57 protein-coding genes and 3 tRNA genes (2 of these 60 only partly in view) are annotated in these 56815 nt (G+C 42.0%); 25 read left to right on the forward strand and 35 right to left on the reverse strand.

From position 1 onward, the window contains the following. Both TERMP_RS03520 and TERMP_RS03525 read left to right on the forward strand, forming a co-directional pair. Window positions 1-210, forward strand: the 3' end of a protein-coding gene (locus tag TERMP_RS03520; RefSeq protein ID WP_148221059.1) for a hypothetical protein. The gene continues 735 nt to the left of window position 1, outside the view; 210 of the gene's 945 nt are visible here — the last part of the coding sequence; its start codon lies off the left edge, out of view; the stop codon is at window positions 208-210. A gap of 75 nt (window positions 211-285) precedes the next feature. Beyond that, window positions 286-1104: a hypothetical protein gene (locus TERMP_RS03525; RefSeq protein ID WP_148221060.1), complete on the forward strand. Its 819-nt coding sequence runs from the start codon at window positions 286-288 to the stop codon at window positions 1102-1104. 2 nt (window positions 1105-1106) lie between these two features. Here the strand turns inward: TERMP_RS03525 and pyrG are convergent, their stop codons facing one another. Further along, window positions 1107-2708, reverse strand: coding sequence for a glutamine hydrolyzing CTP synthase (gene pyrG / locus TERMP_RS03530; protein WP_013466982.1), 1602 nt, complete (start codon window positions 2706-2708; stop codon window positions 1107-1109). Between the two features lie 174 nt (window positions 2709-2882). Between pyrG and TERMP_RS03535 the strand changes: the two genes are divergently transcribed. Continuing rightward, window positions 2883-4175 carry a cytochrome c biogenesis protein gene (locus tag TERMP_RS03535; protein ID WP_013466983.1) on the forward strand — a complete coding sequence of 431 codons (1293 nt, stop codon included), beginning with the start codon at window positions 2883-2885 and terminating at the stop codon, window positions 4173-4175. Window positions 4176-4182: 7 nt separating this feature from the next. Here TERMP_RS03535 and TERMP_RS03540 read toward each other — a convergent pair whose 3' ends face one another. Further along, window positions 4183-4572 (reverse strand): DUF555 domain-containing protein, encoded by a 390-nt coding sequence (locus TERMP_RS03540; RefSeq protein ID WP_013466984.1) that lies wholly within the window; start codon window positions 4570-4572, stop codon window positions 4183-4185. Between the two features lie 17 nt (window positions 4573-4589). Then, on the reverse strand, window positions 4590-4877 hold the full coding sequence (locus tag TERMP_RS03545) for a DUF357 domain-containing protein (RefSeq protein ID WP_013466985.1): 288 nt from the start codon (window positions 4875-4877) through the stop codon (window positions 4590-4592). 78 nt (window positions 4878-4955) lie between these two features. Between TERMP_RS03545 and TERMP_RS03550 the strand changes: the two genes are divergently transcribed. Continuing rightward, window positions 4956-5921, forward strand: coding sequence for a DNA cytosine methyltransferase (locus TERMP_RS03550; RefSeq protein ID WP_013466986.1), 966 nt, complete (start codon window positions 4956-4958; stop codon window positions 5919-5921). A 49-nt stretch (window positions 5922-5970) separates the two neighbouring features. Continuing rightward, window positions 5971-6047, forward strand: a tRNA-Val gene (locus tag TERMP_RS03555). Window positions 6048-6103: 56 nt separating this feature from the next. Here the strand turns inward: TERMP_RS03555 and TERMP_RS03560 are convergent. Then, window positions 6104-7834 carry a DUF4352 domain-containing protein gene (locus TERMP_RS03560; RefSeq protein ID WP_148221061.1) on the reverse strand — a complete coding sequence of 577 codons (1731 nt, stop codon included), beginning with the start codon at window positions 7832-7834 and terminating at the stop codon, window positions 6104-6106. 78 nt (window positions 7835-7912) lie between these two features. Further along, window positions 7913-9064, reverse strand: a complete 1152-nt coding sequence (locus tag TERMP_RS03565; protein WP_048159746.1) for a DUF763 domain-containing protein — start codon at window positions 9062-9064, stop codon at window positions 7913-7915. Between the two features lie 81 nt (window positions 9065-9145). Between TERMP_RS03565 and trm10 the strand changes: the two genes are divergently transcribed. Further along, window positions 9146-10261, forward strand: coding sequence for a tRNA (guanine(9)-/adenine(9)-N1)-methyltransferase (trm10, locus tag TERMP_RS03570; protein ID WP_048159917.1), 1116 nt, complete (start codon window positions 9146-9148; stop codon window positions 10259-10261). Between the two features lie 12 nt (window positions 10262-10273). On the opposite strand, the gene TERMP_RS03575 is transcribed toward trm10, so the two are convergent. The 3 genes from TERMP_RS03575 to TERMP_RS03585 form a co-directional block, all read right to left on the reverse strand. Next, entirely contained in the window at window positions 10274-12937 is a 2664-nt protein-coding gene (locus TERMP_RS03575; RefSeq protein ID WP_013466991.1) for a valine--tRNA ligase, read from the reverse strand. A 4-nt stretch (window positions 12938-12941) separates the two neighbouring features. After that, complete coding sequence (locus TERMP_RS03580; protein ID WP_013466992.1) at window positions 12942-14078, reverse strand: MFS transporter; 1137 nt, start codon at window positions 14076-14078, stop codon at window positions 12942-12944. A gap of 125 nt (window positions 14079-14203) precedes the next feature. Next, window positions 14204-14956: a class I SAM-dependent methyltransferase gene (locus tag TERMP_RS03585; RefSeq protein WP_013466993.1), complete on the reverse strand. Its 753-nt coding sequence runs from the start codon at window positions 14954-14956 to the stop codon at window positions 14204-14206. A 103-nt stretch (window positions 14957-15059) separates the two neighbouring features. On the opposite strand from TERMP_RS03585, the gene TERMP_RS03590 reads away from it, so the two are divergent. Both TERMP_RS03590 and TERMP_RS03595 read left to right on the forward strand, forming a co-directional pair. Continuing rightward, entirely contained in the window at window positions 15060-15569 is a 510-nt protein-coding gene (locus TERMP_RS03590; RefSeq protein WP_013466994.1) for a MogA/MoaB family molybdenum cofactor biosynthesis protein, read from the forward strand. Window positions 15570-15611: 42 nt separating this feature from the next. After that, on the forward strand, window positions 15612-16802 hold the full coding sequence (locus TERMP_RS03595; RefSeq protein ID WP_013466995.1) for a molybdopterin molybdotransferase MoeA: 1191 nt from the start codon (window positions 15612-15614) through the stop codon (window positions 16800-16802). On the opposite strand, the gene TERMP_RS03600 is transcribed toward TERMP_RS03595, so the two are convergent. Both TERMP_RS03600 and TERMP_RS03605 read right to left on the reverse strand, forming a co-directional pair. Then, a complete protein-coding gene (locus TERMP_RS03600) occupies window positions 16799-17008 on the reverse strand; it encodes a hypothetical protein (protein ID WP_013466996.1) in 210 nt (69 codons plus the stop codon). The genes TERMP_RS03595 and TERMP_RS03600 overlap by 4 nt on opposite strands. A gap of 145 nt (window positions 17009-17153) precedes the next feature. Further along, window positions 17154-17516, reverse strand: a complete 363-nt coding sequence (locus TERMP_RS03605; RefSeq protein WP_013466997.1) for a hypothetical protein — start codon at window positions 17514-17516, stop codon at window positions 17154-17156. An 86-nt stretch (window positions 17517-17602) separates the two neighbouring features. Between TERMP_RS03605 and TERMP_RS03610 the strand changes: the two genes are divergently transcribed. Next, window positions 17603-18247, forward strand: a complete 645-nt coding sequence (locus TERMP_RS03610) for a metallophosphoesterase family protein (protein WP_013466998.1) — start codon at window positions 17603-17605, stop codon at window positions 18245-18247. Here the strand turns inward: TERMP_RS03610 and TERMP_RS03615 are convergent. The 3 genes from TERMP_RS03615 to proS all read right to left on the reverse strand — a co-directional run bounded on the left by TERMP_RS03615 (window position 18239) and on the right by proS (window position 22568). Continuing rightward, window positions 18239-19408: a pyridoxal phosphate-dependent aminotransferase gene (locus TERMP_RS03615; RefSeq protein ID WP_013466999.1), complete on the reverse strand. Its 1170-nt coding sequence runs from the start codon at window positions 19406-19408 to the stop codon at window positions 18239-18241. The two genes, TERMP_RS03610 and TERMP_RS03615, sit on opposite strands and share 9 nt — an antisense overlap. An 85-nt stretch (window positions 19409-19493) precedes the next feature. Continuing rightward, window positions 19494-21092: a carbamoyltransferase family protein gene (locus TERMP_RS03620; protein WP_013467000.1), complete on the reverse strand. Its 1599-nt coding sequence runs from the start codon at window positions 21090-21092 to the stop codon at window positions 19494-19496. 33 nt (window positions 21093-21125) lie between these two features. Further along, a complete protein-coding gene (gene proS, locus TERMP_RS03625; protein WP_013467001.1) occupies window positions 21126-22568 on the reverse strand; it encodes a proline--tRNA ligase in 1443 nt (480 codons plus the stop codon). 102 nt (window positions 22569-22670) lie between these two features. Here proS and TERMP_RS03630 point away from each other — a divergent pair, with 102 nt between their 5' ends. From TERMP_RS03630 to TERMP_RS03655, 6 genes are all read left to right on the forward strand, one after another. Beyond that, on the forward strand, window positions 22671-23672 hold the full coding sequence (locus tag TERMP_RS03630) for a 2-hydroxyacid dehydrogenase (protein ID WP_013467002.1): 1002 nt from the start codon (window positions 22671-22673) through the stop codon (window positions 23670-23672). A 9-nt stretch (window positions 23673-23681) separates the two neighbouring features. After that, a complete protein-coding gene (locus TERMP_RS03635; protein ID WP_013467003.1) occupies window positions 23682-24683 on the forward strand; it encodes a M42 family metallopeptidase in 1002 nt (333 codons plus the stop codon). A 16-nt stretch (window positions 24684-24699) separates the two neighbouring features. Next, window positions 24700-25464 (forward strand): sulfite exporter TauE/SafE family protein, encoded by a 765-nt coding sequence (locus TERMP_RS03640; RefSeq protein ID WP_013467004.1) that lies wholly within the window; start codon window positions 24700-24702, stop codon window positions 25462-25464. 31 nt (window positions 25465-25495) lie between these two features. Beyond that, window positions 25496-26251: a sulfite exporter TauE/SafE family protein gene (locus tag TERMP_RS03645; protein WP_013467005.1), complete on the forward strand. Its 756-nt coding sequence runs from the start codon at window positions 25496-25498 to the stop codon at window positions 26249-26251. Between the two features lie 127 nt (window positions 26252-26378). Further along, complete coding sequence (locus TERMP_RS03650) at window positions 26379-27434, forward strand: ABC transporter permease subunit (protein WP_013467006.1); 1056 nt, start codon at window positions 26379-26381, stop codon at window positions 27432-27434. A gap of 2 nt (window positions 27435-27436) precedes the next feature. Beyond that, on the forward strand, window positions 27437-28699 hold the full coding sequence (locus TERMP_RS03655; RefSeq protein ID WP_013467007.1) for an ABC transporter permease: 1263 nt from the start codon (window positions 27437-27439) through the stop codon (window positions 28697-28699). Here the strand turns inward: TERMP_RS03655 and TERMP_RS03660 are convergent. Beyond that, window positions 28685-29158 (reverse strand): hypothetical protein, encoded by a 474-nt coding sequence (locus TERMP_RS03660; RefSeq protein ID WP_013467008.1) that lies wholly within the window; start codon window positions 29156-29158, stop codon window positions 28685-28687. The two genes, TERMP_RS03655 and TERMP_RS03660, sit on opposite strands and share 15 nt — an antisense overlap. A gap of 194 nt (window positions 29159-29352) precedes the next feature. Between TERMP_RS03660 and TERMP_RS03665 the strand changes: the two genes are divergently transcribed. The 4 genes from TERMP_RS03665 to TERMP_RS03680 all read left to right on the forward strand — a co-directional run bounded on the left by TERMP_RS03665 (window position 29353) and on the right by TERMP_RS03680 (window position 33886). After that, window positions 29353-30549 (forward strand): hypothetical protein, encoded by a 1197-nt coding sequence (locus TERMP_RS03665; protein ID WP_237702862.1) that lies wholly within the window; start codon window positions 29353-29355, stop codon window positions 30547-30549. 23 nt (window positions 30550-30572) lie between these two features. Further along, a complete protein-coding gene (locus TERMP_RS03670; protein ID WP_013467010.1) occupies window positions 30573-31403 on the forward strand; it encodes a helix-turn-helix transcriptional regulator in 831 nt (276 codons plus the stop codon). Between the two features lie 154 nt (window positions 31404-31557). Next, window positions 31558-32868 (forward strand): ICP22 family protein, encoded by a 1311-nt coding sequence (locus TERMP_RS03675; RefSeq protein ID WP_013467011.1) that lies wholly within the window; start codon window positions 31558-31560, stop codon window positions 32866-32868. 76 nt (window positions 32869-32944) lie between these two features. Beyond that, window positions 32945-33886 (forward strand): helix-turn-helix transcriptional regulator, encoded by a 942-nt coding sequence (locus tag TERMP_RS03680; protein WP_013467012.1) that lies wholly within the window; start codon window positions 32945-32947, stop codon window positions 33884-33886. Here TERMP_RS03680 and metG read toward each other — a convergent pair. Beyond that, window positions 33883-36078, reverse strand: coding sequence for a methionine--tRNA ligase (metG, locus tag TERMP_RS03685; RefSeq protein WP_013467013.1), 2196 nt, complete (start codon window positions 36076-36078; stop codon window positions 33883-33885). The genes TERMP_RS03680 and metG overlap by 4 nt on opposite strands. A gap of 168 nt (window positions 36079-36246) precedes the next feature. On the opposite strand from metG, the gene TERMP_RS03690 reads away from it, so the two are divergent. Further along, window positions 36247-36594 (forward strand): 6-pyruvoyl trahydropterin synthase family protein, encoded by a 348-nt coding sequence (locus TERMP_RS03690; protein WP_013467014.1) that lies wholly within the window; start codon window positions 36247-36249, stop codon window positions 36592-36594. Here the strand turns inward: TERMP_RS03690 and TERMP_RS03695 are convergent. Next, on the reverse strand, window positions 36591-37808 hold the full coding sequence (locus tag TERMP_RS03695; RefSeq protein WP_013467015.1) for an MFS transporter: 1218 nt from the start codon (window positions 37806-37808) through the stop codon (window positions 36591-36593). The two genes, TERMP_RS03690 and TERMP_RS03695, sit on opposite strands and share 4 nt — an antisense overlap. A gap of 157 nt (window positions 37809-37965) precedes the next feature. Between TERMP_RS03695 and TERMP_RS03700 the strand changes: the two genes are divergently transcribed. Beyond that, window positions 37966-38826 (forward strand): AEC family transporter, encoded by an 861-nt coding sequence (locus TERMP_RS03700; protein ID WP_013467016.1) that lies wholly within the window; start codon window positions 37966-37968, stop codon window positions 38824-38826. Window positions 38827-38843: 17 nt separating this feature from the next. On the opposite strand, the gene TERMP_RS03705 is transcribed toward TERMP_RS03700, so the two are convergent. Together TERMP_RS03705 and TERMP_RS03710 are read right to left on the reverse strand one after the other, a co-directional pair. Then, entirely contained in the window at window positions 38844-40169 is a 1326-nt protein-coding gene (locus tag TERMP_RS03705) for a TldD/PmbA family protein (protein WP_013467017.1), read from the reverse strand. A 5-nt stretch (window positions 40170-40174) separates the two neighbouring features. Then, entirely contained in the window at window positions 40175-41545 is a 1371-nt protein-coding gene (locus TERMP_RS03710) for a TldD/PmbA family protein (protein WP_013467018.1), read from the reverse strand. A gap of 142 nt (window positions 41546-41687) precedes the next feature. Between TERMP_RS03710 and TERMP_RS03715 the strand changes: the two genes are divergently transcribed. Continuing rightward, window positions 41688-42029 (forward strand): cupin domain-containing protein, encoded by a 342-nt coding sequence (locus TERMP_RS03715; RefSeq protein ID WP_013467019.1) that lies wholly within the window; start codon window positions 41688-41690, stop codon window positions 42027-42029. 80 nt (window positions 42030-42109) lie between these two features. Here the strand turns inward: TERMP_RS03715 and TERMP_RS03720 are convergent, their stop codons facing one another. The 16 genes from TERMP_RS03720 to hxlAB all read right to left on the reverse strand — a co-directional run bounded on the left by TERMP_RS03720 (window position 42110) and on the right by hxlAB (window position 55039). Then, window positions 42110-42784, reverse strand: a complete 675-nt coding sequence (locus TERMP_RS03720; protein ID WP_013467020.1) for an HAD family hydrolase — start codon at window positions 42782-42784, stop codon at window positions 42110-42112. A gap of 97 nt (window positions 42785-42881) precedes the next feature. Further along, window positions 42882-43613, reverse strand: coding sequence for an L-serine kinase SerK (serK, locus tag TERMP_RS03725; RefSeq protein WP_013467021.1), 732 nt, complete (start codon window positions 43611-43613; stop codon window positions 42882-42884). Window positions 43614-43821: 208 nt separating this feature from the next. Further along, window positions 43822-43899 (reverse strand) — tRNA-Val (locus TERMP_RS03730). 9 nt (window positions 43900-43908) lie between these two features. Continuing rightward, a tRNA-Ala gene (locus tag TERMP_RS03735) sits at window positions 43909-43986 on the reverse strand. 46 nt (window positions 43987-44032) lie between these two features. Next, the gene (locus TERMP_RS03740; RefSeq protein WP_013467022.1) at window positions 44033-44734 is read right to left on the reverse strand and encodes a phosphoglycolate phosphatase; all 702 of its coding nucleotides are present in this window, start codon (window positions 44732-44734) and stop codon (window positions 44033-44035) included. 10 nt (window positions 44735-44744) lie between these two features. Then, window positions 44745-46013 carry a tRNA pseudouridine(13) synthase TruD gene (gene truD, locus TERMP_RS03745; protein WP_013467023.1) on the reverse strand — a complete coding sequence of 423 codons (1269 nt, stop codon included), beginning with the start codon at window positions 46011-46013 and terminating at the stop codon, window positions 44745-44747. A 9-nt stretch (window positions 46014-46022) separates the two neighbouring features. Next, window positions 46023-46379 (reverse strand): peptidyl-tRNA hydrolase Pth2, encoded by a 357-nt coding sequence (gene pth2, locus TERMP_RS03750; RefSeq protein ID WP_013467024.1) that lies wholly within the window; start codon window positions 46377-46379, stop codon window positions 46023-46025. 52 nt (window positions 46380-46431) lie between these two features. Then, window positions 46432-48480 carry a DNA cytosine methyltransferase gene (locus tag TERMP_RS03755; RefSeq protein WP_013467025.1) on the reverse strand — a complete coding sequence of 683 codons (2049 nt, stop codon included), beginning with the start codon at window positions 48478-48480 and terminating at the stop codon, window positions 46432-46434. Between the two features lie 62 nt (window positions 48481-48542). Next, the gene (gene aspS, locus TERMP_RS03760; RefSeq protein ID WP_013467026.1) at window positions 48543-49859 is read right to left on the reverse strand and encodes an aspartate--tRNA(Asn) ligase; all 1317 of its coding nucleotides are present in this window, start codon (window positions 49857-49859) and stop codon (window positions 48543-48545) included. Between the two features lie 24 nt (window positions 49860-49883). Next, window positions 49884-50396: a KH domain-containing protein gene (locus TERMP_RS03765; protein ID WP_013467027.1), complete on the reverse strand. Its 513-nt coding sequence runs from the start codon at window positions 50394-50396 to the stop codon at window positions 49884-49886. Between the two features lie 381 nt (window positions 50397-50777). Beyond that, on the reverse strand, window positions 50778-51392 hold the full coding sequence (locus TERMP_RS03770; protein ID WP_013467028.1) for an HD domain-containing protein: 615 nt from the start codon (window positions 51390-51392) through the stop codon (window positions 50778-50780). A gap of 22 nt (window positions 51393-51414) precedes the next feature. Then, on the reverse strand, window positions 51415-52224 hold the full coding sequence (locus tag TERMP_RS03775; RefSeq protein WP_048159918.1) for a glutamate cyclase domain-containing protein: 810 nt from the start codon (window positions 52222-52224) through the stop codon (window positions 51415-51417). Between the two features lie 2 nt (window positions 52225-52226). Next, window positions 52227-52406 carry a hypothetical protein gene (locus tag TERMP_RS03780; RefSeq protein ID WP_013467030.1) on the reverse strand — a complete coding sequence of 60 codons (180 nt, stop codon included), beginning with the start codon at window positions 52404-52406 and terminating at the stop codon, window positions 52227-52229. Further along, on the reverse strand, window positions 52403-53047 hold the full coding sequence (locus TERMP_RS03785) for a TIGR02253 family HAD-type hydrolase (RefSeq protein ID WP_013467031.1): 645 nt from the start codon (window positions 53045-53047) through the stop codon (window positions 52403-52405). The genes TERMP_RS03780 and TERMP_RS03785 overlap by 4 nt, the downstream gene beginning before the upstream one ends. Continuing rightward, window positions 53028-53810: an FtsZ/tubulin family protein gene (locus TERMP_RS03790; RefSeq protein WP_013467032.1), complete on the reverse strand. Its 783-nt coding sequence runs from the start codon at window positions 53808-53810 to the stop codon at window positions 53028-53030. The genes TERMP_RS03785 and TERMP_RS03790 overlap by 20 nt, the downstream gene beginning before the upstream one ends. An 8-nt stretch (window positions 53811-53818) precedes the next feature. Continuing rightward, window positions 53819-55039: a bifunctional 3-hexulose-6-phosphate synthase/6-phospho-3-hexuloisomerase gene (gene hxlAB, locus TERMP_RS03795; RefSeq protein WP_048159919.1), complete on the reverse strand. Its 1221-nt coding sequence runs from the start codon at window positions 55037-55039 to the stop codon at window positions 53819-53821. Between the two features lie 203 nt (window positions 55040-55242). Between hxlAB and TERMP_RS03800 the strand changes: the two genes are divergently transcribed. From TERMP_RS03800 to TERMP_RS03810, 3 genes are read left to right on the forward strand one after another with little or no spacing between them, the layout of a single operon-like run. Next, entirely contained in the window at window positions 55243-55971 is a 729-nt protein-coding gene (locus TERMP_RS03800) for an arginase family protein (protein WP_013467034.1), read from the forward strand. Window positions 55972-55973: 2 nt separating this feature from the next. Beyond that, entirely contained in the window at window positions 55974-56294 is a 321-nt protein-coding gene (locus TERMP_RS03805; protein WP_013467035.1) for an Sjogren's syndrome/scleroderma autoantigen 1 family protein, read from the forward strand. Beyond that, the gene (locus tag TERMP_RS03810) at window positions 56291-56503 is read left to right on the forward strand and encodes an ArsR family transcriptional regulator (protein WP_013467036.1); all 213 of its coding nucleotides are present in this window, start codon (window positions 56291-56293) and stop codon (window positions 56501-56503) included. Before TERMP_RS03805 ends, TERMP_RS03810 begins: the two co-directional genes overlap by 4 nt. 12 nt (window positions 56504-56515) lie before the next feature. Here TERMP_RS03810 and trmBL2 read toward each other — a convergent pair whose 3' ends face one another. Beyond that, a protein-coding gene (gene trmBL2, locus TERMP_RS03815; RefSeq protein ID WP_013467037.1) for an HTH-type transcriptional regulator TrmBL2 crosses the window boundary here: on the reverse strand, window positions 56516-56815 show its end. 495 nt of this gene lie beyond the right edge of the window; the window shows 300 of its 795 coding nt (coding positions 496-795); the start codon falls outside the window, past its right edge — the gene reads right to left on this strand; it ends in the stop codon at window positions 56516-56518.

A 56815-nucleotide genomic window follows, 5' to 3' on the forward strand; every position in this document is an offset into this window, starting at 1 on the left:
TCTTTCATGGGGCTTATGGCATTAGGATCTTCAGGGTTCACAGCTCAGCTGCTCTTGAATTTAATTGAAGCGCCATTCCAAGCCTTAACACAAGCCGTGATGTCCATTGGGGGTCTGATGCTTTATCTTGAACTTACAAAGGAAGAAAAAGACCTCGAAGAAGAAATCTTGGAAGAAGTGCAGAAAGAGCTTAACGAGTTTGAAATCTGAAGTTTCCTACACTCATTCTCATTCTTTTCTTCTCACACATAGTAACATTTTTAACCTATGGAATTGCTTTTAACTATGGTGGTGCTTGTGGGAGCTATAAAGTCTATGGAGAACGCCATTAACATGCTCACAAAAAATCCAGCCCTTGTTTTAGTGCCTATTCTGATAGCATTCATCTTAGCCCCCATCAACACCTCTAACAACAATACCAACTTCCACTTTCCCCAGGAAAGTGCCGAGGTTGCAAAGGAGCAGCTGAGAAACTTTGTTCATGATTTTGTGAAAGATGCTGTAATTTTTGGAATTCTGACGTCTATCATGCAGGCAATTTCGGGCTATTCAGTTAGTAGCGGAGTTTTAGATATTATCAGACAGAAGGACTATCGAATAGCACAGACTATAGTTGAAGCTCTCAAAAATCTTCCTCAAGTGGCTTTTTTGAATGTTTTTGGCTGGGTAGTTACCATTTTAGTGATTGCCCCACCATTTGCGTATCTCTACAGCGAAATAATGAAAGCAGAATCCTTCACGATACCCGGAAGCGTTATGGATAACTTCTTTTTCTTGGCAATTGTATCTTTGCTTATATTACTTTATGTCGCTCCAGCATCTTTGCTTCTTATACCTGCATATGTGAAAACAAAATCCATAAGGTCGGCACTTAAGGTTTACAGGCTTGCACTTAACAGGCTTTCTTCAACGATTGGCTTTGGAATTCTTGTCTTTATAGCCATAGCGATTATAAACCTTCCTACAATGCTCACAAGATTCATTAACAACCAGCTCCTTGCGGGCATCGTAACGGCTCCCTTTAACGGACTGAGCAACGCCTTTTCAATGGCTGCTGCAACCTTGTTTTACCTATTCCTCATAGAAGAAATGGAAGAAGAGTAAGTTCATTTACCAAATTTCTTTTCTTTTGCCGCTTTTACCAGCTCCCTGAACACTGGGGCTGGCTTCATGGGTCTTGACTTGAACTCTGGATGGAACTGTGTTGCAATGAAGTACCTGTGCTCTGGCAATTCAAGTATCTCCATTCTCCTCTTGTCATCTCCAGATATTCCGCTGAAAATTAAACCGGCTCTCTCAAACTCCTCAATGTAGTCAGGATTGACTTCCCACCTGTGCCTGTGTCTCTCATACACAAGCTCTGTTCCATATACTCTGTGGGCTAACGTATTTGGCTTAATTCTTACGGGGTACGCTCCCAAACGCATTGTTCCCCCAAGCTTGTCAATACCTCTCTGCTCAGGTAGCAAATCAACAACTGGATATGGAGTGTTTGGATCAATCTCCGTCGAATGTGCACCTTTAAGCCCCAAAACATTTCTTGCAAACTCCACAACAGTCAGCTGGAATCCAAAGCATATCCCCAAGAACGGAATGTCATTTTCCCTTGCATATCTGATTGCCATCATCTTGCCTTCAGTCCCCCTCGCACCAAAGCCTCCCGGAACTATTATGCCGTCAACACCTTCAAGCAGACCAACACCATATTTCTCAACGTCCTCTGCTTCAATCCACCTGATTTTTACCTTTACTTCATTTGCAACACTTGAATGCTTCAATGCCTCGATTATGCTAAGATAAGAGTCCTTGAGCTTCACGTATTTTCCGACTATTGCTATTTCAATGGAATCCTTGAGGCTCTTGTATTTAGCAACCATTTTTTCCCAGGCTTTCAATTCAGGCTCTCTATTTTCAAGACCAAGCCTTTTAACGAGGTATTTTCCGAGTCCCTCTCTTTCAAGTAAAAGTGGAACCTCATAAGTGTCTTCAACGTCATAGGCACTTATCACAGCCTCCTCTGGAACGTTTGTGAAGAGGCTAATCTTTTTTCTTGCAGAATCTTCGAGAGGGTCCTCACTCCTCGCAACAATGGCATCGGGCTGAATTCCCAAGCTTCTAAGCTCTTTAACGCTGTGCTGGGTTGGCTTTGTCTTCTGCTCGCCAACAACTTTAAGCTTTGGAACATAAGTTACATGCACGAATGCAACGTTCTCTCTTCCTTCCTCAAGCTGCATCTGCCTTGCCGCCTCAAGGAAGGGCATGCTCTCGATATCACCGACGGTTCCACCAATCTCAATAATGACAACATCATGATCTCTGGCTATTCTCCTTATTCTTTCCTTTATTTCATTCGTGATGTGTGGAATTACTTGAACTGTTGCACCCAAATAATCCCCTCGTCTCTCCTTTTCAATTACTGCAGAATAAACTTTTCCTGTCGTTATGTTGTGGTCAAATGTAAGATTGGTATCTAAAAAGCGCTCATAATTGCCCAAATCCAAGTCCACTTCTCCACCATCATCAAGAACAAAGACTTCACCATGCTGGTAAGGGTTCATAGTTCCGGCGTCATAGTTGAGATACGGGTCAATTTTAATGTTTGTGGTCTTAAAGCCCCTCGCTTTCATGAGAAGTCCTATTGATGCGCTTGTTATCCCCTTTCCCAGACCGCTCACAACACCACCCGTGACAAATATGAACTTTGTCATGGCAAAACCTCCACACGTTATGTTGTGGATTGATTGATAAGTGCTTAAAAGCTTTATTTAGAAAAGGCTAAAAATCCTCAAGATGACATTTATAATCCCAGCTAAGAAAACAAGAAAAATTATTCAACAAAATCCTTTTAATTTCTCAAGAACTTTCCCTTTTGAGGGGAGAACATGAAAAGGATTAGCATTTTGATTTTTCTCCTGCTTATCATGCCTGCATTGGTGGATACTCTTCCAACTGTGAAATACGGAGCTGTTAATTTCATTCCAGTTGCAACAGAAAATGAGCTTAAAGAGGTCATTAATACTAATGAGGGTCAATATATCTTTGTTTATTACTACTCTCCAACCTGTCCTGCTTGTAAATATATGCGAGATAATGTTTTTGCAGATCCCAGTATAGTCCGACTTCTCTCAGAAAGAGCTGTCCCTATAATTGTGGACGTTTACAAGGGAAGGGAAGTAACATCACTCCGATATAAAGTCTACAGCAAGGTTCTTGTGATTCAGCCAGATAATTCCGGGTATTACACCCCCAAATCTTCTGGAGAAGAGGTTACAGTTTCAGTTCCTGGAACTCCAACAATGGTAGTTTTTAAAGTTGAGAACGGAGAGAAGATCTTAAGGGGAGTCGCTGTCGGGGCGCTGAATAAACAGGGTTTTGAGTTTTTCATCGAGCAAACCACTGAAAAGAAGGCAAATGTTAAGACCCCAAATCCCAAAGCATCTACCACAACCGCTGCACAAACGCAAAATGAGAGCCGTTTAACTTTCGCAGTTCTCCTAACAATTTTCTCTGCTGGTATTTTAAGCGTGTTTTCTCCCTGTGTTTTGCCATTGGTTGTCAGCGGATTTGCTCTGATACTCGCTAAAAGGAATCTTGGACTTATAATACTCGGCATGATTGCCGCATTTTCCTTAATTGGCGGAGCGGCTGGGGCCTTGGGTTCATATATATCCCAGATTACGGCACTCCTTTATTTAATCGGGGGAACTGGATTCATCGTTCTTGGCACAATAATGGTAAGCGAAAAAGCCAATCTGTACTTCACTTCAAAAATTGGCAGAATTCAACGCTTTGCTGAGAAAAATCATAAATTCAGAGGCAAATTTGCAGACTTTTTGTTTGGAGCATCATTGGGAGCTACTTGGATTGGATGTATCGCTCCATATGTTGGCTTTGCAATTTTAACAGCAGCATTAAGCAGGAACTTTACAAAAGGAGTCATTGTAATGTTCATTTATGCCCTCGGTGTGGGGTTAACTTTCTATCTGGTACTCAGCTCCAAAGACTTGGCACAGTGGATAAACAAGAGATTCCTCTCAAATAAACTCACTCTAAGAAGCAGTGACAGGAAACTGGAAAAGGCAGTTGGTATTTTAATGATTTTAATTGGTATGCTGATGCTTACAGAATTAACCCCATTAAAGCTCTGGAGCCATCTCTTTGAAAAAATTGTATGAAAGCAAATCAAGCACTTTCTTCATCAAAATGAAATCCTTCCCCTTCTTTTCCGTTATGAATTTCTTTAATCTCAAAAACCTTGAGCGGGACTCTTTTCAAAGCCTTTCCAACAACAGCTTTTGCAATTCTCTCCGCATGCTCTAAGCTCTGAGCATTGAAGACTTTAAGGGTCAGGTAAATTCCAACTAAACCAATACTCCCAATAACGAAAGCACTCTCAAACGGGCTTCCACACACAGGACATTGGGAGTAGCCAATTTCAACCTTCACGAAGTCAAGCTTTTCTTTATTCAAAGCCTTCGCAACCTTCGATACGGCAACATTTATCGCATCCTCTGGTGTCTCAACGTCTCTCACAATTATCGGGGCTTCTAAAACCACTATATAATCACCCATTTTTCCCACCTCGTCACTCACCCGAAGGCAAAGAGTCTGTTGTCTTCGCCTTTAAACACTCCAAGCCTAACTCCGGCATCAATAAAGCCATGTGCATAGTTTAAAGCGGCGAAAGCGGTCACATAATCACCTTTCTCATAGTAGTATTTGGCGTCACTGTAATAGCTTTTTGCCATGGTTAAAAAGTCTTTCGCAACAGAATAGAGGAGGCTTTTCTCGTGCACTGCTATTTCAAGCTTTTCAAGGGCTTGTTCTGTTATTTCAAAGTATTTCTTGAGTTTTTCTTCGCTTATCTCTCGCTCCACCGGTCTCGCCTCATCTACAGCTAACTTGAAATCCTTATAAACCTTGCTTATTCACTAATGATGAGTGAGGTGGTATATATGTACACGATCATTGATTTATTCGCTGGTGCGGGAGGATTTAGCAGGGGTTTTAAGGAAGCGGGATTTAAGATTTTAGCTGCTATTGAAAATTTTGCCCCAAAAGCTGATACTTACAAGTTCAACTTCCCTGAGGTTAGGATGTATGTTGAAGATATCAAGAGGATTCACACCATAGATGTCATGAGGGATGTTGGAGTGCCGGATGTAATAATAGGTGGACCTCCATGTGAGCCTTACACAGCCGCAAATTTAAAGAGAAAGGAGAATCCTCTTGATAGGCTCTACAATGACCCAATTGGACAGCTTGTTTTACACTTCATCCGCTTTGTGAAGGATTTTCAGCCAAAGATATTTGTCATGGAGGAAGTGCCTCAAATTATGGAAGGTGAGCTTAAAGATGCCTTGAAATACGAGTTTGAGAAAGCTGGCTATGATGAGATTTACTTCAACGTTCTTGATGCTCAAGATTACGGAACCGCTCAGAGAAGGAAGAGAGTATTTATTTCGAACATTCGCATCAAACCCAAGAGAGTTAGGGGAAAGCTGACAGTATGGGATGTAATCGGGGATTTACCTGACCCGAGGCTGCCTGAGGCATTAGAAATTCCCAACCACAGATATGTTCCGTTATCACCAAGGAAGCAGAGAAAAATTATGCGCCTTAGATGGGGAATGGCAATGCAGAAGTTTGGTGATTCACAGAGGAAGTTCACGAACTGGGTCAGGCTTCATCCTTATAAGGTTGCACCCACAGTCAAAGGCGGCAGCAGGTTCATTCATCCCTTCGATGACAGGCTTTTAACTGTCAGAGAGCAGGCAAGATTGATGGGGTATCCAGATTACCACATATTCCTTGGTGGAAGGGACGTGCAGTATGATAGCGTTGGTGAGGCAGTACCCCCAACAGTTGCGAAGGCAATAGCCGAATACGTGAAGGAAAAACTTGACGAGGGAGATTATTAAATTAGCGAAAGATTTATAATCTCCCCTTTGCTTTAACTTTGTCGGGAATGGGCCCGTGGTCTAGCTGGTCATGACGCCACCCTTACGAGGTGGAGGTCCGGGGTTCGAATCCCCGCGGGCCCACCATAACAAAAAATAAAATTTGTCCCGAAAATTTAAAATAATAATCAAAGTTGGATGTTTTATTCCCCGAGTCTTATTGGCAGTTTAACTTTGAATTCAATTGTTCTTAGGGCATTCGGAATTTTAATTTTCAGAATATATTGGGCATCCTCTGGAATGTCTTTAAATACTACATATCCGGATACACAATTTCCCGGAGTGAGTTCTATAACGTTTGTGAGATTGCTCATAACAACATCCCCTGGAATCAATACACCTTTTGAAGTCAAGAGCCCCCACTGTTCAATGTTTAACGGGAGAGCTGTTTCTCCAGTGTTCTCCAGCGTAAGATATATTTTTACAAGCGATTTCAGTTTGGTAATCTCCAAATATGGAATCTCCTCAACTTTCTCAATCGTGATTTTTAAAGGGTATTCTTCTATCGTCTTGTTGACTTTTATTTCCCTCGTCCTTGGTGTTCCCTTTATCTCAAAGGGAATCTCAATTAACTCATCCTTAAGCTCTGTTAGGTCATATAGATGCACTGTTAGGGTTGTCTTTCCCTGTACATAAGGAAATAGCAACCATGTTTGTTTTTCAGAATGGGGGCCCACAGTTAAGAACCATGTGAATGGCGCAATTTTTACCTCACCTCCAAGGGTAATTCCGTTTAGATCTATTTTCACCTCATTATCTCCTGTATTTTTGATTTTCAGAAGTACTTTTACCCCTTCCTCTTTTCCTTCTGGTGTTTCATATTCAAAAACAGCATACTTCATGAGTGTTATCTCAATTGGGAACTTTTCAGCTGGTTTGGATATATTCACCAGTGTATAGTTCAGTGAGAATTTAAGTTTTGGAAGCATTATTTCTGCTTCTCTCTCGGGAAGCATCTCTGTTTCGTGGACTTCAAGTATAAATTCTCTGCCCTCCAGACTTATCTCCTCCATCGGGAAAAGAAATTCTTCGGTTATATCTTTACCAGGTTCAAGCTTTTTGCTTTTAATGCTTGAAATGTCTTTGGGATATTCTATCACTGAAAATCCATCAACAGTAAGCTTTGCTGGCTCTCTTATCATTAATTCTACAGAATTGTTTCCGAGATTCTTAATCTTGGTGTCTATCCTAAGGTATTTCTTCAAAGTTAGAGGATGCACATAAATTCCATATCGGTAAACTTCGAGTATAATATTAGCCTTCTTTTGTGTCACATTTAGTGGCTTTGAATTCCTAAGATATACTTTTTCAAAGTACTGCATTCTTTCTTTTTCACTCATTTTAGGGAGATTCTGAGCTTTAAAAACCTTTTTTAACATAGTATCTTTCGTAATTAATGTTGCATCAATGATGCCACTACTTGAAATGCCCTTTTGAAAGTTGGTCAGTACATATCGGGCTTTATACACAGTGGGTTCTGTAAGATTGCCAGAGACATTGGTGAGTTCCTCACTGTAAGATAGGAAATCTGATCTGTGAACAGTCAAAGTTCCGTTGTATATGAGAATACCAAATTCGTCCTTTATTGTTATCTTCAGTTTCCCATCAATTTTTGTACATGCAGTTTGATTTTTCACCTCTAAGTATAGGACCAGAACATTAGACTCCTTTTTCCATTTAGCTGTTACCTTGAAGTCCTTAATTCGTTCCTTTGGCATAAGTGTTGATAGAGTCGCTGTATATGTTGATGTATTTGGAGATGATATTGTTTTTTGCATGGAAGTTGCCAAAGTATGGGAGGTAGGAGAAGATTGAATGCATCCACAGACTAACATTATTAACAAGAATATCGGTATTGTATTGGTCTTCTTCATGAAGACCCCTCACTTAGGTAAAGTAAAAGAGGTTAAGTTTTTTACTTAGATTTACATCGGAACGATAAAAGAGATTTGTTAAGTAGGCTTTTTATCCTCCTCAGGTGGCTTCCAGTTTTTGGTTATCTTTGTAACAGCTTTAACTATCTGCCTCTCCTGTGGATTCTTTTCAACAAGCTTCTCAAGGAAAGAAATCAGCTCATCGTAAGTAGGTTTATCAATTGGGAAGGGTACCCTATCCTTTCCACCCACAGCATATGCAAACTTAAAAGGATCGGGAGGATGAGTAACTGGGTCTCTCCATGAAGGATGGACATCATACACAAGCTCCAATACAAGGGACAAAGCCCTTAGTGTGCTTGGGCCAAGTCCTTTGAGGAGCAAAAACTCCTCGTAATTCTTCACACTCAGCTCCCTTGCAAGCTCCAAAGCCCTCTGATTCAGCTCAATCTGTCCCAGACTTTTATATCTCCTAACTGTATCGGACAGGTTTAGTTTTTCATATGGTTTGTAGACAACCAGAGGTTTGTAGCCTTTTGCAACTGCCGTAAGAGTTTTGAGCTCCCTCTCAAGCTTTCTTGGATCTTCTTTCACGATATCGAGCAGGATTTTTTGGTATTCTCTTGTGTTTTTATCAACAGTATTCAGCGCATACTCAAGCTTGATCCCGCTTATCCCTTTGTGAGGCTCCAGCGTAAAGCTTTCATTATCAAACCAGTGGTATCTTCTTGCAAGCTTGACCTTTGGATTCATACCCTGCTGAACAACTGCCCAGTTTCCTTCCTCATCAAGGAAGAAGACATGGTGGTAAAGCTGGTATCCCGTTTGTAAAGCAACTGTGTCAACTTTGGCAACTAACCGGGAAATTCTGACGTATTCACTGCTGTCGAGTCCATATTTCTCACATATCTCTCTCAATTGAGCTGGAGTCTCTCTGCTCTTGGCACCTTTTCCTCCAGCGGCTTTTATGCCAAGTTCTTCCTTTGAGAGGACTTCCTTTAAAATCCCGGTTGTTACGGTGGTGCTTCCTGACGAATCCCAGTCCATTCCAATTAGGTTGTTCAAGGCTTGAAACCAAACTGGATCCGCTAACCTCTCAAGAACTCCCTTTGTGCCATATTCATCAACTAAAAGAATAAGCACTAACCTTGCCAGCTTTTTCATCCTTTGAGCAAGCCAAAGCGGGACATGACCCCCGTGAAGTGGAAGCTCAGCAATACCTTTTCTCATCACCAATGTATCTGCTTTTGAAGTTATTAAGCTTTGAGAGAAAACCTTAAAAATTCACTGACGATGCTCAAACCGATGCCGATGAAAAAGCTTAGCGAAATTTTTGCAGAACTGCTCAGAGAGAAAGGAATAAACAAAATAGGCATGCTTTCGAAAAGATACAGAAAGTCGAGGAATAAGCTCCAGGACATAGCATTGGATGTTCTTGAAGGTAAGGGAGCTATAGTTGAAGTTGATGAACCCACAGCAATAGCTTGGGACTTAAGCGGAAGACGAACAGGGGAAGCAAAATACGCCTATGCCCCATCGTGCATAGCAAAGAAGTTTAAGGTGGTTATTTCTCCCGGAGATTTAAGAGCGAGGCTTCCAAATGATTGCCCCTACTTTATAATCGACCTCATGCACTGGGAAAAGCACACAGAAAAGGAAAAGAATAAGGTTGCCCTTCAGGCTGCTCAAAGCTATGGTGTTTTGAGAGATTACCTCTGGAGCGAGCTTTTAGCGTTAACATGGATCAACGAAGAGTTTAAAGAAAAAGCACATTTTCCTCTTGACAGAGTTACTGCTTATGAAGGTCCGACTGCAGAGTTTTTAAAGGAGAAGGGTATTGATGAAGTTGTTCTCCTCGATCCGAGAGCTGAGGAGGTTTTAAGCGAAGAAGACTTCAGTGTTGGTGCCTTTATCATTGGGGGAATTGTCGATACCGGTGGAACTAAAAAGGGAACAACTGCGAAGATTGGGGAAGCCCTTGAGAGTGAGGGAATCAAAGTTAGGAGGAGGAAAATTGTCCTTAGAGGAGACATTATTGGAGTTCCAGACAGGATAAATCACATACTCAAAATCCTCCTTGAGATGCTCGTAGAAGGCAAAAGTATGGAGGAAGCCATTCTTACAGTGCAGTCACCGTTGCATGCAAGGTGGAGACTGAGAAAGGAACTGCCAAAGCACAAGAGGAGATATCTGATAGACGGCAGGAAGTATCTGGTTGTTGAGAAAGAGCTCTTTGATGAGTATTCGAGATGGCTCAACATACGGTGGGAGGACTTCGTGCAGGTTTTAAGAGAACTCAACTTTGTTGCCCTTGAGAGAAAGAGAATACATCATCTCAACAAGATAGCGGTAGCGAGAATTATCAATGGAAAGCTTTACAGGGTTATTCTGCTGAAGAGAGCGGCTTTGCTGTGTTATAATTGTTAAAATGAAAGAAAATCAAGCAAAGAACAAAATCACGGCATCTCCCACAACTGCCGTCTCAACCTCTTCCCCTTCACTGAACACTGCCTTCCTGAGCACTATGTCGTCCTTGCTGAGCTCGACCTTTTGCCCTTCAACTTCAAACTCCACCTTTCCGCTCTCTTTGAGCGCCTTTGAAACTTCCTCAGCATTTTGCTTGAGGTATGCAACAATCTTTGGAACGAGCTTTCCATATCTCGGTCCTACAGTTCTGAAGTTTGGCTTAATCTCGACGATTCTTTCCTCAAGCTCAGGCTCACCTTTTACAATCTCTAACTTCTCAATGTTCATTGTTCCTGCAATGTCTTTCTCTATTGCTTTGAGCATCTCATAGCTGTCAGTTGCATAAATTGCCACGTGCTTGAGCTTTGCATTCAAAGCCAAGCCGTGTGAGTTCTTGTATCTTCTCATTGCACCGATGATCTCCCTTGCAAGCTCTCCGAGCTTTTCAGCTTCTTCATCAATTCTTGCCTCATTGTAAGCGGGCCACTCCAAGAGGTGGATGCTCTTTGCCCCAACTTTGTCCTTGAATACCTCTTGGTAGAGCTCTTCTGTTATATGTGGCACAAATGGTGCGAGCAGTAGGAGGATGTTGTAGAGCAGCTCATACAATGCCACTCTTGCTTTAAGCTTGCTCTCTTTGTCCTCTCCATAGAGTCTGTGCTTGATCATTTCGAGGTAGTCATCTGCAACCTCGTGCCAAATGAAAGTCATAAGCTCCCTTGTGAGCAGGTTGAAGCGGTAGATTTCCATCTCGTTTGTTGCGAACTTGATTAGGCGGTGAAGCCTTGAGAGTATCCATCTGTCAAGGGGTTCGAGCTTGATGTTCTTGTTTGCGTTGTAGTCCAAATCCTTGATGTGCCTCTCTGCAAAGCGGAAGATGTTCCAGAGCTTTTGGAGGAAGCGGAAGTTGTAGTCCACAGTTTCCCACTTGAACGGGTGGTCTTCTCCCGGTGGGGCTAATGCTGTCCAGAGTCTTAGGGCATCGGCCCCATATTTTGGAATCACTTCTTCTGGCGAGACAACGTTTCCATAGCTCTTGCTCATCTTTCTTCCGTCTGGTCCAGCCACCATTCCGTTGATCAGGATGTCATGCCATGGTTTCTGTCCAGTGAGAATGTAAGTTCTGAAGATTGTGTAGAATGCCCATGTTCTTATGATGTCTGTTCCCTGAGGTCTTAGAGCTGTTGGGAAGTTATGTTTGAACCACTTCTCATCCTTAGTCCATTTTGTAATAACAAGTGGAGTTATAGATGAATCAATCCAGCAGTCCAGGACGTCCCTGACTCCTTCCAAGTTAGCCGAGCCGCACTTTGGACACTTCTCTACAGGCGGCTTGTCAAATCTTGGGTCAACTGGTAAGTCCTCTTCTCTTGCCGGGATTATATGTCCACAGTCCTTACACACCCAGAATGGAATTGGAGTTCCAAACACCCTCTGTCTGCTGATAACCCAGTCCCAGTCCATGCTTTCCGCCCAGTCCTTGAGCCTTAAGAACATATCCTCCGGGAACCACCTTATCTGCCTCGCAACTTCCACAAGTTCCTCCGTGAACTCCTTCACCTTGATGAACCACTGCTTCTTGGGTAATAACTCAATTGGAGCCATACAGCTGCTTCTCTCTGTGTGTCTCAAAACGCGGTGCCTTATCTTCTCTTTTTTATATAGCAAGCCCATCTCTTCCAAGTCCTTTGCAATTGCCTCCCTTGCTTCCTCTGTCTTCATGCCCTTGTATTTACCGGCAACTTCTGTCATCCTTCCATATTCGTCAATTGCAATAATCACCGGCAAGTTGTAGCGCTTCTGCCACACTATGTCCTGCTCATCACCGTAAGTACAGTTATAGACTGCTCCAGTTCCAAAGCTTGGATCAACATCCTCATCGGCTAAGATTGGAACCTCTCTCTCAAAGATTGGGAGCTTTACCTTCTTGCCGACTAAATCTTTATACCTATCATCTTCTGGGTGTACAAATACAGCTACACAGGCTGGCATAAGCTCTGGTCTTGTTGTTGCTATTGGAATGTAGCCATTCCCATCAGCCAGTGGAAGCTTTATGTAATAGAGGAAGCCGTCCTCCTCCACATAACCTACTTCCGCTTTTGCCAGGGAAGTCCTACAGTTTGGACACCAGAACACAGGGTGCTCTGCTTGATAAAGCAGACCTTTCTTGTAGAACTCAAGCAGAGATTTCTGCACTAAAGCCTTGTATTCGTCATCCATTGTGTGATACTCCAAGTCCCAATCGGCGGAATAGCCAATTCTGATAAACTGGTTTCTCATTGCCTCAATAGCCTGCCAAGTCCACTCGATACACTTCTGCAGAAACTTCTCTGGCTCGTCCTTGCTTATGCCGAACTCCTTTTCCACTTTAAGCTCAGTTGGAAGCCCATGGTTATCAAAGCCCTGTGGGAAAAGAACGTTATAGCCCCTCATTCTCTTATATCTCGCCACGATATCAATCCATGTGTGGCTTAACACGTGACCTAAGTGAAGTGTTCCGCTTGTGAATGGCGGTGGTGTATCAATTGCATATGGGGGCTTTTTCTCATCGAGCTCATACTTGTAAATCTTTTCATCAAGCCAAAAGCGCTGCCACTTGGTTTCAACTTCTTCGGGATTATAATTCTTTGGCAGCATGTTATCAACCTCCATCAACTTTTTCAGGCATGTTTCCTCTTTCATCAGGGACACTTAAAAAGGTTAATCCCAGCAGGGGGAGTGCCGCCAGCATCCCAAGAGATCCCGCGATAAAATACGCTTTCCCGAGGCTCAGTTTCTCAGCAAAGGCACCAACCATCACATTGCTTATAGCTGTAAATCCGCTTCCGACAGTGCTCATCGCTGAAGTCACTGTTGAGCGGACTTCTTTTGGGATAAAGCTGTTCCTAAGCACTGCCATTACAGGAAACCTTGCACTGAGGGTTACCTCAAGCGCAAAGAGCAGGGCAATGCTTATAGCCAAGTTTTCAATGATACCAAGCATGGCAATCTCTGTCCCAAGCAGGACTGTCAACATTGCCGCAGTTTTCGATGTTGGTTCAAGCTTTTGGGCAATCAGACCTCCTGCAGATGTTGAGAGAAGCAGTAAAGCGAAGAGCACTCCAAGATATTCTCTGGGAAGACCGCGTTGAACCAGCAGAAGCATCCAAAAGGTGAAGAATGCTCTTGCAGTGAAGCTCAGAAAGAAAGAGGAAGCTAACAGTAAGTGAAGTGCTCTGTTCTTTCTGATTTCCCTCAACCCTCTTCTAAGCAGCTCCATATATTTTGCTTTTCTGTTGCCGCAGTTATCGGGCAGCAGAAATAGAGCTATTATCGCAGAGGCTATCGAGAGCACCCCCGCGGTTAGCACTGGCAGATTTGGAGCGACCGAGGCAAGGCAACCGCCAATAACTCCTCCAGCGAATCTCACTGGTCCTGAAATTGCCTTTAACTTTCCAAGAGTTTGCTGCACTGATTTTCTGTCGTTTAACGCATCATAGAGCCATGGAACTAATGTTCCACTTACGAGTGCCATGCCAAAACCCGAAAGTGTAGCCCCTACCAGAACTGCCGAAATGGTATGTGTGAGTCCTATGATAAGCAATCCAATACCAAAGAGGGAGCTTCCAGCGGCATAGGTCTTGACTCTACCGTGCCTGTCGGCAACTCCTCCAGTCGGAAAGTCAGTGATGAGCTGTGCAATCTCAGAAACGCTCTGGGTTAAACCTATCTCAGAAAAGCCCAGACCAATGCCTTTAAGCCATAGACTCAGATACGGGCCAAGAACTGACGAAGCCAAGGAACTTACTAATCCAGTTGCTATGTAGCGCTTTCCTAACCGGGAACATTTCGGACCGCTCTCCTGTCTTCCGATGGACGATAGGCACCACCAAAGAATAAAGATGAACTCGGAGTTTAAAAAGTTTACCTAACTCCAACGAGCCAGAATCTGTATGCATTCTTCCCTAAGTTTCTCTTCATGTCTCCATAAATTTTCACTTCACTAAAGTACTTTTCCGCCAAAAGGCGAATCTCTCTGGGGGTATAGGCATTAAGAACCTCGTGAACGTGGAAAGCTCTAATAGTGCCATTAGGCTTTAAAATTTGAACTAAATATTTCAAATGAAACCTTTGGGTTGCATTTTCAATTTCCTTCCAGCTTGTTGTTATTACTGTTTCATCTCCGTTCTTCTCTTCCCATATAGTCGGAGCTCTATCAAACTGTAAAAAACATAGATTAGACCAGTCCGCAACAAATACTCCTCCTGGCTTTAATGCTTTAATTACAGAATTGAATAATTGTTTAATTGCATTTTCATCGAAGTACATGATGCTTGAAAAGAACATCGTCACTGCATCGAATTCATTTTCAAAGTTTATATCAAGAGCATCGCCGTGGATGAACTCAATATTTAGCCCAAGCTCCTGGGCTTTTCTCCTTGCAACTCTTAGCATCTCTTCATGCAAATCTAAGCCAACAACCTCGTAGCCTCTCCTTGCCAGCTCAACCGTTGGAATTCCAGTTCCGCAAGCTAAGTCAAGAACCTTCTTGACTTCTCTTTTTGCATCATTCTTGAAAATTTCCTCAACGAAGTCTATCTCTTCTCCAACCCGCTTTGCCCTGCGTCGGTAAATCACATCGTAGTATTCAGCTAAAACGGTGTAGAGCTCATGCATAGAATCACCAAAGAAATGTGAAAAAGGATTCTTATAAATTTGAGGTAAACCTTAGGCTAAAAGTTATTAACCTTCCTGCATAATGTTAAACGGTGGTGTAAAAATGTCCCACGAGGAGCACAGGGCAAAAGCTCCCAAAAAGTTTAAATTTGCAGTTATAACGGTTAGTGACACTGCAAGTGTCGGTAAACGGGAAGACCTAAGCGGCTATTACATAATTGAAGAATTAAAAAAGGTAGGAAATGAAAACGTTTACTACAAGATTGTTCCTGATGAGAAACTTGCAATCCTCAAAGCGGTGCTTGAGGCTCTTGACAAAGCCGACGTGGTAATAACAACAGGGGGAACAGGAGTAACGAGGAGAGATGTCACAATTGAGACGATAAAACCTCTGTTCGACAAGGAGCTTGTGGGCTTTGGCGAAATCTTCAGGTTGAAAAGCTTTGAAGAAATTGGAACTGCTGCAGTGCTGACAAGGGCAACGGCCGGAATCATAAGGGACAAAGAAAGCAAAGTGGTCTTTTGCTTGCCGGGCAGCTTGAATGCTGTGAAGATCGGGGTTGAGATAATTAAGAGGGAGGCTTACCACATTCTAAAGCACGCAAGAGAATGATACAATTACACAGTTACATAATTAAATAATTCGGTGATTCAAATGCGCGAATTCAAAAAGCTCATGCCGTATAAAGAGGCATTCCAGCTTATGATTAATGACATTAATGAAATCCCAGATGTTGAAGAAGTAAGCCTGGATGAAGCCCTTGGAAGGATTCTCGCTGAAGATGTGAAAAGCCCGATAGATTCTCCGCCATTTGACCGTTCAGCAGTTGACGGCTATGCTGTAAGAGCTGAAGACACTTTCCAAGCGAGAGAATACGCCCCTGTTGAATTGGAGGTCGTAGATGAGATAACTGCAGGGATGGAGAGCAAGACAGAGGTCACACACGGAAAGGCTGTAAAGCTCATGACAGGGAATAAACTGCCGAAAGGTGCTAATGGTGTCATCATGCAGGAACAAGTAAAAAGGGAAGGGAACAAAATCTACGTATTGAGACCCGTTGCTCCGGGACAGAACGTTGCCTTCAGAGGTGAGGACATAAAGAAGGGGCAAATTATACTCAGGAAAGGACAAATACTCAGACCTCAAGATCTATCACTTTTAAAAAGCGTTGGAATAAAGAGGGTGAAGGTTAGGAGAAAGCCAAGAGTCGGAATAATTGTCACGGGAGATGAGCTCATCGAAGAGCTCGATGAAAGAGCCCTTGAAAGCGGTAAAATTTTGGAAAGCAATTCAATAATGCTGAAGGGCTTAGTTAAGCAGTACTTCGGAGAGCCAGTGTTTTACGGGATTTTACCTGACGATGAAAGCATTATCAGAGAAAAACTTGAGAAAGCTAAGAGCGAGTGTGATTTGGTTTTGATCACCGGAGGTAGTGCATTTGGAGACAAAGACTTTGCCCATAGATTCGTTAATCTGCTCTTCCATGGAACCACAATAAAGCCGGGGAGACCTGTTGGATATGGAGAGAGGGTTTTTGTACTGAGCGGCTATCCAGTTGCAGTATTTGCCCAGTTTCACCTCTTCGTTAAATACGCCCTTGCAAAGCTTGTTGGGGCAAACTTCAAGCCAGCTAAAGTTAAAGCAAGGCTGACAGCAAAGGTTTCATCAACCCTCGGCAGATATGAGTTCGTTAAGGTCTGGTATGAGGATGGAAAGGCAAAGCCAATAAGGAAAAGTGGAAGTGGGTTGATAAGCTCTTTAGTGGAGAGCAATGGATACATAACGATTCCAGAGGACAGCGAAGGCTACTTAGAAGGAGAAGAGGTTGAAGTCGTGTTTTATTAGTTTTTGTCCCTCTTTTCTATGTTGCCGAATATCTCTCTGGCATCTTCTGGAAGAAAAGATATATCTCGGAAATTCCTAATCATCTCTAAGATTTCCTTCCTTTCTCTCTCCCTTTCCTCAAATGCCTGCACAATTGCATCATCCCTTGCCCAGGGTATTAATTCTTTAATGGGGTCAGACTCCTTGCGGAGAGGAGTAGTGCCCATTTCTTTAACACCAAGAAAAATGACTGTGTTTAGTTAAATAAGGTTTTCTCTACATTTTTTTCATGATTTGGAGGTAAATTCACAAAATTTGGAAAGAATTCAAATATTGGCTTTGTGCTCGATATATGATTTAAAAGTTTAAACTTTAAACATTGAGTTCAGATTGAGAATCTGTTTTATTTTCCAGGGTTTTTAGGGCTTCTGCAAATCTTTTAATTACATCGTCAGGTGCAAATTTCTTTGGAGTTCTTTTGAGCCTTGGCTCTTTTCCGTTTATATATCCCTCAAGAACCTTTATTCCTTCCTCCCACGCCTCGGTGAAATTGTTCACAGGGTCAAAAGGCTCATCAACATAGTACCAGCTTTCAGTTTTTCTATCATAGATCATTATTACGGGGTAAACTTCATCATCTTTACAGGGGCATTCTGAGTCCACACTAACTTCTATAATGAAATCCCCCACCTCAATGTAGCCTTCTTCTTTCAGTCTCTCCTTCCACTCTTCCATGCTCTCACCAACTTATGAAAAAGTTTTCATAGATTTAAGGCTAACGCTTAAAGGACTGATTGCTAAATTGGTACGGGGGTGAAGAGATGAGGATTATAGCAATAACAGACATCCATGGTAATGAAAACAAGGTGAAATGGCTTGTAGAGAAGATAAAGGATGAAAAATTTGATGTTCTTCTTATAGCCGGAGACATAACGCATTTTAAAGGCAGAAACAGCGCTGAAAAAAGTTTGAAGTACCTTTTGGAACTTAAAAAGCCAGTGTATGCTGTAATGGGAAACTGTGATGGCAGAGATGTTTTGGATTTGCTTGAGGAACTTGGAATAAATCTCCACGATAAGAGAATTGAAATTAATGGAATTGGAATTGTGGGATTTGGTGGTTCAAACATAACTCCCTTCTCAACAATCTGGGAGTTCCATGACGATGAAATCTGGGAGAGCTTAAACAAAAACTACCGTGATGGGGACATTTTGCTTATGCATGTCCCGCCTTACAAAACAAAAGTTGATAAGACATTTACTGGGCTTCACGTGGGAAGCAAAGCTTTGAGAAAATTCATAGAGGAGAAACAGCCTCCTTTAGTTATCTGCGGCCACATTCACGAAGCGAGGGGAGTTGATGAAATTGGAAAGACGCTTATAGTAAACCCGGGTCCTCTTTTCAGAGGACATTATGCCGTGATTGACATAAATGAAGGAAAGAAGGTGAGCATAACACTATACTAACCCCTTCTCCTTCAGCACTTTCTCCATTCTGTCCATAGCTTCCTCAAGCTTCTCGTAAGCTGTTGCATAGCTGATCCTTATATAGCCCTCTCCAGCCTTTCCAAAAGCACTTCCTGGAACCACTACAACTTTTGCCTCCTTGATCATTAGCTCGCTGAACTCTTTGCTCGTCAGTCCGGCGTCTTTTATGCGTGGGAAGATGTAGAAAGCACCTTTGGGCTTGACTGTTGGCAGTCCCATTTCATTTAAGCGCTTCCAGACCATCTGCCTCCTTCTGTCGTATTCCCTGCGCATCTCCTCAACAGCCCTCCAGCTCCTCTCGTCTCTCAGAGCCTTAGCGGCTGCATACTGAACAAACGTTACGGGACAAGTTGCATTGTACATCTGAAATCTAACCATCTTCTCAATAATCCACTCTGGAGCAGCGACGAAGCCAAGTCTCCAACCAGTCATTGCAAAAGTCTTTGAAAAGCCGTTTATTGTGATGGTTCTCTCAAACATTCCATCAAGGGAGGCAATGCTGTGGTTCCTAACGCCGTCATAGACAAAATACTCGTAAACCTCATCGCTCAAAATAATCAAATCATGCTCGACTGCAAAATCTGCAATCTCTTCGAGGTCTTTTTTAGTTAGAACTGACCCAGTTGGGTTGTTTGGGCTATTGAGTATCAGAGCTCTCGTTTTTGAAGTTACATACCTCTCAAGCTCATCAACATTCAGGCGAAATTCATTTTCTTCGTAAGTCGGAACTTCCACAGGCTTTCCTCCGGCTAAAATCACAGCGGGAGCATAGCTGACAAACATCGGTGAAGGCACTAAAACTTCATCTCCATCCTTAAGAAATGTTGCAAAGCCCATCAGTAAGGCTTGATTAGCGCCGACAGTTATCATAATTTGCGTTTTAGGGTCTGCATCAATGCCATTATCCCTCTTCAGCTTTTCAGCGACCGCTTCTCTAAGCTCTGAGATCCCAGCATTAGGGCTATAATGCGTTAGCCCCTTGTCCAAAGCTTCTTTTGCATACTCCTTGATATGCTCTGGCGTATCAAAATCAGGCTCTCCGATTCCCAATGAGATTATTCCCTCAATACCCTGAGCCAAATCAAAAAGCTTTCTAATTTCAGAAGGATTTACACGCTCTAATACATCACTTAGCGCCATGAGAATCACCAAAATGAACTCAGCTTTGAGATTTATAATTTTGCCGCTGTAAAATATTCGATTTAAGGAAAATAGAGTCGAAAAATTACAAATAAACAGCAAACTTCTCCAAAACCAGCACGTCAAGCTTTGCATTTCTGAACGTTCTCAGCGCATCCTCAGGTGAGCAAACTATTGGCTCACCATGCATATTAAATGAGGTATTCAGCACGGCGCCAACCCCACTCTGCTTCTCAAAGTGCTTAATTATGTTGTAATACGTGTGATTATCCTCTTCCTCAAGGGTCTGGGGTCTTGTTGTGCCGTCAACATGGACAACTGCTGGCGCTGTTTTTATGAACTCCTCTGTGGCATAGTAGCTCATTGTCATGAACTTGTTTGGATATGGGTCAACCAAATAATCCCCAATCCTCTCCTCTAAGATTGTAGGTGCAAATGGCTGGAAGACATCTCTCCTCAAAGCCAAATTGAGCTTTTCTTTAATACTTTCATCTCTTGGGTCTGCTAAAATAGAGCGGTTGCCTAAAGCCCTCGGTCCGAACTCCATTTTTCCTTGGAAGAATGCAACAATTTTTCCATCAATTAGGGAATCAGCTACAAAACCTGAAACAGCCCTGATTTCCTCATACTTGACTCCTTCCTCTCTCAAAAATTCCTCAATTTCATCCTCAGGGTAAGAAGGACCGAGATAAACGTGTTCCAGCTTAAATGGCTTCCATCTACCATCCAATCTTTCAAGCTGTGATTTAACATAAACCGCAGCTCCAAAGGCTAAACCGCCGTCATGCATGGCTGGAAACACCCACAAATCTGGGAAGTGCCTTCTTAAAACCATGTTTGCTTTAACATTCTGTGCAACACCGCCGGCATAAGCCAAGGGTACTCCATGCTTTGTAAGCTTAAGCCCAAGTTCATCTACAATTTTTTCCAGATGCTTCTGAGCTGATGCCGCTATCTCAATGGCTTTCTGTTCCAATTTTCCGCTGAGTTGTCCCTTCTTTAAGTTGGCAGAAACTTCCTTAGCTTTTTCAAATGGAAAACCGAAAAATTCAGCCAGCTTTTTAGTTGCCTCAATTCCAACGACTTTGAGATGGTTTTCGAAGGTTAAACCATTAAGCTCAATTATCGCGGATAAATCATAGCTCGGCTTTCCATAAGCTGCCAGGCTCATTACCTTGCCCTCATGCCTCATAGGCTTAAATCCCAAAAGCTCCGTAACTGATGCATAGAAATCCCCAAGGGAATCGAGATAAGTGGACTGGGCAATCTTAATCATCTCACCATCTCTGCAGATGTAAATTGATGAGCTTGAGCCATCTCCAGCGGCATCTATGCTTAAAGCTAACGCCTCTCTCCAGCCGGAAGTGAGATAAGCTGAGGCTGCGTGAGCAAGGTGATGCTCAACATAGAGAACTTTTCTCTTGAAATCCCTCCCAAAAATCTTCGCTAAGTTCTTTTCAAGCTCCAAAAGACGGGAGCGCTTTCTAAAGATGCCGGCAATCACAATGAGTTCAACTTCATCTGGAGTTACATTCCCCATTTCAAGCACTTTAAGAACACTTAATTTTGGAAAGCCGCGGTAATGCTTAATTCGATTAAGTCTCTCCTCATTAACTGCATAAATTTCTCCATCTTTAATTAAAACAGCTCCAGCATCATGGCCGTCATGAATTCCAAGTATCATGATAACTCACCAAGAGAAAAGAAAAAGACGAGTTCAATAAGTTCTTGCAAACCTTGCAATGAATTTTGCATCCTTCCCACAGTGAGCGCACTTTTTGCCTTCAATTTTTGCCTCTTCCTCTGGATATGGAATTCCAAGCATCTTTGCATCAAGGATTTCTTCCATCTCAAGTCCACAGCTTTCTTCCCCACACCACGGGATTTCAACGACCCCTCTTCTGTCTTCAAAGACTTCTTTTGCCTCTTCAAGTGTGTCAACCCTCTTAATGTGGCTGTCGAGAAACTCTTTAGCTCTTGCATAGAGGTTATCCATTATTGCATCAAGCGTTTCTCTGACCTTTTCAATGAGCTCAGCTCTCTCAACTGTGAACTTCTCAAGGGTGTCTCTTCTTGCGAGCACAGCCTTTTGTCCTTCAACATCCCTCGGACCAACTTCAATCCTCAGTGGGACTCCCTTAAGCTCCCAGTCATAGAACTTCCTTCCTGGCCTTATGTCCCTCTCATCAACATGAACCCTTATTCCAGCGGTTTTAAGCTCCTCGGCAATCTCTCTTGCATATGCAAAGACATCATAGGGCGAGTCCTTCTTTGGAATTGGAACTATAACCACTTGAATTGGTGCGATTGTTGGTGGGAGAACCATTCCTCTATCGTCGCCGTGGACAGCAATGACCGCGGCTAAAAGTCTCTCACTCATTCCATAGGTTGTCTGGTGGACATATTCATGGGTTCCATCTTCTTTCTCATACATTATGTTGTATGCCTTTGCGAAGTTCTGCTTGTAGTTGTGCATCGTTCCTATCTGCAGAGTTCTCCCATCGGGCATTACAACCTCCGCACCGAGGGAATAATAAGCTCCCGGGAACTTGTCCCACTCTGGCCTCTTTGAGACTATGTAGGGCAATGCAAGCTTCTTAGCCAAGTTGTCAAATATCTCTAAGTCCTCTTTTATCTGCCTCTCGGCATCTTCAAAGCTGTCATGAGCTGTGTGGGCTTCAAAGAACCTGCTGATTTCTCTAACTCTAATCAGTGGTCTTGTGTGCTTTGTCTCGTATCTGTAAACATTGACAATCTGGTATATTTTGAATGGTAAATCCGCATGAGAGCGAATCCAAAGCGCGAACATTGAATACATGGCTGTCTCGCTTGTAGGTCTGAGAATCAATCTCACATCTAAAGGATCGTGACCTGCATGAGTTACCCAAAATACCTCTCCCTCAAATCCAGCTATGTGTTCGGCTTCCTTTTGGAATTCGGTTTCTGGAATTAACGCTGGGAATAGGACTTCTTGATGTCCAGTCCTCTCCATCTCCTCATGGATGAACTTTTCAATGTTCCTCATTATCCTAAGGCCATAAGGCAGCCAGATGTTCATTCCCTTTACTGGATACCTTTTATCTTGTATTCCAGCTGTTTCAATAAGCTCATTGTACCACTCGCTGAAGTTGTTCTGCCATTTGTTTCGCTCTACCTTCATAACACCACCTACCCCTTAAGACTTCAGAAGAAGTTTTTAATTTTTCGCTTTGAATCAAAAAGATTTATTAGCTCGTTTCGATAAACGTCTAAAGGTGATAGCATGAAACCGAAAGTGGCTGTATTGTTCAAGATGAAAAGCAAACCACTGGAAGAACTCAAAAAATACTGTGATGCCGATGTTCTGCTTTACCCTAAGAAAGAAGATCTCATGGAAGTAATCCACCAATACGACGGCATTATAATATCACCCCTTAACAAAATTGATGCTGAAATCATCGAGAAAGCTGAAAGGCTTAAAGTAATAAGCTGTCATTCAGCGGGATATGATCACGTTGATATTAACGCAGCGACAAAAAAAGGCATCTATGTCACTAAAGTGAGCGGAGTCTTGAGTGAAGTTGTTGCGGAGTTTGCAATTGGCTTAATGATTGCCCTGCTTAGGAAGATAGCCTATTCAGATAAATTTATCAGACAGGGAAAATGGGAATCTCCAAAACTTGTGTGGAGCAGCTTTAAGAATATTGAAAGTGTTTATGGCAAAAGAGTTGGAATTCTCGGCATGGGAGCAATTGGAAAAGCGATAGCAAGAAGAGCCAAAGCATTAGGGACTGAGATACTGTACTGGTCGAGGAGCAGAAAAGAAGACATAGAAAAGGAAGTTAATGCAAAATATCTGCCCTTTGAGGAGGTTCTCAAGCAGAGCGACATCGTTGTTCTGGCACTTCCAGCAACAAAAGAAACGTACCACATAATTAACGAGAGAACACTCAAGCTCATGGAAGGCAAGTATCTTGTGAACATTGGTCGCGGCGTTTTGGTTGACGAAAAAGCTGTGATTAAAGCTCTTAAAGAAGGAAAGCTGAAGGGTTATGCGACAGATGTCTTTGAGAATGAGCCAGTTCAAGAAAGTGAATTATTTGAGATAGAATGGGAAACGGTTTTAACACCCCACTATGCGGGCTTATCAAAAGAGGCAATGCTTGATATGGGCATTCAGGCGGTTAAAAATCTGCTGAAAGTTTTCAAAGGCGAAATACCGGAAGATTTAGTCAATAGAGATGTATTAAAAATTAGACCAATTGAAAGCATAAAGATGCTGTGAGGTGATAGTATGGAGCACCTTACTAAAGAGCTCAAAGAGATAACCCAAATTCCAGGGATTTCTGGATATGAAGAGAAAGTTAGGGAAAAGCTGATTGAGTGGATTGAGCCTTTTGCGGATTATAAGGTCGACAGAATAGGGAATCTAATAGTTGAGCTCGGAGAAGGTAAGGAGAAAGCAGTTTTCATGGCACATATAGATGAGATCGGGCTTTTAATTACGGGCATAACAAACAACGGGAAGCTTAAGTTCAGAAAAATCGGCGGAATTGATGACAGACTCTTAATTGGAAGGCACGTTGATGTGATAACGGAGAATGGAAAGCTTGACGGGATTATAGGGGTTACACCAGTTCACCTCAACCTCGAGAGGAAGTTTGACACAATTCCCTGGCATGCATTGGAGATCGATATTGGTGCGGAATCAAAGGAGGAGGCTCTATCACTGGGAGTTAAGCCGCTGGATTATGCCGTGTTCAAAAAGCACTTTGCTGTTTTAAACAAACGCTATGTTGCAACTCGCTCCCTTGATGACCGCTTTGGTGCTGTTGCACTCTTTGAGGCGATCAAAGATTTAGTTGATCATGACCTGAATGGAAAGTTCATCTTCGCCTTCACTGTGCAGGAGGAGATAGGGCTTAAGGGCGCTAAGTTTTTGGCAGAGCACTACAGCCCGGAGTTTGCCTTTGCCATTGACTCTTTTGCGTGCTGCTCCTTCTTAACGGGAGACGTTAAATTAGGCAGCGGTGCTGTGGTTAGGGCTGTGGACAACTCAGCAGTTTACACAAGAAAACTCGCAAAGAGGGTTGTTGGGATAGCCGAGAAGAACGGGATACCTCTTCAGATAGGTGTCACCGGCGGAGGGACTGATGCATCAGTATTCCAGCACAAAAGCGAAGTTCTTGCTTTAAGCGTGCCCATTAAATATTTGCACAGCGAAGTAGAGATGCTTCACTTGGATGATTTAGATGCCCTGATAAAGCTGATCGAGGCAATAGTGTTTGAGCTTTAAATCAGGGGGTGGTTAATTGCTCAGATATATCAGCTATTTCGCAGTTGGTGTTGTCATAGGAATATTAGCCGCTCTTTTCGGATTGGGCGGCGGATTTTTGATAGTTCCCACACTCAACCTCTTGGGAGTTGAAATTCACCACGCTGTGGGAACTTCATCAGCGGCTGTTGTGTTTACTTCGCTTAGTTCTGCTTTGGCATATTCCAGGCAGAAAAGAGTTCATTACAAGGTAGGACTGCTATTGGCAAGCACTGCAATAATCGGAGCATACATTGGGGCTTGGATGACCTCTCTGCTGAATCCAGCACAGCTTAAAGTGATCTTTGGCGCTACGTTAATACTCGTTGCAATTAGGATTTACCGCAAAAAGACGGCAGAGCCAAGTGAAGTTAAGCTTGAGGACGTTAAAATAAACTATAAGCTTGTTCCAGTTGGTGGATTTTTTGCTGGAATAGCCTCCGGATTGTTGGGAGTGGGAGGGGGGATAATAAACGTTCCATTCCTTGTTTGGCTTGGAATGCCAATTCACTATGCCGTTGCGACTTCAAGCTTTGCAATAGTCTTCACCGCTGCAAGCGGGGCAATTAAGCATTACATGATGGGAAACGTTGAAGCTCAGTGGCTTGTTCTTTTGGTGCCCGGGCTAATTATTGGAGCGCAGCTTGGAGCAAAAATAGCAAAGAGAACCAAGGCTTCAAACCTGAAAAGAGCATTTGCAGTGGTTTTAGCTCTATTGGCATTGAGAATGATCTTAAAAGGGCTGGGAATTGCGGTTCCGTAATCTTTAAAATTGTTCTTTTTTATTCTTTTTCATGCTTTGGCACATTTCCATAATATTCATTGGCTTTTTCATAGGCTTGTTCGCCGGGCTGTTTGGAATTGGCGGTGGTTTCCTGATAGTTCCCGTTCTGACCCTTTTGGGTTTGCCTATTCATGAAGCTATCGGAACGAGTCTGGCGTGCATCTCCATGAGTGCTCTTGCATCTGCTTATGGGCATTTGAGGCGAAAAAACGTTCTCTTTAGAGTTGTTGTAATAAAAGAAGCGTTTTCAATTCCATCTGCATTGCTTGGTGCTTATATAACCGCATTCCTAAATACGAGACAGTTAAGTGCGATATTTGGCTTTGCTTTGATATATGTCGCATACAAGCTTATTAAAAAGCCTGAAACGCCCTCAGTAAAAAGAAATGTTAAAGTTGATTATAGGAAAGTTCCAGTGATAGGGGTTGTATCTGGCTTTTCTTCTGGGCTTTTGGGGATAAGTGGTGGAATTTTAAATGTCCCGCTGTTTTACTCTCTGGGGCTTCCTATCCATTATGCTATTGGCACATCAAGCGTTGCTTTGTTCTTCACAGCATTAGCTGGGACAGTTGGTCATTATATCCTCGGACAAGTCCACTTTGACAAAGCTATATTGTTAGCTCCGGGATTAATACTGGGAGGCTTTTCAGGAGCAAGACTTGCCCATGAAATTCATCCAGAGCGTCTCAAAATGGGATTCTCGCTGATACTTCTCATAATCGCAATCAGAATGATCTTGAAAGGTTTGGGCTTTGTTGTGCCGTGAGATTTAACCTTTTTAAACACTACTTTGTTTTATCTCTCTGTAGATTATAACAAAGTGTTATTGTAGTTTTATCATTTTCGTCAGAAAATCTTATAACTCTGACAAAAGAAATTGATGAAGGTGCTCCATGAGGATTGCAAAGAGAGCATTAGGGAAGATTGTTGCGATATACATTACTGTCATGCTGATTTTGGTTTTAACTGCAGGAGTCACTGCTAATCACCTACTCAAGGAAAGAGCTAAGGATTTAGCGGCATATGGTATTGGAATGAAAAATCCAGTTCTTTATGAGCAGATAAAAAGAGAAGCAGCAGAAGAGGGTGTTGAACCTTGGGAGTATATTTATGAACACCTTCTCCTTGAAAAGTATGGTTTATCAAAAAATCCGTTCATCATGGGGATTCAGCTCCTCTTAAATAAAGGAGAGCCTTTAAAGACACAAATTGATAAAAGAAAGGAAAGAGAGCTAAGTCTTTCTCGTGCAACCCTTGTAACTCTAACTGTAATGCTGAGCTCTGTGGCATTAATTGTTGCCTTTGGAGTTATCTTTGGAATGAAGCTTGCAAATCATCCAAGACTGTTGGAGATTATAGAGGGTATAACAAGACTCTTCAATGGTTTGCCCTCTTGGTGGATTGGAGTTTTGCTGATAGTTATATTTGCTGTTAAGCTGAATGTCCTTCCTACAGGCGGTCTTTTCACACCAAAACCTCTATATGGCGTTGCATATGTTGTGGATTTGGTAAAGCATCTCATTCTTCCCATAATGACTTTATTTCTGGTATTTATTTGGGAGTTCATGAGCATAGTTGCGAGGGAAACACAGAAGGAGATGTATCAGCCCTACATACAGACAGAGAGAGCAAAAGGCATTCCAGAAAAGCTCATCTACAGAAAACACATTCTAAGGAACATTGGAATCGTGCTGAGCAGCTTTACAGCCCAAAAGTTCATGGAGATGTTTACGGATTATCTTGTCATAGATTACCTTTTTGGTTTGATGGGTCTCGGCTTAGTGCTCAAAAACTCCTTTGTAAGGGAGATAATACCAAATGTAGGTGTCCAAATCACCTTCAACTTCTACCTCTTCTTTGCAACCACCCTTATAATTGCCACAATATCTTTCGGTGTTTCTCTGTTTCTTGAATTTCTCAAAGGAGTTATAGATCCAAGGGTGAGTTAAAAATGAGAAGGAGACAGAAAATTGGTACGGCGATCTTAGCGCTTTTCACAATTTTTGTTATTGCAAGTTATTTCTCAGTCCCCAAAGAGGAGCTTGACAACTGGGAAAACGTAGTATACTGGATCAATTACCCCAAAAGGGCAAAGCCTGTTTGGTTAGGAGGGATTTCAACTGTTAAGCTAACTCCCGAGCTAAACTGGTCATCCCAAGGATACAGCTCCTATGTTTACACCTATGAACATAAATACGATGAGAAGCCCAACGACATTGCGGTTATCATATCTCATCCAGCTCTTCATGTTATTGACGTAAAGAGACCGGATGGGATTTTAGTTAATGTTTATGATGGGATGCTTTTTCAGAATATTACCTTGAATACAAACGATAGAACTGCCCTCTCAATTTTTAGAGCATTGAGGGAGAGGTTCAACTTAACTGACGCTGATTTAGGAACAAAAACACCTACAGAGCTGCTTTTTTCTGCTGATTCAAATTTTGACACACTAAAGGGCACTTATACTTTCAGAGTTCTATGCAACTGCTCAGCCCCTCCAGAAGTCATCGTTTATGGGACAAGTTATGGACTGCTTGGAACTGACAGCTATGGTAGGGATATATGGGCGGGATTTGTTAAGGGCATGGTTAATACACTCTATTTGGCACTATTCACAACATTTATGATAATTGCTTTGGGTCTTATGCTCGGCTTAATCTCTGGCTACTTTAGAAACCTGTTCTCTTCCATAGTCACATTTTTCTTGGAAGTTCTTACAGCCCTTCCAATTTTGTCCATCCTCGTTGTTCTCACGTGGGTCATGTCGAGGCAGGGCATTGGGGCTCGTGTTGAAGTTAATCCTATAAAGTTCATGCTTTTGGTCTCGATATTGCTGGTAGGTAAGTTTGCCAAGACTATCAGGATAATGACAATCCAAGAAAAGTCAAGAGAGCACGTTACTGCCAGCATCTCTTTGGGGGCTTCGGGATTTCATGTCATCAGAAGGCACATTTTACCGGTGATTTCAGAGTACAGCGTTAGGTACTTCACATTTTTGATGCCAAGAATTGTTGCCTTGATTTCAATCTTCGGCTTCTTTGGATTAATACCTGGCGTAAACTGGGGCTCATTCGTTGTTGAGGCTTTACAACAAGGAGCATTATACGGGGGGTACTGGTGGTGGGTGCTTTCACCGGGATTTGCCATGGCATTCTTAAGCTTGGGCTTTGCTCTGGTTGTATCTATCGATAAACCCCTAACTCTCTCTTAGCTTTGTGTACACTAAAAACACAGCAAGAACTACCAAAAGCTCTGCTATTACCAGAGGCAAATCATACGAATAGTAGAGCCTGTGAATATGTACAAGACTTGGAATAAAGAGCATAAGAGCCAACAGAGTACTTACTGGGCACAGTATTAAGAAGTCTTTGAATGAGAAGCTGGGATTTATGTCAGCAACCACAAGCTTGGAAAGGTAGTAAGATAAAGACATCAGTAGCGCAGTAAATATTAAATAGCCCCCAATTACTTTCTTTCCAAGTTTTTCACGATCCCACACGGCATATATGACTATTAAAGGCATAACCCCAATATATGCCTCTAACCATGCAGAGAGGTCTTTTAAAAATCCATAAGGAGCATCAAAGTTAGCAAAAGCTACTGCTCCCGGCTGGAGGACAGCCAGAGCAAGGAGGTTTATTAAGAGAAATTTGAGTTGCTCCCTCTTCAAGAATGCCACCATGTCAAATTTTAGTTTTGCAGTATTTATTTTTTTCTTGTTGTTTCAAATTCAAAATTTTAGAATTTTCTTGCTCAAAAAAGTTAAATACTAAAAGAGCAAACCAAAATCAGTAAGTGGAACGTTTCGAAACGTTCTTTTCACCGGGTTCCTAAAATAAGCCAAAATCCCATTCATATCTGGTGATGTCCATGAGAATCGCTTGGGCACTGATGGTGTTGCTTCTGGGGAGTTTAGTGCCATTGAGTGTAGCCCAAGAAGAAGCCAGCAACACAACAGAAATTCAGCAATTAAGCCTTGATAACGCAACAAGGGAGCAGATAATTGCAGAACAGCTTATCAACCAACTTATGAGATTGGATAAATTCACTGAAAAGAGAATTGAACCCATTAGAGATAAGCTTCCTGAGAACTCAACAATATTGATACATTATGAGAAAGCAAAAGAGTACAAAGAGAAGGCACTTGAAGAGTTTAACAACGGCAGTTATTACAACTCGATACTCGATGCATTAACGGCTATGCACCATTACAAGATTGTTTTAAGGGAGCTAAAAGAAGGAAAAGAAAAAGTTGAAGATGCAAGAGAATGGATAAGAGCAGAGATAGAGAGGACAATCAGATACTTTAAATTCGTTGAAAAAACCATTAGAATGGCTGAAAAAGAGGGAATTGATGTCAGCAACTTGACAGTGCTTTATAATGAAACAAAGCAAGCATATAAGGTTGTGTTAGAGGATATTAAGGCAAAAGATTTTGGAAAAGCACGAGAAGACCTCCAAGTAGCGAAAGAAAAGAAGATGCAGCTCGACAAAGAACTGAGGAGAGTTAGAAAAGAGCTGGCTTATGCAAACGCTGACAGGATTGTAAAAGGGTTTTTAACGAGAACGAGCAGAGGTATTGCCTTTGCTGAGAGGGCTATACAAGAGGCAAAAATTAGAGGAATAGATACTGCCGAAGCGGAGGATAAGCTTGAGGAGATAAAAGCAATTTATGATGAAGTCAAAAGCTTGGCAGAACAAGAAAAATGGGAAGATGCTTTAACGGTTATAATCAATAACAAAGCAGAGATTGATGCATTTTTCAGGAGCCTCAATAGAATTCATGAAAAATTCGCTGAAGAGAAAATAAAAAGAGACGCTGGAGCATTTCTCCGGGAGATGCAAGATAGGATTAGAAAAGATACCAGAGCATTACAAGAGCTCAAAAGAAGAGGAGTTGATACAAGAAGGGCTGAAATTGAACTTAGAACCGCTGCACAGGAGTTACAAATAGGATTAAGGCTGCTCAAAGAAAGAAAGCCCGCCCTTGCAAGGGAACATTTTGGGATTGCACTGAGGCTCCTTTACAGTGTTGAGCAGTTTATCCTCTCTCATTCCTGATTTTTTATTTTGGAGGTGAGTAAATGAAGAAATCCATAACTCTGATTAGTCTCGCCTTGCTTATAATTCCACTGGTCAGTGCTGAGTTTACGGTTTCTGAATTGGAACTCACCATTTACAGAGATGGGTATGTTGAAGTCAGTTATCAAATCATTCCAAGTGATTATGCTGTTCAAATAAGTGTCCCTCTTTTAGGTGAGAATTACGAAAACCTCATTGTAGAAGATGAAAATGGCAATCCCCTTAATTTTGAGATTTCTGGGAATAGTGTGGTTATTTATGTTGATGATGCTCAACTTATAAAACTCTCATATTACACTCCTGATTTAACTTCCAAGCATGGACTTGTTTGGACTCTAAACGTTTCTTCACCTTATCCGTTTAAGGTTGTGCTTCCCCAAAACGCAATAGTTGTTGATCTTAGCGATATCCCCCTTTCAATAAGCGCAAATGTAATCTCTATGCCACCCGGAAACCAAAGTATCTCATATACTCTGGGATATGGGGTAGAAAAAGCTTCCCAGAATTGGGTATACTATCTCATCACAAGTGTTCTGATTATCAGCGCAGTGTTTATTGGAATAAAGCTGATCTCCAAAAGGTCCTCAAAGAGCATTAAAATTGACCGGGAGGCATTTCTAAAAAAGATGGAGAAGTTTGATCTAAATGACGAAGAAAAAAGCGCATTGCTGTATATCCTTGAAAAAGGTGGTAGAGCAAGCCAGGCTGAAGTAAGAAACGCCCTCGGACTTCCAAAAACCACTGCATGGAGGATGTTTAAACGTCTTGAGAAGCAAGGATTAGTAAAAATAATCCGGGGGAGGAAGGAAAACTGGGTGGAGCTTAAGTTTTAGAAGCGGATAAATATAAGTAAACCCTCAGCCTTACATTTTCTCTCTGCAAATGCTTTTTTATAAAAGAGAAACTCGGAGAAACGTTATGAAACGAGCAAAGTCCAGCGGGTTCCTAATATAGAGAGAACACATACTTACTATCAGGTGAGAACCCATGAAGATGAGTATGAAAACACTGCTGGTGCTCTTCATAGGGGCACTGATACCTCTAAGCACTGCATGGGCGGCAACCAACACAACCGCAGTGAGCAACGTTTTAGTGGTCAACGCCACGAACGTGACCAACACCACTCCTGTTAACATGACCAACGTCACCAATACAACTACAAAGAACACGAGCGCTGTTCAGGCGTACAATCTGCTCCTGATACTGGACAAGGTCGCCAACTACACTGCAGGCCTGATGGCCGAGCTCAATGCGAGCAACGTCACGATCTCTAACTACACCCTTGATCTCTACTCCCAGGCTGAAACAGCCCGTGCCCAGGCGTGGGAGCTTTACAACACCGGCAACTACAGCGAGAGCATAAACGCCTCCATGAATGCCCTCTACCTCTACAAAGAGGCCATAGAGGAGCTCACCGACTACTACGAGGAGCACAAGGAGAAGAAAATGGAGGAACAGTACGAGTACTATGAACTCATAATGGACGCTAAGGAGGAGCTCCAGAGAGCCAGAGAGTACTTCCCCTACGTGGAGAAAGTTATCGCGGAGGCCAAAGCAGAGGGCCTCAACGTCACCTACGTCATGGAGCTTTACAACGAGACTAAAGCGGCTTATATGGTCGTCGCCCAGGATCTTGCCAGCGGCAACGTCACAGCCCTCAAGGCGGACCTTGAGTATGCGGAAGAGCTAATGGACAAGCTTGAGGATGCCGTTGAGGAGCTCCAGGAGCAGATAGTCAGCGCAAAGGCCGATGAGATAAGCCAGGCCTTCATGGAGAAGCTCCAAGAGCAGATGAAGCTCATGAATGAACTGCTTGCCATGCTCCAGAACTCCACGATAAACGCCACGTACCTGCAGGAGAACCTCATGGAGCTCCAGACGATGTACGAGCAGTTCAACGCCCTCGTTGAGAGCGGCCAGTATGAGGAAGCCCTTGACATGCTCCACGACATCAACGAGGAGCTGAAGGAGATAATCGAAGATACCAAAGAGATAGAGAGGGAGTATAAGGAGGAAATAGAAGAGAAAGGAGAGCACAAGGATGAAAAGGACAGCGAAGATGAATACGAAGATGATCACAAGAAGACGGACGAGCACAAGGACGAATACACCAGTGATGAGAGTGAAGATGACCAGAATGGGAACTATGAAGAACAAAGCGACAATGATGATGGCAACACTGGAAACTACGAAGAGCAGGAGTCTCATGATGAGGATAACGGCCAGCATGAGGACTCTGAGGATAACAACGGAGACGGGGAACACAACGGTGAAGACGAGTCGGAGGATGAGGAGTGAACATCTTTTTAAGTATCTTTTTCTTGGTTTTAAGAATATTTTTAAGGGGAATTTCTTAACTTCTGGAGGTGCTGAGATGAGGAGCAAAGCAGCAATAGTGCTGGCAATTGCACTCATGATTCTGCCTTTCATAAGCGGGCAGTACTCCGTCGAGTCTCTAAGCCTTACAGTCTATTCCGACGGGTACGTTAAGGTATCTGAGGTCATTATCCCAGAAAACTACACGGTCAGCTTTTCCATATCACTTCTCGCCACCAACGTTGAAGGGCTGACCGTTATCGATGAGAATGGGAATCCTCTACCGTACAAAATAAACGGTTCCATTCTTACCGTATACTTCGAAAACGCCATCCCAATTAAAATAACTTATTATACTCCCGATCTTACATCAAAGAAAGGAGCAATATGGAGTGTCCATTTCAGTTCAACCATCCCCGTTAAAATCACGTTTCCAGATAACGCTGTTATAGTTGACCTTACAGATATACCTCTCGAGATAAATGGGAACTCAATTCTCATGCCCCCTGGAAATCAGACGGTTTCTTATGTCCTTGAATACAGACCAGTAGGAACTGAGGCTCCAGCTGCCCCAACATTGGGAACAACCACTAAATCCTTCAACTCAACGGTACCATCAAGCCCAGGCTCTTCATCTCAGAGTTCAAGCACTTCCAGCGAAGGCTCCATGAACTGGACGATGGTTGGTATATTGACCCTCCTTGCCCTTGCCGCCGGCGGGGGCTTTGTCTACATGAGGCGTGGAGGAGGAGAAAAAGCCATCGGCATCAGCAGGGAGGACTTTGAGAGACGCCTCAAAGAGTACGAACTGACAAAGGACGAGGAGAAGGCCCTGCTCTACCTGTTTGACAGGGGCGGGAAGGCTAAGCAGGCCGAAGTCAGAGAGATGCTTGGGATTCCTAAGACGACCGCCTGGAGGATGTTCCAGCGCCTTGAGAAGCAGGGGCTGGTGAGGGTTTACAAGAAGAAGAGAGAGAATTGGGTGGAGCTAAGGCTTTAACGAACTCTTGCTCCCAATTTTACTTCTTTATCTGGCATGAGCAGAGCCACGTTCTCACCGTCGTCAGCCGCTAAGAGCATTCCCTGGCTTTCTACACCACGGAGTTTCTTCGGCTCAAGATTTGCAATGACAACAACATATCTATTGAGCAACTCCTCTTTGCTGTAGTACTTCTTAAGCCCAGCAACAAGCTGTCTAACCTCTTCGCCAAGATCAACTTTAAGGACATAGAGCTTGTCCGCGTTTGGATGGTCTTTGACCTCAACAACCTTCCCAATCCTTAACTCAAGCTTAGCAAAATCATCGAACTTTACATATTCCATCTTTCCGCCTCCCATTCTTTCTTTCTTCTCAAATTTTTTTCCATAAATGCTCTTAAGTATTGCCATTGCCTCTTCCTTTCTCTTCTCTCCAAAGTTCTCAAGGGTTACCCTTACAACATCCTCCATCTTGTAGTATTTTTCAAGGAGAAGCTTTGCACTCTCCGGATTTCCCCTGGCGATGTGCTTGACTATAAAGAGTATGATGTCCTCGTCAGTGACCTTCCTGAAGAGTATCTCAGCTTTTCTGACCTTATGTCCAGCTGGAATCTCTGTGAACTCCCAGCGCTTGAGCTCCTCAAGATTTAAGAGGTGCCATATTTTTTCGCCTGCATCTGGGAGGAAGGGTTCAATTATAATTCCCAGGGCTTTGACGATCTGGAGCGAAACATTAACTGTCGTTGCTGTTCTCAGCTTATCAGTCTTTGCGGTCTTCCAGGGTTGCTGGTAATCGAAGTAGCGGTTTCCGAAGGTAGCAAGCGCCATTGCTCTTTTCAGTGCGTCTTTGAAGCGGTATTTTGCTATTAGCTCTCCAACTTCCTCAAAGGCTTTCTCAATTTCCTCAAACGCTTGTCTATCCAATTCATCAAGTTCTCCCCTCTCAGGGACCTTTCCATCGAAATATCTGTTAACGAAGGTTAGAGCCCTATGGACAAAGTTTCCAAGGATGTTGACCAGCTCCTCGTTTATCTTGGCCTTGAAGTCCTTGAAATTAAAATCGGAATCCCTTGTTTCGGGCATTATTGCTGTTAGATAATAGCGGAGATAGTCAGCCGGGAATTCATCCAAGAATTCGTGAACCCAAATAGCCCAGTTTCTGCTGGTTGAGAACTTCTTGCCTTCTAAGTTGAGATATTCATTGGCCGGAATATCATAGGGCAATAGCCACTTAAATTCTCCATTTTTATCTTCAAACTTCCCGTAACTCATTAAGAAAGCTGGCCAGAAAATTGCGTGGAAGGGTATGTTATCTTTCCCGATGAAGTGGATTATTCTTGTCTCTTCCCCATCATAGTTTGCCAGCCAGTACTTTTTCCACTCTTCTTCCTTACCTATGCGCTTGAAGTACTCAATCGTTATTGATATGTATCCTATTGGTGCCTCAAACCAAACGTAGAGGACTTTGCCGCTCATCTCTTTGTCCTCAAGCGGTACTGGAATTCCCCAGTTGAGGTCTCTTGTTATAGCCCTCTCTTCAAGTCCCTCTTTTATCCATCCAAGAACGGTGTTTCTAACATTGGGCTTCCAGTGTTCATTGCTCTCAATCCACTTTCTAAGCTTTTCTTGGAAGTCCTGCATTTTAATATAATAGTGGGCAGAATCTTTAAAGGTTATGGGATTTCCGCATATATTGCACCTTGGGTTTATCAAAATTTCAGGGGTTAGAGGTCTACCGCAAACTTCACACTGATCCCCTCTCTGCTCCTCAGCTCCACAGTAGGGACAAGTTCCGATTACATATCTATCCGGAAGAAACATCTTATCGTGCTCACAGTAAGCCTGCTTTGTTACCTTCTTTACAAGGTGTCCGTTCTTAAGGGCTCTTAAGAAGAAATCCTGGCTGACCTTGTAGTGAACTGGCAGCTCTGTTCTTCCGAAATAATCAAAGCTTATCTTAGCTCTTTCAAAAGTGGTCTTTATATGTTCATAGTAGTAGTCAACAATTTCCCTCGGGCTCTTGCCTTCTTTCAATGCCCTGAATGTTATCGGTGTTCCATGCTCATCAGTCCCACATATGTAAATAACATCTTCTCCTTTCAATCTGAGATATCGGACAAAAATATCAGCCGGCAGATATGCTCCAGCCAAATGTCCTGCATGGATGGGGCCATTAGCGTAAGGCAGGGCTGATGTTACCATATACCTTGTCATCGTTATCACCTCGAAAAACTAATGTTATTGGCTTTATAAGTGCTGTGAAATTTAAACATTACGGTGGGTTATTTTCGGTAAATGGAAATATGCTTAGTTGTGCATAAACAGGTGTTGTCTCTACCGAACATTATTTAACATGAAAGCAGAAGGTTTCTTGGTGGTTTAATGAAAGCCCGAATAAGAGAAAGATTCAAATTTGATGCAGCTCATGCTGTTGTTATTAATGGAGAGCCAGAGGAGATTCACGGTCACACCTTTAGACTTGAAGTAGTTGTAGAGGGGGAGCTCAGGGAGGGGTATATAATTGACTTCTTGGAGCTCAGAAAGATTGTTGAAAGTGTCATAGCTAATTTGAGGCATAAAAACCTTAATAAATTTTTTGAGAATCCCACCACTGAAAACATAGCACTGTGGATTGCCCAGAAGGTTGAAGAAAAGCTACCTCCAACCATTAAGCTCCAGAAAATCGTCCTTTGGGAAGGAGATGAAAACGGAGTTGAATTTGAATTTTAACCGTTCACCAGTGCATCTCTAAACCTAATATAATAAGTAAGCACTACCAAAAACATTAGGCACCAGATTCCAAAGGCAACCTCCCATGCCGGATAGATGTCAAGCAGGGGTCCGATGACCATTAAACCCAAGGGAGTCGAGATATTCACCAACATTCCAAGAGCAGAAAATACTCTCCCCCTGAGCTCACTTGGCACCGCCCTCTGGATTTTTGCTTGCAGAGGAATGTTGATTATTGCACTGCTGAAGCCCCAGAGAAGATTTATTACAAGCAGAGATATGAAGATAACTCTTATGGAGAGCTCTGTAAGAGGCGAAATTAGAAGGACAAAGGCAAACATCACAGCACCGTTGAAAAAGAGGGATCTAAAGAAAAATCTCCCTGCTCTTCTTCCAAGCCTTGCTGCAACTAAGATATTGCCCAAAAGCATGCCGACCATGAGTGTTGACTGCAGAACTCCAAATTGCTGACTTGACAGCTTTAATACTACCCTATAAACATACGGCTCAAGCACAGACCCAAATGGCTGACCCAATGCATTCATAAACAGGGCGAAGCTTATCAAAATCATGAGATATCGGCTCGATCTTAGAAATGAAAGCCCCTCCCTGATATCTGCTATGATTTCATCGAGACTCTCTATCTCCCTCGTCTTCCATTCATACCGTATGAAGATTTCAAAGAGACCTGAACCAAAAAAGCTGAGAGCATTTATCGTAAATGCAAGCTTTATGCCACCAATTGCATATATCAACCCACCAAGGGCGGGTCCAATGAGGCGGGCAATGATTGTGAAAGAGCTCACTACAGAATTCGCCTTCTCAAGTTTGTCAGATTCAACCAGATCAGGAAACATGGCACTTGTGGAGGCTCCAAAAAATGTGCTCATTATTGCAAGAACAATCTGCAGGATAAGGAGCTGATATATCCCAAGGAGGTTGAGAAAAACAACTCCAAAAAGGAGGACTCCCCTAAGCAAATCAAAACCAACCATCAGGGCTTTTCTGTTGTATCTATCTCCTACAACACCTGCAAAGGGCATGAATATCAGGGAAGGTATGATATCAGCCATAACAAAAATGCTCATCATACTTCCGCTTTTGGTTTTGTCGAGAATATACAGGGGGAGGGCAACTTCGTGAACTGCCCATCCTATCTGAGACACAAATCTTCCAACTGCGAAGAGCCAGAAGTTTTTCCCCAACCCTGTCATTTATAGTCCCCCATGCATTCTGTAACTTTTATCATCACAGTTTTGTGTAGTATGCCCTTTTGTGGTATGTTTTTTAATACTTATGATTAGTATATAAAAATTTATCGGAAGCTTGAATCAAAAAGATTTTTAACGGGTGGTCAGGCTGGATTAATTCATGAAAGTCCCAGAAATGCTAATCCTAATTGCCTTCGGCCATCTAATTGGGAGGAAGTTCAATCTCGCTAAAGTTGGGAGGTTTGCGAGTAAATACCTGCTCGCATTCTTGATATTCGGGAACATAGCGAGCAAGTCTCTTGACTATCTCCTCAGCATAAAGATCGTGTTCATATATGCTGTCCTTGTGATCGTTATATGCCTGCTTTCATCTTATCTTTATGGATATGCTTTTATCAAAGATCACAAGTGGAGAGGGGCGCTTATCGTTCTCTCTGTGTATCCGAATTTATCAGCTCTGGGCTTCCCCATAGTAAGCCTTTTTGTAAATGACATAACACCGGCTGTGATTTATGCCTCGATAACATCAATGACCGTTGTGCCGATTGTAACATTTGTGGCGTCCCATTTCTCAGACCATGCTTCCACCCTAAAAGAGAGCCTGAGAACTTCCCTGTTTTTTCCTCCATCAATAGCAACAGTGCTGGGAGTTACTGCAGTTGTGCTCAACATTAAGATACCCTGTTTGAATGTCATAAAAAGAATTGGCTGGCTCACAATTCCCCTTCTCCTAATTTATTTCGGCTCAAGAATAACGCTGAAGAGGTTCACCTTGAAAAGTTTTGCTGAAGTTTTGGTCTTTCGATCCTTAATACCAGCAGTTTTTGTTGTGACGACACTTTACGGTTATAGTGAGGAGGTATTCTACTCCGTTTTAGTTGAATCAGTAATGCCCCCAGCTATATCTGCAAATGCGATTCTTGCATACTACAACCTAAAAGCAGAAGATGCCATAAGTGCAACCTTTGCCCATACCATCCTGACTTTGGCAGTATTTATTGTGTTGGGTATTTTAAGATAAAAAATAACAAAGAAGAATTACTTCCCAGCAATCCTGACATTTTCAAAGGCAATCCACGGAGTTATTGCTGTTCCGTGGAACGGAATTACTTTCTGCTCTTTGCTGATTTCGTAAATCTGATTGATCAGCTCGTAAACATTGCCACTCATCATGAAGACCGTTGAGCCTTTAATCTCACCGTTCTCAATTAGAAACGCCGGATTAGCGACGACGGCAAAGTTTCCATTGTCCGGGTTGCTTGAGTGTGCTCCTTGGAAGCCATCAATGAGGTAGCCGTGGTCAATCTCAGCTATCAAGTCGCTTAGGTTCTCTTTTCCTTTCTCAATGACAATGCTGTGGAACCCTATGCCAATTCCGCCCGTTGAGAGGTTCCTTGTTCCGTTTCCAGTGCTTTCTGTCCCATAAACCTTAGCCCAGTAGTTGTTCCATACGAAGCCTTTGAAGACACCGTTTTCAATGAGCATGTTCTTTCTCGTTGGAACTCCTTCATCGTCAGCTATAACGGGTTTTAAGCTGAGTTCATGGAATGGATCATCGTAGATAGTCAAAAGCTCGCTTGCAATTTTTTGTTCAACTTTATTAAGCAGGGGTGTTGTTTCTTTAACTGCTCTCTCACCGCTGAACGCTGGGAAGAGGGCATAGCTTAAAAGAGAAGCCACTGCCCACGGCCCAACTATAACCTTTGCCTCCTCGGTCTTGCTTTTCTCAACGTTGTAGGCCCACTTGACTTTTTGGGCAACATCTTCAACCACTTTCTCAACCTCAAGGTTCAAGCCAAGTTTGGCATCAAATTCAAATATGCCCGGGGTTACATTGCCATTTTTCCTCCCAATGAGCTCGAGGTAGAAATAAGCCCCTCCTCCTTCCTGGAAGACATCTATACCATGAGAATTCACTATTAAGCTCTCGCTCCACTCTGCCCCTCCTCCGCCTCCAGCAACCACAAAATCTTTGTCCTTCTCCAGAGCAAGCTTGATGGCTTTGGTTGCTAAGTCCACAAAGTAGTCTGGAGAAACCTCCTTGACTTCTTTGCTTATCTTCTTTGGCTCTCTGTATTTACCTGGCTCTGGAAGTGAAACCCACTTCTCGTCTGGAGCGTTTAGCTTAGCCATCTTGTATGCTTCCTCAATCGCCTTCTTGATTTCCTCTTTATCCTTGCTGTCAACTATGCTTATTCCTATGCGCTTGTCTTTTATGCCCCTTATCACAGTAATTGTTCTCTGTCTCACGGAGGAAGTTGAAACCTCATTGAGTTCAATGTTAACTCCAACGTCTCTGTTTCTGTAAACAGCAATCTCAAGCTCATCAAAAAACCTTTCACCAAAGCGGATGAGCTCTTCCATTTCAATCACCCAATGATTATTCCTCCATCAAATCTCATATGGGGCCCTCCAGAACTAACAAATGCCGTCTGCCCCTTTCCACAGAAGCCCGTCTCAATTCCGAAGTCCTTTCCAACAGCTGTAATCTTCTTCAGAGCTTCAATTGCAATTCCGCTGATGGAAGTATCTCTTATCGGCTTAGTAATTTCACCGTTCTCAATCATATACCCCTCTTGCACACCAACTTGGAATGCTGAATTGAGCTGAGCCTGACCTCCTCTGAAGTCAACAACATAATAGCCGAACTTAATGTCCTCAATCATCTCCTCAAAGCTCCAGTCGCCGGGCTCAAACACTGTGTTGCGCATTCTGATGATTGGGGGGAAAGTGTAGTCTTGAGCTCTTGCATGCCCATTTGGCTCAATTCCCCACTTGTGGGCATATTCCCTGTTAACCATGAGTTCCTTCAGAATTCCGTTCTCAATGATGTGAATATCTCTAACGGGAACACCCTCATCATCATATTTGTCGTTTCCAAAGCCGCCATCGACGATTCTCTCGCTCATTGTAACGAACTCAGGTGCAATCTGCTTGCCCATGAGGTCTTTAAACGGCGAGTTAATTGTAAGATCAGCCTCAGCTAAATGTCCCAATGCCTCGTGGGCAATGATTCCAACTATAATTGGTCCGGCAACAATTGGGAACTCTCCTCTCTTCGGTGCAACACCGTTGAGTTGAGCGTGGAGCTTCTTCAAAACTCTCTGAGCAACAACTTCATTGGTTTCCCTTGTCTCAAATATCTCCCAGCCATAATCCACTTGCCCTATTGAGTCCCTGCTTGCGGCTAACTTATCCCCTTCCTTTCCAGTTGCCCAGATGTACTGGACGAGATAGTTGACGTCCCACCTTATGTTTGCCCCTTCGTTTGTGAGGAGGATTTTTTCACCACTGGCATCTTCATAGCGAATCATTGTGGACTTGACGGCTTTATCCTCCTTAAGGAGTTTTTCAAGCTCTCTGAGATGCCCAATTTTGTCATCGATGTTAACCTCAACGGGTTTAATCTTCATCTTGCTCTTTACAACATCTTCAACGGGCTTTATCTCAGCAAGCTGAATCTTTTCCCTCTTTGCTTTTGCTCCAGCTTTTGCTAATTTATATGCTTCTTCAATTGCCTTTTCCAAGTTCTCTAAGCGGTTGGTTGAAGAAAACCCCCAAGCCCCATCCGCAAGAACTCTTATTGCAACTCCTCTTTGAACTTTGTTTGTGAATGTTACAAAAGTTCCGTCTTTAAGCTCAAGATTAGTCTTTTTGAGGTTCTCATAGCGCAGCTCTATGTATTCTGCTTTTAAATTGTTCATAGCCCATTCAAGGGCTTTTTCGAGAACATCTTGCATATTGACCACCTCAAATTCATCTCTGGGCTAATTTACATTACCACCATATAAAAGGATTTTGCGCAGATTTGAACACTTAAATATGCATCTGAAGGAAGTCTTTTTAGGAGGGTAAAATTAGATTACACTGGAGGTGAAGGAAATGAAAGCCGAAATTAAGGAGTTCATTGACAGGGGAACTTATAGGAAAGCCCCATTGTTTGAAGGTGAGCTTCCTGAAGGGAGTTACGCTCAAATAGTTGAAATTAAACCCAAGCAGACGGTTCCAAAACACTATCATGAAAAACAATATGAACTATTTTACATAATTAGCGGACAAGCAAAGCTCGGCATTGAAGAAAGAGAATATGATGCAAAACCAGGGGACATATTTTTAGTTAAGCCCAAGACTGTTCATTGGGTTGTCAATAAAAAGGAAGAGCCATTCAGGCTTTTTGTGATTAAGCTGAACTACTTTGGAGATGATAGCGTTTGGCTTGAGTGATTTGCCCTTACGCTTTTGTAATTTTTCTGCTTATGATACTACGCATTCTTTCTGTAGCTTCTTTTGGGAAGATTATCCTATTAATGCCTTTGTTCATTTACCAACTTTTTGACCAAGTCCACAAGCTCGTCAAGAGTCCTAATGTGATAATCAGCGTCTTCCACAAAGTTATCAAACCTCAAAACCTGAACTGCTTTAATTCCAGCTCTATGTGCAGCTTTCACATCCAGCTCGCTGTCTCCAATGACGAGAGCTTTATCGGGAGGAACATTCAAAACTTTTAGTGATTTCAGAATTAGATGTGGATTCGGCTTTACGCCATCAAGATATGAATAATCCTTACCAAAAACTGCGTCAAAGTATTTTCTTAAGTTGAAAAGCTCTAAAACAAACTCTGTGCAGTCTTGAGAGGCATTGCTTACAGCAGCGAGTTTTAGTCCCATTGTTCTTAATTCCGAGAGAGCTTGAGGAACGTCTGGAAAGATTTTAACCTTGCCTTCTTTCGCTAACACCTTCCGGTATCTGAGGTTCACATTATCAACGAGCTTCCAAAATTCTACATGGTCAATGCCAAACCTTTCGACGTAACTCCGAGGAAGAATTCCTTTAACCATCTTCCTATAAGTCTCAAAATCTATATTTATACCATGCTGCTGGAACGCAGGCTCAAGATATTTGCTGAACCACTCCTTTGCATCATAGTTCTCGTAATAAACAAGAGTCTCGTCAACATCAAAAATTAACGCCTTAATCAATTTGCACACCTCAGACAAGACCGATATCATCACTGTTCAGCCGGTTGATCCGTCATCATTGGTTTAGAAATATTTGGAATAAAAAGTTAAAAAGCTTTCAGAAGAGATCCTCCAGCTTGACATCAATCTTATCTGGTATAAATGGCAATACATGCCTTGTTGTCTTTGGTGAGAAAACCTCCCCTCTTTTTACAAGTTCCATGACCTCCTCTTTGCTTGGTGCTTTTCTGATAAAGACATAGTCAATTTCTCCTTTGTCCATGTCCTCTTTTGCATCCTCTTTAAGGCCATAGTAAATGAGCTCAATCTCTCCTTCAACGCTCATCTCATCAAGGACTTTACTCACAATCTTCTGCTCTTTCAGTCCTCCTAGAATCTTGAATGCCTTATCTTTGCCAACAAGAGCAAAGGCAATTTCTCCTTTCTCTGCCAATTCTTCAGCATCTTCACACTCTTCAACTGTAAGTCCTTCTTTTTTAAGTCTTTCAAGAACTTTTCCCAAGTCGCCTTTGAACGCTGGGTACCAAGTGTAAACTTTCACATCATCGCTGAAGTAGTCCAAAATCACCGATGGAGCTTTTTTAGCCCCAAGTTTCATAAGACCAGCCCATCTGTGGTGTCCATCGACAATTAGGTACATATCTTCGCCGGGAACTTTAGCTAAGAGCATCGGCTTCCAAAAAACTCCCGAACCTGTAACACTTTCGATAAACGCTTCAAGTTCCTTTTGGACGAGTTGCTCGTGAGGCTTCATTTTTTCCAGCTCAATGAAAACATACTCAACTTTTTTTACTGGAATATCGTACTTTGGAACCTTTTCAACTCCCATAAATATACCTCCCAAAAGCTTTACACTATTGTGAAACATTTCACAAAATAAAAAGCTTTTCCTACAAATCCCAATACAAGCTTGTAGTGGTTGTGGATTTATTGGGAGATGACTTTTTAAATTGCTTCTTTTTTGCTTTCTGTATGCATGAAGCACAATCTGGAGAAGGATAGCAAATTTTGGTCAAATCTTCGCCAGAAAAGTTTGCTGGTGGGCCCGCGGGGATTCGAACCCCGGACCTCCACCTTGTCAGGGTGGCGTCATAACCAGTCTAGACCACGGGCCCGCCCAAGTTTGGTGGACCGGCCGGGATTTGAACCCGGGGCCTCCGCCTTGCCAAGGCGGCGCTCATCCCAGGCTGAGCTACCGGCCCACCTGCCAAATTATAGACATTGGAGTTAGTTTATAAAGTTTTCGCCTTAAAGATACCCGAACCTTTTTAAAACATGCAGTATTCCTTCGGCTCCTCCTTCTCCGTAGGGCTTTGTGGTTATATAATCTGCTTTTCTCTTTAGACTTTCTGGGGCTTGAGCAACTGCTACCCGATAACCAACGACTTCAAAAGCGTCCAAATCATTTTCCCCATCCCCAATGTGGGCGACTTCTTTTGGCTTTATACCTAAGATTTTACATGCCCTCTTTATGCCGTTACCTTTATTGACCCAAGGTTGCTTTACATGGATTGCATATCCTGAATCAACAGCAACCAAATTCAATCCAAGCTCTTTTATGAGCTCTCTAACAACTCCAACAGAGATAGTTCTCCTTAGAACAAGACCAGCCCTTCTTTCACCATATCTCATCGTGTGGCTCATTTCCGCTTCAGGATAGCGTTTCTTCAGCTCACTCCAGAGTATCATGCACTCTCCCATGTCCCCAAGATATATACGATTATTTCCATTATGATCCGCAACAACTCCACCATCTTCAGCTATTATTGGTCCCGTAGTTCCAATCAAAATACTCGCTCCCATTGCAAAGCCTGCAGTATTTCCTGTTACAAGCATCACTTTGACTCCTAAGCTTTCAGCCAACCTAATAGCCCTGAGAGCTTCTTCGTGAAGCCTTCTGTCCTTATAAGTTATTGTTCCATCAATATCCACCGAAATGACTTTAATCATATAAACCACCTCAATGATCCTTCATAATCTCCCTCAAGACGCTTGTAGCATAAACTCCTTTAGGAAGGAAGAACTTAAAGACCATAGCATTCTCTTCGGGAAGAGCTTTATATTTAAACTCCAAAGGCTTTATTAAAAGCTCTCTTCTTCCACCAGGCTCAGCCAAGATTTTTAAACTTTTCATTTTGAACTCTTTTAGGTTTATCCCTTCATCTTCAAGTATCTCCCTCTCTATTTTTCCCATTTCCCCATCCGCTAAACGGGAAGCAAAGCCGAATATTGGACCTGTAACCATTGCCTCCCCCTTTTTGATTTTTTCATTTACCAGCCTTAGCGTTCCTCTTGTGACTTTGAAAGTCTTGCTCCTCAAAGGAATTCCGTGCTTAATTTGACAGACAATATCACCAACTAAAGCCTCATTTAGGGGTAACCCCTCCTCAATTCTTCTGGAAAGGACTTTATTGAAAAGATATGACTGATATGAATGTATGAAAATTCTGAGGATCGGTCTCGGCAAAACTGCAAACGCTTTTTTCCAGCTCTTGGTCTCTTTATACCGATAGAGCATCGCTCTTTCGTATCTCAAGAATTTAGGAAATTCCTCCAATGCTTTTTCGATGTTCTTGGTCTCTAAAAAATTTTTTCTCGCTTCATCACCCTCCATTTCACCGGTGTATTCACCTAAAAATTTAATTGCAGCATCTTCAAACTGCCCTTTCAATAGAAGCTTCCCGATTTCGTGATTCACAACTCTCTTCTCGCCAAAGCGCTGATATCCAAAATAATTTGGGAATCCCCCTTTAGATTTAAGCTCAGCTATTATCTCCTTTGTTCTTTCAAAAGCTTCCTCAATTGGTAAATTTGGCTCTCTAATTACAATTTCAAACTTGTTTCCGATCAACATGCCAAGCTTTAAAGCTTTGCCATAACCCACAAACTCAAGCTTTATATCTTGGATTTTTAGAGAGTCAAGCTTTTCCTTTAGTGACGTATCACAAATGCTTATGTATTGAACAGTAAGTGCATGTCTATCTTTTGTCCCAGCAAATCCAATCTCTTTATAATGGATCCCGATTCTTTTTGCAATCTCTTTCACAGCTGCCATTGTTTCCCAATTTTTCTTCTTGAGCTTGTAAATTAAGCAATGACCTTCACTAATTAGCCTTTTTGGGACTATTTCAACAACTATGAAATCTTCGGGTCTTTGCTTGATTTTTCCTCCGATACCCGGAGTTTCACTTAAATGCTTAAACTGCCTGAAAAACTCTTTGTAGTCCATCCATACCCCTCATAACAGCTTTAAATGTCCTGTAACTTTATCGACGAGATCCTCAGGTGCGGGCCCAATTGCCAGACATGTTATTGTTCCAGGAGGAATTTCAGTCAATCCGGCATCTTTGATAAGGGCAGTCGGTATTCCAAGTTTCTCTGCTTCTGCTTTTAACTCAAAGAGCTCCTTTTCATTCTGCACTTTTACAACTACTTTTTTCTGTCCTTCGTGAAACCATGCTTTGAACCATTCTGGTTTCTCCTTATATGCTTGAAATGCTGCTGTAACTGCACCGTGGGCAACTTGAACTGCCAACTTTCCCTTGCTGAGCTTTAAATCCTGCCTAATGACCATAACCTGCTTGTACTTGAACATGCTTCATCCCTAAAATAAGGGGAGAAAAGAATATATAAAGATTAAGAAAAAGTTAAGGAGATTCCTCCTTCTTAAATTCTGGGGTTTTTACTTCTTGCTCCTCTTCTTCCTTCTTGGGGAGCCCCCCAGGTCTTTTCTTTCTCCTCTCCAGTTTACTCCTGACAATCTCATACTTGTTCCTGTAGTTCACCGTTGCAGCCCCAAGAGCAACGACCAATACCAGCAGAATAACTATTAAAGGAGTCTTATAGTCCGGTTTCTTTGGAAGATAACTTACTGTAATATTCTCAATGGCCTGTGCAAGTGGTGTTGGATCTTTTAACGTGTCCAGTGTTTTCTTTATATAATCAGGTAATTCCTCCGGCTTTGGATATACTTTTTGGACTTTCTCCTCAACAATGACTTTTGGTGGAATTGAATTGATAATTAATAGGTTGCCAAAATACTCCTCGTGCCAGTTGCCAAGTGGGTCTTGATATTTGAGCTTTGCACCTATGATTGAAACTGCCTGCTTGAGAACAACATATTGCCCCTCGACTATCTTCTCCTCGCCAGCTTTTATATCTCCGAGCTTAATTGTCGTTTCACCATCAATGCTGTCTGGTAGTATGAGTTCAAGGGTTGCGTTCTTTATGAACTCAAATTCAGGATTTCCTTTTCCGGCTGATACTTTGAATCTAAGCTTGATGCTCTTTTCTTGTGTTGTGATGTAATTGCTCCAAGTTCCATTGAAAGCTTCTGCAGAGAGGGAAATCTCCGGAATTGAATACACCACTATCCCTTTTACCTCGTTTGAGCTTATAACCTTCTTTTGTCCGGCTTCATTGTAATACTCCACTTTTACTTTTCCAAGGTCATATCTGCCAACTTGAGTTGGTTTCAGTGTATATACCAGAACCGGCATTTTTGTGAAGGCATCAAGAGTTTTCAGCGACCAAGTGCCGATTCCACTCTTCAGCTCAAAGTTGTTTGGCAGTGGTGCCATTACTTTGACATCGAAGGCTTTTCCTCTTCCCTGATTCTCCACGTTCACGAATACTATTAGCTCTTCACTGTTGAGCAGCATTTCTTTAGCATTTGTGCTTAAGTCTACTTTTATTTTTGCTTCCCGAACTATTGGGGGAACCTCTGCACCGCTTGGAGCATAGACTTTAATGTAGGTGCGGTTATATGTAAGATCAACACTGTTCGGAGGGATCTCGACTCTAATTGGAGCTTTTTTGCTTGTATAGCTACCTCCCTCTTTTACGCTAAAAGTCTCTAATGGTTTGTTATTCTTATCAAAAAGGCTTAAACTTGAGTAGTATCCTATTGAGTTAAGTCTGAGCTTATATATTGTTGAATTATAGTTTATCGTGAGGATTTCTCCGACATATAGGATATCGTCGTATACAAGCTCTGTTGGTTCAACTTTTGTTTCAGTTGGAGTTTCTTTCGCAGTTGCTTTCTTTATTTCCAGCTTTGTCGCGGCATACTTTGGAACATAAATATCCACAGTGGCGTAGCTATTTTTTACTGAGCTCTTTAGGAACACAAAGACATATGGGTAATAAGAGACTTCATCAGTCAGTTTATATGCAACTCCAAAGCCATCGTTTTCATTGACTGTTTTAGTCAGTGTGGTATATGGCAGATAAACAGTGAACTTCGCACTTGTATCGTAGGCATCAACGAGCTTTATTTTTATGCTTGGAAATCCAGCCGGAAGAGTGTAGGAGTCTCCTTCGTCTAATCTCACATCGGAGGCTATTTTAATCAGAGGAGAGTCAATTGCTATCAGAATTGTTTTTCTGTCTGCTTGGGTCCATTTTAATGTGATTCTCAGGAGCGGATTAGTGGAACTTGGGTAGTAATAGCTGTCCCCCAAACCAAGCACTGCCGTTGCTTTTTTGACACCGTTCTCATAAATGTCCAAGGCAGCTTTTGTCCAGTACGGATCAACATCAGTGAATTTAATCTCATAGATTCCAAAAACAACGGAATCTTTTAGTCCAAGTTCAATCAGGCTTAACCCCGCGTATTCTGGAACAGAGACAGATTTTACAGCTGGGGCTGTTGACAAAAATAACAATCCAATTAACATTAAAGCCATCCTTCTCATATTCTTCTCCTCCAAGGTTTTATCAGCCTAAATGGAAAAAAGGATAAAGGAGTATAAAGCTGTTATGGTGTCAGTCTTTTTCTATCTCTTGGGAATAATATAACCTCCCTGATATTGCCCAAGTTGAGCATCTGCTTAATTAATCTCTCAGCACCTAAGCCAAAGCCTCCGTGTGGTGGCATTCCATATCTGAAGGCTTTTAAATAGAACTCAAAGCTTTCAACGTTTAATCCTTTTTCTGCTATCTGTTGTTTAAGAATTTCATATCTGTGCTCTCTCTGACCTCCCGAGGTTATCTCTACGCCTCTGTACTCTAAGTCAAAAGCCCTTGAAATCTTTGGGTTATCATCATACTTCATAATATAGAACGGCTTAGCTTCACTTGGGTACTGGTAAATGAAGTACAAATCCTCATCATAGTTCTCCTTAATATACTGACCAAGGAGCTTTTCTCCTTCAGTATCTATGTCTTCACCCCAGGGAATATTTTTGCCCAAATCTTTAAGGATCTCCAAAGCTTCTGTGTAAGTTATTCTCCTAAATGGCAACTTTGGCTCTTCGAGTTCAAAGTTGAGGATCTTGAGTTCTTTCTCATTGTGCTCTCTCACATAGTTGATTGTATATGCCACAAGGCGTTCTAACACCTGCATAACTTCATCTTCATCTTCAATAAAAGCGATCTCGGCATCAATGCTCCATGCTTCATTCAGATGCCTTGTGGTGTTATGTTCTTCTGCCCTGAATATTGGGGCAATTTCAAAAACTCTATCCAAACCAGACGCCATCATTATCTGCTTGTAAAGCTGTGGAGATTGCGCCAAGAAAGCATCCTTCTCAAAGTACTTCATTGGAAACAGTTCAGTTCCCCCTTCTGTGGCAGTGGCTATGATCTTTGGAGTATGAATTTCTATGAAGCCCTCATTATAGAAGAACTCTCTTACGGCTTTAAAGACATTTGACCGAATTTTAAAGATTGCCATGACTTCTGGCTTTCTTAGGTCAATAAATCTATTATCTAATCTTGTGTCAAGTTCAGCCTTAACTTTTCCTGTCGGATCCAATGGGAGAGGTGTTTCAGCTTTTGAAAGTACTTCAAGCTTTTCTGGTATTATTTCAAATCCTAATTTGGCTTTGGGCGTGAAGTTTACCATACCTTCGACAGCTACAACATCCTCGCTATTTAATTTTGGTATTAATTTGAATATCTCTTCGCTGACTTTCTTCTTGGGGGCTGTTACCTGAACAATTCCTTCCCTGTCTCTAATCCAAAGGAACTTAATTCCGCCAAGATCCTTGATCTCATAAACCCAGCCAGCAACTTTAACTCTTTGTCCGTTAAGTTCTTCAGTTATTTGACTTGAATAGTGGGTTCTATACATTTTCAAACCTCCAAAAGAATGAAATCAAATAAAAGCAATTTTGGAGTCTTTTCCAGTGATTTGAGTTAGAATATTCTCCAGAACCTCTGGTTTCTCTGGGAGTTTGTTTTTATCCCTCTGAAGAACTAAGACCTTGTAGTACTGTCCGCCGTTTGGTTTATAGACAATGTTAACTCCAAATATACTTGCTGGATAGAACAAATCCGTTGCAAGCTTCTTAACATCATCTGTCCCCTTGATCTCTCTCCCCTCAATTACTCTGATCCTCTTACCAAGCTCCCTCATCAGGAGTTTGATATTCTTCCCACCTTTGCCAATTGTAAGCGGAACATCTCCTTCGCCAACCATAATCACAATTAAGTCCCCAGCCTCAACAGCCCTTTTGAACTCTATGTCAGCATCTCCCAGGAGTTTGTAAAGCAGTCTTGCAATTTTAACGTCAAGTTCAGAAATAACACCCTCTTGCAGCTTTTTTTCATCTGCTGGACATAGAATGTCGTCAGTTTTTAAACAAACCTCACAGATTGGTGCTTTCATTTGCTCACCTCCTATTAATATTAAAAATGAACATAACAAGCTAACACTTTTTTGTGAGAGTTATTTAAAAACCTTATCATTCAAAAATTCGGGCTGTTTCATAGGTGGTGACAAATGGAATTCTTGGATTCTTTTGTTTTGCGTAATTTTTAAATAGTTTTTGGATAATTGTTTTTATTGGTGTGGCAGTCTCCGGTATGTGGGGTTTTAAGCCCGAATGGAGACTGGAAAACGGAAGATGTGGGGAGTCCCCGTTCCCCCCGAAAGCCACCCGATGAGCAGAGGGTGGAAGGTTATCCGCTACGACACTCCCAAAAGTAGCGGATAACCAGAACGGTGATTCTCCCAGTATATGAGTATACTGGATGGATACAATATGTCCTAAAGCTCGCCTTCAATTTCTTTCCTTATTCTATCTATGAACTCCTCTACATATTTATGTCTCTCAAGTGCCATTTCTTTAGCGGTTTTTGTATACATCAAATCTTTAAGCTTCAGAATTTTCTCCTCAAAGTGCTTGAGGGAATACTCTATGCTCCTTCCGTGCTCTCCGGAGTACATGAAAACTCTTGCAATTCCTATCGCTCCTATTGCATCAAGCTTATCCGCATCACTGAGAATTTTTGCTTCAAGAGTTTGAGGTTCTGGTGGTTTTGAAAAGCGATGTGCCTCAATTGCATGGGCAACCTGGTCAGTCTTTTCATATCCCAGACCTTTAAGAAAACGTCTTGCAATCTTTGCCCCCTCTTTAGCATGGTCTTCAATCTTTCCTTTGCTTTCAAGAGGTCTTGCAATATCATGTAAAAGCGCAGCCAAAGCCAAAACCTCTAAATCTGCACCCTCTTTTTTTCCGATGTGCATGCAAAGTGCAAGGACTCTTTCAGTGTGTGAAAACCCGTGTGTGCCCTCTCTTTCAAAAAAGTTTTTGGCAAATTCCTCTGCCTTTTTGATTATAGTCAAGCTTTTCTCATCTTTTATGAAGTCTTCGATTCTCATTCCAACCACCTTACCTTTCTGACTAAAGCTGGTAATTCACTGTTTCCTTTAAAAGCTCAACGATCTTTTCATGGATGTCAACACTTATCCCATCAACGCTCATAGCAGGTTTCTTGATTATTCCATCAATAAGCCCGGCAGAAACTATAACCTGCAAGTTCTTTCGTTCATCCCAACCTTCCAAAAGGTTTTCTCCAACCTCAAGCGAAACCTGAGCTACCAGTCCGTAAGCTCCCCAATTGGAAACTGCAGAAACTATGAGCTCATCGGTATCAACTATGGATGCGATTTTCCCTCCAAGAGGGATGTATTTTTCAATGAGATGCCTAATTTTCCCCATTCCTATTTCGTTACCACCATCGCCAATTCCTATGGTTGGTATCCCTAATTTTTTGGCTTCTAAGAATATTTCGTCAAAAGGGGTAGTGGTTTTTACTTCAAACCCACTCATAGAGTAATACTTTCCATCTTTTGCTCTTCCAACAGTTTCAACGCTTATCAGAAGGGAATACTCCGATACATCTGGCTGCTCCACAAAAGTGATGTCAAAAGGTTTTAGAGCCTTTTTCACCTGCTCATGTGCCCAGATCTCGGCTTTTCCACCTATTTTTTCAACAGTTTTGTAAAGTGCCAAAGCTCCCAATGGTCCATCATTTTCACAGATGTTCATGGGAGGGATGGGAAAGCTTGAGACAACTAAGACTTTTTCCGAATTATCTATGAGCAATTTTGCAGCATTTTTTAAGAAATTGAAATTTCTGAGACGGTATTCCAGGTAAACCTTCAGAATTCCTCTGCCATAGATATCAGTATTTATGATGTGAGCTATCATTTTCATTCCTCTATCTCATATACTACAACCTTAACTCTCTTACCCTTAAGGACCTCTTTCAGTTCCCACCAAAGTTTTGTTGGGGATTCCTGAGTGTGGATCAGCATATCACCATTTTCAAGTTTAACTATCTTTTCCTTATACTCAACAAAAATTCCCTCCTTGCTAAATATCTCTTTCATTTTAAACCCCCCAAGATTTTTCTCAACTCATGAAGGGTTCTAATTTCGTAATCAGCGAAGTTGTACCCTTTTTCATTATTCCTGTTGATCCAAACAGCGATCATTCCAACATTTTTTGCACCGTATACATCCTGCTGCAAGCTGTCACCAATCATTATTGCCTCTTTTGGCTCAACTTTAAGCTTTTCCAATGCGTATATAAATATCTTTGGATCTGGCTTTATTGTGTTTACATCCTCTCTGGTGACAATTACGTCAAAATAATTGTCGAGTTTCGCTATTCTGAGTTTTAGTTTTTGATAGGTTGGTCCGCTTGTAACGACTCCAAGTTTGTACCCCTCTGACTTTAACCACTCCAAAGTTGGCTTCACATCAGGAAACACATGGATCTTATGAGGATACGCAATTAGAAGTTCCTCATACCTTAGGTCTAAGTTGAAAAGCCTGAAAAAGAAGTTCCAGTCGTGCCATTCGTAAGTATTCCTCCGACTCAGTATCTCCTCAAGAAACTTAGCCCTTGCCTCCTCCTTTCTAATCTGAAGTCTCCTTGAAATCTCTTCATATACCTGAGGAAGAAAAAGCATCATTAATGGTTTTTCTGTTAAAAGTGTCTCATCTACATCAAACAGAATTGCCTCCATTTGACCACCTCTTGATTAAAAGTGCTAAAATCTCGATTTCATTATCAAGCTCCTTGTTCATTCTAACTCCCCATATTATGTCCTTTTCCCTCAGAAGATGCTGAAACTTTTCCAAAATCTCGTGGGCATTCTTTAGAGGTACGTTCTTACCTACCATTATGCTGATTAACCCCCTGTCCCATATTCCCCAGTTCCATTCAAAGTTAACATCCCTTAGGATTCGCAGTATGCCAATGTTGCCTCCTTTAATCATGTTAAACAAGTCAGCGTAGTCAATGTTAACGAGCATTTGATTTTCAAGATAATAGTAAAGCTTTGAGAACATGAGTCCAATTTGTTTGCTTGCCGCATTAAATGCATCTTCTAAGGGTATTGCTGTGTATGTGCTTAAAAACTCCGAAAGTGAATCGTAAAACACGGTCTCAAAACTATAAGCCCATTCTGGTCTTTCCTCATGCACGAGTTCTTTATAGGGGGAGAGCACATAAGCTAAACGAATCACATCCTTCGTAAGAGCATCGTTGATGAGCCTAACAATTTCGATGTTAATTGGCTTGTCCTCAAAAATAATCCAGATTATCGTATCATCACTTAGGCTTCCAAAAAAGCTTTTAATTTGCTTTACAAAAGAATGTCTCTTTTTATCAAAGAGATAATAGGAGGAATCAAGGGGCACTTTGACAGCATTGGGTATGTCAATATTTCTCACAATCCTTATTCCACTGTTTCCAATTCCAACAAAAATATGGGTGAAGGAAATCATGGTGACCCCTATTCTAAGGTCGCATGCTTTCTCTTCATATCCTTTTCGGTCTTCTGGAATGTTGCCATTAAGAGTGCAATTATCCCATCCAGAAAGACCATTGTGGAATCCTCGAAAAGCGTTCCCATGGGAGCTATCCATTTGTACTGAGTCAGCATCTGTCTCGCTATGTAATCAGTCGGGACATCAGTTTTTGCTCTTCCTGGAATTTCAACCACGACATCAGCTAACTTCCCAAGTGTTGAGTTCTTGTATGAGGTTATGGCAACGACTTTCCCTCCCTGCTTCTTTGCGATTTCAGCTGCATCAACTATTGTCCTCGTTTCTCCACTCCCGCTGATGGCTATCAGCAAATCGCCTTCTTCAAATGCTGGGGTTATTGTTTCTCCGACCACATAAACATTGAAATCAAGATGCATTAGCCTCATAGCAAAAGCTTTACCCACGAGACCACTCCTTCCTGCCCCATAAATAAAAATCTTGTTAGCTCCAATCATTGCATCAACCATTCCTCTAACCTCTTCAAGCCTGAGTGCATCAGCAACGTGATCAATGTGTTCAGTTATATCATGCATAGCTTTTCTTATTGTCTGCATGTATTCATCCCAAAAGAGATCAATTATCCTCCTTGTAACCTCTTCTGGATTCTCCGACTTGGTTATTGCCCCACCCACGATAATTATAGTGGCACCAAGTTCAATGACTTTAGGAATAGTCTCTAAGTTCAATCCTCCTGCAACTGCAACTGGGATTTTGACTGCTTTAACAACTTTCTCCAAATCTTCAAGCGGACTCTTTCCTTGTGCTTGCTCATCTATCCCTGTATGAACAAGAATATAATGGACTCCCATCTTTTCAAGTTCTTTGGCTCTTTTGACCTTATCTTTAACTCCAATTAGGTCAACCATTACCTTTATCCCATATTTTCTCGCTACCATAAGGGCATCTCTTATTGTTTTATTGTCAGCAACTCCTAAAATAGAGACGACATCTGCTCCATGCCTCGCTGCCATTTCAACCTCTAATGCTCCGGTATCCATAGTTTTTAGATCAGCTACTATTTTTCTATCAGGAAAACGCCTTTTCATCAGTTCAACTGCCCTCATTCCCTCTTTTTTAATAAGTGGAGTTCCAACCTCGAGCCAATGGGCACCGCCGCGAGCAGCTTTTTCTGCTATAGAAATAGCCTGTTCAATATCAGTCAAATCCAAAGCAACTTGCAGAATCATCTTGAACTCCTCCGAATATTTTCTTAGAGCTTCCACCTTAACATCAATTGCACACTTTTTAACTTTAACTCTCAAAATTTTTGACAAGAATTTGCAAACATAATTAAATAATTATTTGATTACTTAATTGTGTGTCAAGTGAAAACAGACAACAGTGGACTAAGTTTAAAAAGAGTTCACTGAATTAAATCTTGGGAATTACGATGGTTACATTTATTCCGTTTGGAGAAAAACCAAATAGAGAGGGCGTCATGTATGTTCTCAACTTTCTTCAAAAAAACAAGCTTATTGAGGATTACATGGTTGTTGAATCAAATACCATTGAACTGCTTTCTGAGAGATTACCCGTGGATGAGGCATACATAATTGGTGATCATCTTGCAACATATGGAATACTTCAAAAGCTAAAGCCAAAGGCAGTTATAAGCATAGATGCCCACACTGACCTAATGCATGACTATCTTGATCATGGATCCTGGCTTGCTTATGCTCTCTCAGAAAGAATAATTGAAAAAGCCTCAATCATTGGGCCCGTCCTGATGATACCAACCACAGAAGGGACCGAACTATGGACAAGACGGGTTAAGATATTCCCTGCCCTGCCCAGAAGCAGGAAAACAAGAGGTAAATGGAAAGCTTACAAGAGCTTGAAGAATCATCCGATAGATGAGATAATAAAAGATACTAAAAAGTACCTTGGAGAAGAAATATATCTCACCATTGATTTGGATGTTCTCCTACCCGACTACAAAATTGCCCGATTTCAGCATGGTGAACTTACATTGGAGGAACTTCTCAACATCCTTGAAGAAATTAAGAGGAACTTCAACATCGTGGCATTTGATATAGCGGAGATTTCAGATAAGATAAAACGTTCCCGTTTAGGAAAAAAAGCCTTAGCTGATGTATTTCAATTGCTAAGCGGTGAGTAACAATGGCACTAAGCGATGAAGAGATAAGAAAAATAATAACCCCTCTCCTACTTTCAGGGGCAAAGATGCTCGACAAGCATTGCCCCAAGTGTGGCTCTCCCCTCTTTGAATTAAATGGAAGGGTCTTTTGTCCTGTGTGTGAACATCGAAAAAAACAAAGAAAAGCGGAGCTAAAGGGTATTGAGGAGATACTAATGGAGAAACTAAAGGTATTGGCAAACAATTTACCTGATGATATTGAGAAACTCGAAAAGCACTTAAGGGTCATGGAAAAGATAATTGAAATCCTGGAGAGATACAAAAAACTGGAGGGAGAAGAATGAAACATTTAAAGGTTTTAAACATTCTTAAAGGAAAAGAACTAACAGCTGAAGAAATTTCAAGAGAAGTTAGGATTTCTCATCCTGAAGTCAGAAGAATATTGCTTAGATTAGCAGAACAGGGAAAAGTGGAAAGCCTTCAGAAAGAGGGCAAAATACTCTGGAGGCTCAAGCAAAGAACCCGCGAAGAAGAGGAATTCAAATATGTATAAAAGAAAAAGGAGCTAAACTTTTGTTGCCTTCTCCCAGTATTCATTGAACTTTCCTTTAAAGAGGCTAACAACTCTAAAGTCTTTAATCCAGACTTGGGTCTCATAGTTGAAGTACCTGGCAGCCATGTCTTCAAGTGCAAAGAACACTTCCTCATCACAGATCAGCATTGGCAGTTCAAGAGTGTCAATAACCTTAAGTTCAAACTTTCCATTTTTGTAGTAGTCCATGAGCTTTGATGCCTGCAGTCTTGGGAGTATCTGCTTGGTAACAACAATTTTAACGGTAATACCTTTTTCGATAGCTTTAATGAT

This window comes from Thermococcus barophilus MP (assembly GCF_000151105.2).
Lineage (GTDB): Archaea > Methanobacteriota_B > Thermococci > Thermococcales > Thermococcaceae > Thermococcus_B > Thermococcus_B barophilus.

Bases quoted from the DNA above. Each gene is read 5' to 3' on its own strand.
- metG (WP_013467013.1), bottom strand. From the start codon at position 36,078: ATGACAAGGTATATGGTAACATCAGCCCTGCCTTACGCTAATGGCCCC.
- proS (WP_013467001.1), bottom strand. From the start codon at position 22,568: ATGAAGGTAGAGCGAAACAAATGGCAGAACAACTTCAGCGAGTGGTAC.
- TERMP_RS03690 (WP_013467014.1), top strand. From the start codon at position 36,247: ATGAAAGCCCGAATAAGAGAAAGATTCAAATTTGATGCAGCTCATGCT.
- TERMP_RS03810 (WP_013467036.1), top strand. From the start codon at position 56,291: ATGAAACATTTAAAGGTTTTAAACATTCTTAAAGGAAAAGAACTAACA.
- TERMP_RS03600 (WP_013466996.1), bottom strand. From the start codon at position 17,008: ATGGGCACTACTCCTCTCCGCAAGGAGTCTGACCCCATTAAAGAATTA.
- TERMP_RS03755 (WP_013467025.1), bottom strand. From the start codon at position 48,480: ATGAGAAGGATGGCTTTAATGTTAATTGGATTGTTATTTTTGTCAACA.
- pyrG (WP_013466982.1), bottom strand. From the start codon at position 2,708: ATGACAAAGTTCATATTTGTCACGGGTGGTGTTGTGAGCGGTCTGGGA.
- TERMP_RS03525 (WP_148221060.1), top strand. From the start codon at position 286: ATGGTGGTGCTTGTGGGAGCTATAAAGTCTATGGAGAACGCCATTAAC.
- TERMP_RS03535 (WP_013466983.1), top strand. From the start codon at position 2,883: ATGAAAAGGATTAGCATTTTGATTTTTCTCCTGCTTATCATGCCTGCA.
- TERMP_RS03800 (WP_013467034.1), top strand. From the start codon at position 55,243: ATGGTTACATTTATTCCGTTTGGAGAAAAACCAAATAGAGAGGGCGTC.
- TERMP_RS03605 (WP_013466997.1), bottom strand. From the start codon at position 17,516: ATGGAAGAGTGGAAGGAGAGACTGAAAGAAGAAGGCTACATTGAGGTG.
- TERMP_RS03550 (WP_013466986.1), top strand. From the start codon at position 4,956: ATGTACACGATCATTGATTTATTCGCTGGTGCGGGAGGATTTAGCAGG.
- TERMP_RS03615 (WP_013466999.1), bottom strand. From the start codon at position 19,408: ATGGCGCTAAGTGATGTATTAGAGCGTGTAAATCCTTCTGAAATTAGA.
- TERMP_RS03560 (WP_148221061.1), bottom strand. From the start codon at position 7,834: ATGAAGAAGACCAATACAATACCGATATTCTTGTTAATAATGTTAGTC.
- truD (WP_013467023.1), bottom strand. From the start codon at position 46,013: ATGGACTACAAAGAGTTTTTCAGGCAGTTTAAGCATTTAAGTGAAACT.
- TERMP_RS03680 (WP_013467012.1), top strand. From the start codon at position 32,945: ATGAGGAGCAAAGCAGCAATAGTGCTGGCAATTGCACTCATGATTCTG.
- pth2 (WP_013467024.1), bottom strand. From the start codon at position 46,379: ATGTTCAAGTACAAGCAGGTTATGGTCATTAGGCAGGATTTAAAGCTC.
- TERMP_RS03650 (WP_013467006.1), top strand. From the start codon at position 26,379: ATGAGGATTGCAAAGAGAGCATTAGGGAAGATTGTTGCGATATACATT.
- TERMP_RS03695 (WP_013467015.1), bottom strand. From the start codon at position 37,808: ATGACAGGGTTGGGGAAAAACTTCTGGCTCTTCGCAGTTGGAAGATTT.
- TERMP_RS03565 (WP_048159746.1), bottom strand. From the start codon at position 9,064: ATGAGAAAAGGTATTGCTGAGCTTCCACTTCACGGGGGTCATGTCCCG.
- TERMP_RS03675 (WP_013467011.1), top strand. From the start codon at position 31,558: ATGAAGATGAGTATGAAAACACTGCTGGTGCTCTTCATAGGGGCACTG.
- TERMP_RS03575 (WP_013466991.1), bottom strand. From the start codon at position 12,937: ATGCTGCCAAAGAATTATAATCCCGAAGAAGTTGAAACCAAGTGGCAG.
- aspS (WP_013467026.1), bottom strand. From the start codon at position 49,859: ATGTATAGAACCCACTATTCAAGTCAAATAACTGAAGAACTTAACGGA.
- TERMP_RS03665 (WP_237702862.1), top strand. From the start codon at position 29,353: ATGTCCATGAGAATCGCTTGGGCACTGATGGTGTTGCTTCTGGGGAGT.
- TERMP_RS03540 (WP_013466984.1), bottom strand. From the start codon at position 4,572: ATGGGTGATTATATAGTGGTTTTAGAAGCCCCGATAATTGTGAGAGAC.
- TERMP_RS03585 (WP_013466993.1), bottom strand. From the start codon at position 14,956: ATGCATGAGCTCTACACCGTTTTAGCTGAATACTACGATGTGATTTAC.
- hxlAB (WP_048159919.1), bottom strand. From the start codon at position 55,039: ATGATTCTGCAAGTTGCTTTGGATTTGACTGATATTGAACAGGCTATT.
- TERMP_RS03655 (WP_013467007.1), top strand. From the start codon at position 27,437: ATGAGAAGGAGACAGAAAATTGGTACGGCGATCTTAGCGCTTTTCACA.
- TERMP_RS03710 (WP_013467018.1), bottom strand. From the start codon at position 41,545: ATGCAAGATGTTCTCGAAAAAGCCCTTGAATGGGCTATGAACAATTTA.
- TERMP_RS03715 (WP_013467019.1), top strand. From the start codon at position 41,688: ATGAAAGCCGAAATTAAGGAGTTCATTGACAGGGGAACTTATAGGAAA.
- TERMP_RS03620 (WP_013467000.1), bottom strand. From the start codon at position 21,092: ATGATACTTGGAATTCATGACGGCCATGATGCTGGAGCTGTTTTAATT.
- TERMP_RS03705 (WP_013467017.1), bottom strand. From the start codon at position 40,169: ATGGAAGAGCTCATCCGCTTTGGTGAAAGGTTTTTTGATGAGCTTGAG.
- TERMP_RS03635 (WP_013467003.1), top strand. From the start codon at position 23,682: ATGGAGCACCTTACTAAAGAGCTCAAAGAGATAACCCAAATTCCAGGG.
- TERMP_RS03610 (WP_013466998.1), top strand. From the start codon at position 17,603: ATGAGGATTATAGCAATAACAGACATCCATGGTAATGAAAACAAGGTG.
- TERMP_RS03645 (WP_013467005.1), top strand. From the start codon at position 25,496: ATGCTTTGGCACATTTCCATAATATTCATTGGCTTTTTCATAGGCTTG.
- TERMP_RS03670 (WP_013467010.1), top strand. From the start codon at position 30,573: ATGAAGAAATCCATAACTCTGATTAGTCTCGCCTTGCTTATAATTCCA.
- TERMP_RS03780 (WP_013467030.1), bottom strand. From the start codon at position 52,406: ATGAAAGAGATATTTAGCAAGGAGGGAATTTTTGTTGAGTATAAGGAA.
- trm10 (WP_048159917.1), top strand. From the start codon at position 9,146: ATGAAAAAGCTTAGCGAAATTTTTGCAGAACTGCTCAGAGAGAAAGGA.
- TERMP_RS03770 (WP_013467028.1), bottom strand. From the start codon at position 51,392: ATGAGAATCGAAGACTTCATAAAAGATGAGAAAAGCTTGACTATAATC.
- TERMP_RS03700 (WP_013467016.1), top strand. From the start codon at position 37,966: ATGAAAGTCCCAGAAATGCTAATCCTAATTGCCTTCGGCCATCTAATT.
- TERMP_RS03785 (WP_013467031.1), bottom strand. From the start codon at position 53,047: ATGGAGGCAATTCTGTTTGATGTAGATGAGACACTTTTAACAGAAAAA.
- TERMP_RS03790 (WP_013467032.1), bottom strand. From the start codon at position 53,810: ATGATTTCCTTCACCCATATTTTTGTTGGAATTGGAAACAGTGGAATA.
- TERMP_RS03595 (WP_013466995.1), top strand. From the start codon at position 15,612: ATGCGCGAATTCAAAAAGCTCATGCCGTATAAAGAGGCATTCCAGCTT.
- TERMP_RS03630 (WP_013467002.1), top strand. From the start codon at position 22,671: ATGAAACCGAAAGTGGCTGTATTGTTCAAGATGAAAAGCAAACCACTG.
- serK (WP_013467021.1), bottom strand. From the start codon at position 43,613: ATGGGAGTTGAAAAGGTTCCAAAGTACGATATTCCAGTAAAAAAAGTT.
- TERMP_RS03775 (WP_048159918.1), bottom strand. From the start codon at position 52,224: ATGATAGCTCACATCATAAATACTGATATCTATGGCAGAGGAATTCTG.
- TERMP_RS03765 (WP_013467027.1), bottom strand. From the start codon at position 50,396: ATGAAAGCACCAATCTGTGAGGTTTGTTTAAAAACTGACGACATTCTA.
- TERMP_RS03590 (WP_013466994.1), top strand. From the start codon at position 15,060: ATGTCCCACGAGGAGCACAGGGCAAAAGCTCCCAAAAAGTTTAAATTT.
- TERMP_RS03805 (WP_013467035.1), top strand. From the start codon at position 55,974: ATGGCACTAAGCGATGAAGAGATAAGAAAAATAATAACCCCTCTCCTA.
- TERMP_RS03740 (WP_013467022.1), bottom strand. From the start codon at position 44,734: ATGATTAAAGTCATTTCGGTGGATATTGATGGAACAATAACTTATAAG.